This is a genomic window from Kribbella sp. NPDC004536 (assembly GCF_042873835.1).
Classification (GTDB): domain Bacteria; phylum Actinomycetota; class Actinomycetes; order Propionibacteriales; family Kribbellaceae; genus Kribbella.
This window is the reverse complement of the sequence record NZ_JBIALY010000003.1, coordinates 1456345-1512764: the sequence shown is the minus strand read 5'-3', so window position 1 is coordinate 1512764 and position 56420 is coordinate 1456345. Positions and strand designations below refer to the sequence as shown.

Here is a 56420-nt window from a genome sequence, read left to right as displayed (position 1 = left end):
CGGACCGGCCGAGGTGGTCTGCTTGAGCGGGAAGTTCATTCCCTTGCCGCCGGAGTTCGCCGCGGTCACGTAGTTGAACGTGTACAGGTCCTGGACGAACGAGAAGTACGGGTGCGGGTGGCTCGACGCGCCCCAGCTCTGGATCGCGATGTCGAACTTGCCGGACAGCACGTCCGGGCTCAGCTGGGTGAAGGTGATGCCCCGCTTGGTGATGTTGAACCCGAACTTGTTCAGCTGGTCGGCCGCGTTGGTGGCGGCCGGGTTCCAGTCGGCGAACTCGGTCGGGAACTTGATGTCGTAGGCGGCCGGCTTGCCGTTCGGCAGCATCCACTTGCCACCGGTCTTCTTCCAGCCGGCCGACTGCAGCAGCGACGTGGCCTTGGCCTCGTCCTTCTCGTAGGCCTGCAGCTTCTTCTGGTCGGCATCGGAGACCCAGTCCGGGACCGCGATGTCGGAGAAGCCGGCCATGAACTTGCACGGCTTGCCGGAGTCGCCGAGCGCGACGGTGCCGTTCTCGTTGCGGTCCAGGATGTAGGCGATCGCCTGCCGGACCTTGACGTCGGAGAACTCGGGGTGCGCGGTGTAGTTGAACACCAGCGCCGGACCCGAGTACACCGGCGGCCGGAGGATCCGGAAACCGCTGCCCAGCAGGGTCTTCTCGGTGGCCACCGCGAAACCGTGGGTCGCGTAGTCGATGTCCTTGTTCAGCACGACCGGCGTGATGTCCGAGGTCTCACCGTTGTACAGGACGACCTTGTTGAAGCCGATCTTGTCGGCGAACAGGCCCTTGTCGTTCTTGACCAGCGTCATCTGCGAGTTGGTCATGCTCTTCACGTCGAAGTTGAACGGGCCCGAGACCACCGGGTTCTCCGGACGGAACTTCTGGAAGTCACCGTTCAGCTGCTTGCCCTCTGCGCTGTCCAGGCTGGTCTTGGCCTTGCGCATGGTCTCGGCCTTGGTCGCCCACTCACCGTAGACCGAGTCCGGCATGATCGGCGCGCGCAGGATGTAGCGCTCCAGCACGGTGGACGGCGTACCGATGGTGAACGTCACCGTGGTGTCGTCCTTGGCCGCGACGTCGGACAGGAACGTCCAGGACTGCTGGCGCATCAGCCAGTGCAGGTTGAACGTCGACACGACGTCCTTGGAGGTGACCGGCTTGCCGTCGCTCCAGGTCAGGCCGGACCGGAGCTTCAGCGTGTAGGTCTTGGTCGCCTCGTCCAGCGTGCCGGACTCGGCCATCATCCATTCCCACTTCTTGTCGGCCCAGTAGTACAGGCCGGCAGTCGGGTAGATGAGATCCAGGTACGGGCTGTCGACCTGGATGCCGTCGGTGACCCCCTTCACGAGGTTGAAGTGGCCCTTCGGGGGCAGCTGGTACGGGTACGCGCCGTGGAACTCCTTGCTGGCGTTGCTGCCGCCGCCACCGCTGGAGTTCGGCTTGCTCGGCGAGCAGGCCTCCAGCGACCCGATGCCGGCCACGCCGACACCGGCGATGCCGAACAACTGGAGTACGTTGCGGCGGGAGATGGCGTTGGTCCGGGCGTCCGCGCCCGTTCCGTCGGTGCCGGAATCGCCAGAGTCAATGGTGCCGGTGGGACTCATTCCTTGGTCCTTTCTGGACTGACCACACGCCCATGTGGGTCAGGTACTACTTACTGGTGGGGACTAACTACCGCCCTCGCGTTTCTCCCGACGCCGGGTGATCAACACCCCGACGACGACCACCAGGCCCAGTAGCAGGCCCAAACACAAGGTGAACAAGGTGACGACGAACTCCGCGGTGCCCGGCGTCAGGGTGAGCAACAGGACTCCGCTGGCCAGCACCAGGAACGCTGCCCAGCCGAGCGCCGCCCGGCCGATCTGAGGTGTCATCAGCTCCCCGGCTCGTCGGGTTTGTCCGGTACGCCGTCGCGCGCGACCACGTGGCACGCGGCCGACTGGCCGGTCCGGATCTGCACCAGCTCGGGTACCTTCCCGTCACACAGCCCGCTCTCGAACTGCGGGCAGCGCGGATGGAACGAGCACCCGGGCGGCAGGTCGGCCAGGCTCGGGATCTCCAGGCTGCGCAGGGATTCCCGGCCCTTGGTCTTGGTCAGGTCCGGGTCCGGCTCCGGGATCGCGTCGATCAGCGCCCGGGTGTACGGGTGCGTCGGCGCGTTGATGATCTTCGGGGTCGGGCCGAACTCGACGATCCGGCCGAGGTACATGACCGCGGTCTTGCCGTTCCAGCCGAAGTACTTCGCGATCGCCAGGTCGTGGGTGATGAACAGGAACCCGACGCCGAGGTCGTCGCGCAGCCGGCCGAGCATCGCCAGCACGCTGATCCGGATCGACACGTCCAGCATCGACGTCGACTCGTCGGCGATGATCAGCTTCGGGTCCAGGGTCAGCGCCCGGGCGACCGAGACTCGTTGCCGCTGGCCACCGGACAGCTGGTGCGGGAACTTCGGCAGGTAGTTCTCCGGCGGCGTCAGGTCGACCTTGGTGAGCAGTTCGGCCGCCTTCTCCGCGGCTTCCTTCTTGCTCTTCACGATGCCGTGCTTGAGCAGCGGGGCGGTGATCGTCTGCTGGATCGTGCGGGTCGGGTTCAGCGACGCGTACGGGTCCTGGTGCACGTACTGCACGCTGCGCCGGAACGTGGTGAAGTCGTTGCGCTTCATCGACCAGATGTCGGTCCCGTCGAACGCGACCTTGCCGCTGGTCGGCCGGGCGAGGCCCGCCGCCATCCGGGCCGCCGTGGTCTTGCCCGAACCACTCTCGCCGACCAGGCAGAGCACCTCGCCCGGGTTGACCGCCAGGTTGATGTTGTCGACCGCCTTGATCGGGCCGGCCTTGGTGTCGAACACCTGGCTGACCCCGCCGAGCGAGATCAGCGGCGTCCCGCCCGCTGCCGTCTCCGGGGACTTCTCGAGCGCGCTCATGATGCCGTCCCCAAGTTCTCGCTCGGCACCTCACGCTCGAGGTGCACGTCCTTCCAGTGGATACAGGCGGCCTCGTGCGCGTCACCCGGCTCGTCGGAGATCGGGATCAGCGGCGGGTCGGCCTCCTTGCACTCCTCGGTCGCGTACTTGCAGCGCGGGCTGAACGTGCAGCCCGCGGGTAGCGCCGCCAGACTCGGCGGTCCGCCCGGGATCGACTCCATGTCGGGCAGGTCGCCGACGATCGGCGGCACCGCCTTGATCAGGCCGAGCGTGTACGGGTGCCGCGGCCGGTAGAACATGTCCCGGACGCCACCGGTCTCGATGATCCGGCCGGCGTACATGGTGGCCACCCGGTCCGCGAGCTCGGCGGCCAGCGACAGGTCGTGGGAGATGAAGATCATCGAGAATCCGAGCCGCTCGCGGACCTCGTGGAGTACGTCGACCACGGACCGCTGGGTGAGGATGTCGAGCGCGGTGGTCGGCTCGTCCAGGATCAGTACCTCGGGTTCCAGCAGCAGGCTCATCGCGATCAGTACGCGCTGCCGCATACCGCCGGAGAGTTCGTGCGGGTAGCTGTCCATCACCCGCGTCGGCTCCAGCCGGACCAGCCGGAGCAGCTCGCCCGCCCGGTCCTCGATCTCCTGCTTGGTGGCCTTGGTGTGCGCCCGCATCGTGTCGTGCATGTGCGCGCGGATCTTCAGCACCGGGTTGAACGCGTTCATCGCGCCCTGGAATACCATCGCGGCGTCCCGCCAGCGGAACTCGCGCAGGTCCCGGCCGTCCAGTCCCAGCACGTCGATCTCGGTACCGTCGCCGCGGTTGAACTGGACCTTGCCGCTGGCGTGCCCGAGCCGCGGCAGCAACCGCAGCAGGCCGAGGCCGAACGTCGTCTTGCCGCAGCCGCTCTCGCCGACCAGTGCCAGGCTCTCGCCCGGGAACAGGTCCAGGTCGACGCCGCGGACCGCCTCCACGACCGAGCCGGAGCCGGTGCGGTACTCGACCTTGAAGTCGCGGATCGACAGCAGCGGCTTGCCCTCGCCGCCGCGCTTGGCCCGAGTACTCGAAGAAGTGGTCGTCATCGCGCGATCACCGGTCCCGGAGCCGCGGGTTGAGGATCTCTTCGAGGGATCGTGTCATCATCACCAGTCCGAGCAGCAGCAGGATGATCGCGACCACAGGGCTGAGGATCCAGGCCAGGCTCGCGTCGTTGAAGATCGCACCGGCGATCCAGGCGCGGTTGAGCATGATGCCCCAGTTGGAGCCGGTCAGCGGGGCGAGACCGAGCAGGTACAGGCCGACCAGCTGGTAGATCGCGTTGGTGACGCCGATCATGAAGTTCATCAGGATGAAGCTGGCCATGTTCGGCAGGATCTCGACGAACACCACCCGGACCGTGCCGAGGTCGAGCAGCCGGGCCGCCTCGACGAACTCGCGTTCCTTCAGCGAGAACACCTGGGCCCGGACCGCCCGGGTCAGCACCGGCCAGGACAGGCCGCCGACCAGCAGTGCGAGCAGGATCGGCGAGTCCAGCTTGAAGAACGCGCCCATCACCGCGAGCAGCACGATCTGCGGGACGGTGAGGAAGACGTCGGCGAGCGTGACCACGACCGAGTCGACCCAGCCGCCGAGGTAGGCGGCCAGCGAACCGAGCACGATCGCCAGCGCGGTCGAGATCGCCGCGGCGAAGAAGCCGACGAAGATCACCGTCCGGCCGCCGCCGATCATCTGGATCAGGACGTCCTTGCCCTCGTTGTCGGTACCGAGCAGGTGACCGGGCGAACCGGCCGGGAGCAGGATCTCCTTGACGTTCGGCGCGACGTCGGGGAGGAAGAACGGCACGATCGCGGTGATCACCACCATCAGCGCGACGATCACGAACCCGATGAAGCCGGCCGGGCTGCGGCGCAGCGAGCTGAGAATTCCGGCGAAGCGCGAGACGCCGGTGGTACCGACCGCGGAGACGGGGATGGTTGCCTCGGTCATCTCGTCACCCCTTGCCCTGGACGCGGATCCGCGGATCCAGCCGGCTGTACAGCAGGTCGGCGAGCAGGTTCGCGACCACGACCGAGATCGTCACGACCAGGAAGATGCCCTGCAGGACGGCGTAGTCGCGGCCGTTGACCGCGTTGTACAGGCTGAAGCCGATGCCCTGGTAGCCGAAGATCTTCTCCACGAAGATCGAGCCGCCGACGACGAAGCCGAGCGACACCGCGAGCTGGCTGAACAGCGGCAGTACGGCGTTCCGCCCGACGTACCCGGACCGGATCCGGGAGTCGGACAGGCCGCGCGCCCGGGCCACCGTCACGTAGTCCTCGCCGAGGGTCTCCACCGTCGACGACTTCATCACCAGCGCCCAGGAGCCGACCGTGGTCAGCGCGTAGGCCAGGATCGGCAGGGTCGCGTGGTAGAAGATGTCGTTCAGGAAGCTGAAGCTGAACGACGGTGTCACGCCCGGCGTGTACGAGCCGCGGGCCGCGGTCAGGTCGAAGAACTGCAGCTTCACCCCGAGGAAGACCACGATCAGGATCGCCAGGATGTAGTTCGGGATCGCGTGCAGCAGCGACCCGATCGACGTCAGCAGGTGGTCGATCCAGGTCTCGCGGCGGTACGCCATGATCATCCCGGCGACGATGCCGATGATGAAGCTGAAGACCGTCGCCACCCCGACCGAGAACAGCGTCCAGGGCAGATAGGTCTTGATCACCTGCGCGACCGTCGTTCCGGGCGACAGCACCGAGTTCCCGAAGTCGCCGTGCAGCATGTTCACCATGTAGTGGAAGTACTGCACGATCAACGGCTGGTTCGGGTCCAGCGAGAACAGGTTCTTCGCCTGCGCGGCCGCGGCCTCGTACGAGATACCGGTCTGCGCGATCTGCGTCTGGATGTAGGTGTCGACCGGGTTACCGGGCAACAATCGGACCAGGAAGAACGTTCCGGTCGTGACGATGAGGACCGTCAGGACCGCCTTGAACAGTCTTCGCACCAGCCAGGCGTTGAAGAACCGCCGTACGGCCGAAGGTCTCGGTTCGACAGCGGGACCTTCGATCAGTTCCGCCGCGGACGTATCGACCGCACCGCTCACTGCTCACCTCCACGCGACTACCAGGGAAAGTCGGTGGCGCAGACCCTCATCCGCAAGACTTAGTAACACTGTCTTGCAAGGAGCTGCGCATAGTGACGCTAGTCTGCGCAGCACTGGTCCCCGAGTCAACGACTTGAGGCAACAGTGAGACAACGTTGCGGACCGTGACGAAACGGTACCGGGGCGTACAGCAAGTGCCCGGCTCCGACACGGAGGCGGGCACCTGGGGAAGTTGGGTCAGCGCGTGGCGCGGTTGACGGCCGAGACGACGGCCTTCAGCGAAGCGGTGAGAATGTTGGCGTCCCGGCCGACGCCCCAGAACACCTCGTCACCGACCTCGCACTCGACGTACGCGGCGGCCAGTGCGTCGCCGCCGGCGGAGAGCGCGTGCTCGTGGTAGTCCAGCACCCGGACGTCGTACTTCAGCGGCCGCAGCGCGTCCACGAACGCCGACACCGGACCGTTGCCCTCGCCAACCAACTCGTGGGGAACACCATTGGCATAGACCTGAACCCGGAGCTGGTCGCCCTGCCCCTCACCGGACGTCGAGTTCACGCTCAGCAGTGACAGCTTGCCCGGCGCCAGGTACTCGGCTGCGAAGATGTCCCACATCTGCTGCGGGCCGACCTCGCCGCCCTCGTTGTCGGTGTGCTGCTGGATCACCCGGCTGAACTCGATCTGCAGCCGGCGCGGCAGGTCGAGCCGGTGCTCGGACTTCATGATGTACGCGACGCCGCCCTTGCCGGACTGCGAGTTGACCCGGATCACGGCCTCGTACGACCGGCCGACGTCCTTCGGGTCGATCGGCAGGTACGGCGCTTCCCAGGTGATCTCGCCGACCGGCCTGCCCTCGGCCGCGGCCTGCTTGTCCAGCGCCTCCAGGCCCTTCTTGATCGCGTCCTGGTGCGAGCCGGAGAAGGCGGTGTAGACCAGGTCCCCGGCGTACGGCTGCCGCTCCGGGACCCGCATCTGCGTGCAGTACTCGACCGTACGGCGGATCTCGTCGATGTCGGCGAAGTCGATCTGCGGGTCGATGCCCTGGCTGAACAGGTTCATCCCGAGCGTCACCAGGTCGACGTTGCCGGTCCGCTCGCCGTGGCCGAACAGGCAGCCCTCGACCCGGTCCGCGCCGGCCATCAGCGCCAGCTCGGTCGCGGCCACCGCCGTACCGCGGTCGTTGTGCGGGTGCAGGCTGATCGCGCTGTACTCGCGCCGGGTCAGGTTCCGGCCGAACCACTCGATCTGGTCCGCGTACACGTTCGGGGTGCACATCTCGACCGTGGCCGGCAGGTTCAGGATGATCTCGCGGCCTTCGGCGGGCTGCCAGACGTCGCTGACCGCCTCGCACACCTCGAGCGCGAACTCCAGCTCGGTGCCGGTGAAGATCTCCGGGCTGTACTGGTACCCGAACTCGCAGTCGCCGAGCATCTCGTCGGCGTACTTCATCACGGTCTCGGTACCGCGGACGGCGATGTTGCGGCACTCGGCCTTGTCGACGTTGAACACCACCCGGCGGAACAGCGGGGCGGTCGCGTTGTACAGGTGGATGGTCGCCTTCGGCGAGCCCTGCAGCGACTGCACGGTGCGCTCGATCAGCTCCTCGCGCGCCTGGGTCAGCACCGAGATCGTCACGTCGTCCGGGATCACGTCGTCCTCGATCAGGCTCCGGACGAAGTCGAAGTCGTACTGGCTGGCGCTCGGGAAACCGACCTCGATCTCCTTGTAGCCCATCTTCACCAGCAGGTCGAACATCCGCCGCTTGCGGGCCGGCGACATCGGCTCGACCAGCGCCTGGTTGCCGTCGCGGAGATCGGTGGACAGCCAGCGCGGCGTCTTGTCGACGGACTTCGCCGGCCAGGTGCGGTCCGGCAGGTCGATCGGCGGGAACGCGCGGTAGCGATGGATCGGCATACCGGACGGCTGCTGAACAGGCTTGGGCTGGTTCTTCGGTGCCACGGGGGTTCTCCTCGGAGGTACGGGTGTCGTGAAGGACGACCGGCGTACGTCAGGACTCCGCGGCGAGGGAACCGGCCTTGTCAGGCCTCGCCGCGGCAGCGAAGGAGGAGAAGCTGGTGCCGCATGATGCCGACGAGTCTATGCACACATGCCCCATCGCGTCGAACCGGGGTCTGGCGTACCGAAGAACGGGTAGTGGTCGCCCGCTGAGCCTCGACCCCGGCCGCCGCTCGGTCCAGTCGCGCTCAGCCCACCCGGTACCCCGCCACCACTACCCGTTCTCCGGTACACCACCTCCGAAGTAGACAGGATCCAGGGAGGTACAGTAGACACTGTCTACGTGATTGCTCTCGGGTTGCTGGCGTTGTCGTTCGCGGACGTCGGCACGGTCGCGGTCGGCCGGACGCTCGACGTCGTGCTCGGCGCACTGCTCGGTGCCCTCGTTCTTCGCGAACGGCCGCGCATCGCAGGGCTGGCCGTTGTCGTGGCCGGCGTACTTGTAGGGAGTATTACGTGAAGGATCTCGTCTGTTTGCATGCTGGTACGAGTGGGCCGTCGACGTGGGACCGGTTCGTGCCCGAGTTCGAGGGGCTCGGATATCGGGTGCGCTGTCCGGCGTTGCTCGGGCACGGGACCGCGCCGCGCCGTCGGCCGTATCGGTTGAGCGACTTCCGCGACCAGGTGCTGAGTGAGCTCGACGGCCCGGTCACGCTGGTCGGCAACTCCCTCGGCGCGTTCGTCGCGAGCGCCGTCGCGGTCGCCGAGCCCGACTGGGTGGAACGCCTGGTTCTCGAGGAGATCCCCGTCCCGCCGCGGAACGCGCAGGACGGCTCACCCACCACCCGCCACCTCCCGAGCCTCGTCCTGAGAGCCGCCGGCCTGCTGACCCGCGGCCGTTGCGACCCTCGCCTGCTCGACGACGTCATGACCGATCTCCGCCGCCCGAACCCGGCCTGGTGGACCGGCCTGCCCGAGGTCGGAGCCCCCACCCTGATCCTCGCCGGCGGTCCGAAGAGCCATCTCGACCAGTCCCGCTTCGCGCTGCTGGCCAACTCGATGCCCAACGCAACAATCCGTACGGTCGACGCCGGCCACCGCATCCACTCCGCCAGGCCCGGCCGCTGGCTGGCCGAGGTCAAACCCTTCCTTGCCTTCAAGAGCGCTTGAATTCATAGAGTGTCCCCATGACAGAAACTCTTCTCGACCGGATCGGTACGCACGGGCTCGGGGTGTTGGTGACGATCAAGCGGGACGGGCGGCCGCAGTTGTCCAACGTCACCTATGTGTTCGACGGGACGCGGGTCCGGGTCTCGCTGACCGACGGCCGGGCGAAGACGAAGAACCTGCGGCGCGATCCGCGGGCGAGCTTGTACGTCGACGGGCCGCGCGGGCGTTCGTACGTCGTCCTTGAAGGGAAAGCCGAGCTCAGCCCGGTCGCCGCCGATCCGCACGACGCGGTGGTCGAAGACCTGGTCGACTACTACCGGACCGCGTCCGGCGAGCACCCGGACTGGGACGAGTACCGCGCGGTGATGGTGCAGGACAAGCGACTGATGTTCTCGATGACCGTCGACCACGCGTACGGGATGCCAACACCTGACCGGGGATAAACCAGATGCGGTAACCCTGCGTTCCGGTGGACCCTGTGGGCGTGGAGATCATCAAGCTGTCGCCCGACGACGAAATCGGATGTGCGGACGCCGTCGCCGTGGACTCGGCCGGCTGGAAGGTGGACTGCCCGGAGGTGCTCCAGCACACGCCGCGGAGCTTCGCGAACATGCTGCGCTACGGCTGGGACCTCGAGCCCCCGGAGGCGTACCTGGCCCGCGACGACGACGGGACGGCGGTCGGCCTGCTGGTCGTCGACATCCCGCAGTACGACAACACCGACAAGACCTGGCTCGACGTGAAGGTGCACCCCGACCACCGTGGTCGCGGCATCGGCTCGACGCTGTTCGAGTACGGGGAGAAGCTCACCCGTGACCTGGGCCGGACCGGGGTCAGCTTCGGCGGGGTCGACCTGCCCAAGGCCAAGGCGTTCGCGGCCCGGCACGGGCTCGAGCAGAAGTCGGTCGAGGTGAACCGCCGTCAGGAACTGGTCGGCCTCGACTGGGACCTCGTCCAGCGGATGTACGACGAGTCCGCCGCGGCCGCGTCCGGGTACGAGTTGCTGAAGCTGACCGGCGCGCTGCCCGACGACATGCTCGAGGGGATGGTCGCGGTCACCGCCTCGATCAACGACGCGCCGAAGGACGACCTCGACGTCGAGGACGACGTCTTCTCGCCGGAGCGCCTGCGTGCGTACGAGGAAGCTCAGCGCAAGAGCGACCGGACGGTCTACCGGGTGATCGCCCGCGCGAAGGACACCGGTGAACTGGCCGGCCACACCGTCGTCGCGGTCGAGCGGGAGCGCCCGCACATCGGCGAGCAGCACGACACCGCCGTGTCCCGCGACCACCGCGGGCACCGCCTCGGCGCGCTGCTCAAGTCCGCGATGCTGCTCTGGCTGCGCGAGGAGGAGCCGGCGCTGACCCAGATCGACACCTGGAACGCCGAGTCCAACGACCACATGATCAGCATCAACGAGGCGCTGAACTACCACATCGTCGCGCGCTTCCTGGACTACCAGAAGTACCTCTGAAACAGACCGGGGGCGCCGCATCGAGCGGCGCCCCCGGCTCTGCACTACTGCAGGATCACTCCCCCACCAGCTGGTTCCAGTGGCCGGTGATCGAGAAGATGCCCGTGCCCGGGACAGTGGCGCCCGGGATCCGGCCGTAGGACGTGACCGCGGTCTTCGAGCCGTTGAACTTGCTCATCGCGTACTGGTAGACCGAGTCGGTGTCGTTGTCGAAACCGGTCACCAGCGTGCCGCCCTTGTCACCGCACTCCCGGGCGGCCAGCGACTCGTACGCCGCGAAGCCCGTGCTCCGCACCAGCTTCAGGATCGGCTTGGTCGAGGCCGCTGCCGGGATCCGGACCGTCCACAGCGCACCGGCCTTGGTGGTCATCAGCAGGGTGTCGTAGGTCGGGGTCTCGGAGATCACGGTCATCGCCTTGAAACCCTTGAAGCCGGGGAAGTGGCCGAGCGCCCGGAAGGTGGCACCCGACGCCGCGTAGCGGTAGAGGCTGCCGTTGGTGCTCAGCCCGTACAGGTACGAGCGGTTCGGCGCGGTGATCGCGTAGTTCGACGTGACGAGCTGGGTGAAGCTGCTCCAGCCGGAGCCGATCCGCGCGTACGTCGGCCGCGGGTTGTCGGTGTCGAAGTAGGTGACACCGCGGTACAGCGTCCCGCCCTGCACGAACAGGCCGTGGTAGTAGAGGTGCGCGTCGGTCTGTACGCCGTACCACGTTGTATTGAGACGGGTGCCGACGAACCGGAACTCCGCGTAGAGCTCAGGGCGGGGCGGTTTGCCCGGCGTGACCAGGAAATCGTTGATCCCCGGCGTCGGGGTGTTGAAGCCCACGTCCTGCCGGCATCCCGCGGAGGCGAGCTTGCTGTTCGGCGTGGTCTTCAGGTTGCCCGTGGCCGGGTTGGCGATCGCGGGCGTCGGGTCGGACCGGACGGCGGCGGTAGCCGGGCCGGCAGCAGCCGTGGCGGCGAGCATGCCGACCCCGGCCAGGGCGAGCGCGAAGCGCTGCAGTTTCATTCTGGGAGTCCCCCCTCAGGACACGAAGAACCTCGATGGGGCTCGAGGTCGTGCGAGAGCATAACGCCCACGGGCGGCGGACACGCCGCCGTTGCAGCTTGTTGCAACGGTTCCAGGCTAGACCGCTTCGACGAGTGTGACCTTCATCTCATTGGAGAGGGTGAAACCGAGCGACTCATAGAGCCGGATGGCGGTGGTGTTGGTGCCGCCGGTGTGCAGGAACGGGGTCCGCGACGTCGCCACGACATGTGCGGCGACGGCCCGGATCAGCCGGGTCGCGAGGCCCTGACCGCGGGCGGACGGGTGCGTGCAGACCGCGCTGATCTCGGCGTACTCCGGCAGGCTGAACCGGGTGCCGGCCATCGCGACCAGCTCGCCGTCGCGGCGGATGCCGACGTACGTGCCGAGCTCGATCGTCCGGCTGCGGAACGGACCCGGATCGGTGAGCGCGACCAACGCCAGCATGTCCGGTACGTCGTCCGCACCGAGCAGCACCGCTTCCGGGTCCTCGGCGGGCAGGTCGGCCGGTGCGACGAACTGGACCAGGTCGAACATCCTGTCCAGCTTGATGCCGTCCGGGACCGGGAACTCGGGCCGCATCAGCGCGGCCGGGCCACCGGCCCTGAGCAGCTCGGCCGCGTCAGCCCAGTCCGCGGCGGTCGGCTCGTCTGGTACGCCGAGGAACGGTGCGACCGCGGCCGGATAGCGGCGGGCGTTGCCGCGGACCTCGGCGAAGGACGCGTGCGGCCCGGTGAGGGCTGCGTACACAGGATTCTGCAGATTCATCAGAAGCCCAGTTTGCGGAGGTTCTTGGCGTCTGTCTGCCAGTTTTTCGCGATCTTCACGTGCAGGTCGAGGTACACCGGCGTACCGAGCAGGGCCTCGATCTGCTGGCGGGCGGCCGCGCCGACCTCGCGCAGCCGGGCGCCCTTGTGGCCGATCACGATGCCCTTCTGGCTCTCCCGCTCGAGGAAGATGTTCGCGTAGATGTCCAGCAGCGGCTTGTCGGCCGGCCGGTCCTCGCGCAGGTTCATCTCGTCGATGGTGACCGCGATCGAGTGCGGCAGCTCGTCCCGGACGCCCTCCAGCGCGGCCTCGCGGATCAGCTCCGCGACCAGCGTCTCCTCGGGCTCGTCGGTGATGTCGCCGTCCGGGTACAGCGGGAAGCCGTCCGGCAGCAGCTTGACCAGCTCGTCGGCGACCACGTCGACCTGGAAACCGGACGTCGCCGACACCGGCACGACCGCGGCCCACTCGATCCCGACCGACTCCCCCAGCGCCTGGATCTCGGCCAGGTGCTCGACCATCCGGTCCGGCGCCACCAGGTCGGCCTTGGTCGCGAGGGCAACCTTCGGGGTCTTCGCGACCTTCGCTGCCTCGCTGACCAGGAACCGGTCGCCGGGGCCGATCTTGTCGCTGGCCGGCAGGCAGACCGCGATCACGTCGACCTCGGCCCAGGTGGTCTTGACCAGGTCGTTCAGCCGCTCACCGAGCAGCGTCCGCGGCTTGTGCAGCCCAGGGGTGTCGACCAGGATCAGCTGCGCGTCCGGCCGGTGCACGATGCCGCGGACCGCGTGCCGCGTGGTCTGCGGCTTCGACGAGGTGATCACGATCTTCTTGCCGACCAACGCGTTCGTCAGCGTCGACTTGCCGGCGTTGGGACGCCCGACGAAGCAGGCGAAGCCTGCCTTGAAGTTCTCAGGTGTGGACGACATCGCGGACCTCTCCGGTGCCCAGGGCAACTACTACGGGAATGTTGGCGCCGGCGAAGTGCCGTACGACGTTGACCTCGACGGACTCCGCGTCGGTGACGACCGCGGCGGCTTCCAGGCCCTTCACGCCGGAGGCGAGCGCCATCGCGACCGCCAACTGCAGCGCGGTCAGCTCGACCGTGTCCAGGCCGACCGTGCAGGCCGCGTACGTACGGCCGTCGGAGTCGCGGACCGCCGCTCCTTCAGCGGCGCGGGTCCGGGCACGGGCAGCGCGGGCGAGGGTGACGAGCTTGGCGTCCTCCGCCGAGAGGTCTGACAACAAGAGCTCCAAAAACGTGACCGCCGGTCCGGGGACCGGGCGGGTGAGTGGGTCAGGCGTGCTGGTGGTTCTGGTCGTGCGGCGCGGGGGTCGGTTCCGTGCGCCGTACCAGAACCGTACCTACCTGGTTCCGGCGGCCGGACGGGCGCTCCGCGGTCAGCGACAGGCCCTCGATCGCGACCTCGGCGCCGGGGATCGGGACCTTGCCGAGCAGCTTGGCCATCAGGCCGCCGACGGTGTCCACGTCGTCGTCGTCCAGCGGTACGCCGAACAGCTCGCCGAGCTCGTCGATCGGCAGCCGCGCCGACACCCGGTACGCGCCGTCGGACAGCTGCTGCACCGAGTCCGGGTCCTCGTCGTACTCGTCGGTGATCTCGCCGACGATCTCCTCCAGGATGTCCTCGATCGCCACCAGCCCGGCCGTACCGCCGTACTCGTCGACGACGATCGCGAGGTGCATCCGGGCCGCCTGCATCTCGCGCAGCAGCTCGTCGACCGGCTTCGAGTCCGGGACGTACATGCACGGCCGCATCACCGACTCGACCCGCTCGGTCGACTCGGCCTGGGCGTTGTCGTACACCCGGCGCATCACGTCCTTGAGGTAGACGACGCCGACGATGTCGTCGAGCGACTCGCCGATCACCGGGATCCGCGAGTACCCCGAACGCAGCGCCAGCGAGGTGAGCTGGCGGAGCTTCTTGTGCTTCTCGATGAACACCATGTCGGTCCGCGGCACCATCACCTCGCGGACGATGGTGTCGCCGAGCTCGAACACCGAGTGGATCATCTGCCGCTCGCCGGACTCGATCACCGCGGACTTCTCCGCGTAGTCGACCAGCGCGCGCAGTTCGGCCTCGGTCGCGAACGGGCCTTCGGCGAACCCCTTGCCCGGAGTCAGCGCGTTGCCGATCAGGATCAGCAGCTTCGGCAGCGGCCCGAGGACCCGGGTCAGCGCCATCACCGGGCCGGCCGACAGGATCGCGAACCGGTCCGAGTGCTGCCGGCCGAGCGTCCGCGGCGCGACCCCGATGATCACGTACGACACCAGCACCATCACCACGGCGGTGATCAGGATGTGTTCCCAGGTCACCTCGAGGACGTCGGACAGCGCCTGGGTGACCAGCACGATCGCGGTGATCTCGCAGATCAGCCGGAGCAGGAGCAGCGAGTTCAGGTACCGCGGGGCGTCCGAGAGCAGGTCCCGGAGCCGGACCGCGCGCAGGTTGCCCTGCTCGACCTGCTCGTTCGCGCGCACCTTCGAGTACGACGACAGCGCCGCCTCCGCACCGGCGAACAGCCCGGCCAGCAGAACGAGCACCGCAGCCACAACCAGCAGAACCAGGTCGTGGTACGTCATGGGTTTATCACGCCTCTAGCCGGTTACCAGGTGCGCGCCATGCTTCCAGCAGGCGGCCCTGGACGTCCCACATCTCCGCTTTCTCGGCGGGTTCCGCGTGGTCGTAGCCGAGCAGGTGCAGGATGCCGTGCACGGTGAGCAGCTCCAGCTCGGCCCACGTGCCGTGGCCGGCCTTCGCGCCCTGGGCGGCGGCCACCGTCGGGCACAGGGCGATGTCGCCCAGGTGCCCGAGCGGCAGGTCGTCGTCCGCCTCGCCGTCCGAACCCGGCCGCAGCTCGTCCATCGGCCACGACATCACGTCGGTCGGCCCCGGCAGGTCCAGGAACTCGACGTGGTACCGCGCCATGGTGTCCTCGTCGACCAGCTTGATCGACAGCTCACACTCCGGGTGCAGCCGCAGCGACGACATCACGAACCGGCTGAGCCGCATCAGTCCGTGCGCGTCGATCTCCACGCCGGACTCGTTGTTGACCTCGACGTTCATCGGTGGGAATCAGCACTGCCTTCGTAGTTTTCGTACGCCGACACGATCCGGCCGACCAGCTTGTGCCGGACCACGTCATGCGATGTCAACCGGCAGAATGCCAGATCCTGCACCCCATCGAGAATTTCCTGCACCACCTTGAGCCCGGAATTCATCCCGTTCGGCAGGTCGACCTGGGTGACGTCACCGGTGACGACCATCTTCGAGCCGAAGCCGAGCCGGGTGAGGAACATCTTCATCTGCTCCGGCGAGGTGTTCTGCGCCTCGTCCAGGATGATGAAGGCGTCGTTCAGCGTCCGGCCGCGCATGTAGGCCAGCGGCGCGATCTCGATCGTGCCGGCGGTCATCAGCCGCGGGATGGACTCCGGGTCGAGCATGTCGTGCAGCGCGTCGTACAGCGGCCGCAGGTACGGGTCGATCTTCTCCGACAGGGTGCCGGGCAGGAAGCCGAGCCGTTCGCCGGCCTCGACGGCCGGCCGGGTCAGGATGATCCGGTTGACCTCCTTGGCCTGCAGCGCCTGGACCGCCTTGGCCACCGCCAGGTAGGTCTTGCCGGTACCGGCCGGGCCGATGCCGAACACGATCGTGTTCTTGTCGATCGCGTCCACGTACCGCTTCTGGTTCAGCGTCTTCGGCCGGATCGTGCGGCCGCGGCTGGACAGGATGTTCTGGGTCAGCACCTCGCGCGGGGACTCCGCGGTGGCCTGCTTGATCATCGCGATGCTGCGCTCGACGGAGTCGGCGGTCAGCCCGTGCCCGGTGCGCACGACCGCGACCAGCTCGTCGAAGAGCCGTTCGGTGAGCGCCAGCTCGGCAGGCTCACCGGTCATCGAGATCTCGTTGCCGCGGACCAGGATGTCGGCGGCGAACTCCTTCTCGATGATGCGGAGGAACTCGTCCCGGGCTCCGAGCAGGGCCACCATGTCGATGCTGTTCGGCACGACGATCTTGTGCGACGCCTGCGTGGTGGAGGTGGCGCCGTTCGGACGCGCCTCCGGTTCGATACTGCGTGGCCTGGACAGGCTCTTCCTCCTGGGTACTGGTGTTGGAGCTTCCATGCTAGCCGTCCCGTCCGACAGCCTCACGTGTAATTCGCCGGGGCGTCCCCAGCGACGGCCGCTCCGCGGCGGCAGCCGCCGCGTCCACAGCCGGACCGGCTGACCGGTCCGCCGCGGCGCCGGGGGCCGGGTTCGGCGTCAGCACGCCGGCCAGCCGGGCGAGCTCGTCGGCCTCGGGACCCGGCTGGATCACGCCGTGTTCGAGCGCGAGCCGGCGGTTGCGTTCGGCCTGCCACGCGCGGTCGGGCACCAGGTTGACGGTGACGCCGGACGATGCCGGCCGCAACATCGGTCCGAGATCGGCGCGCCGCGCGCGGTCGGCCAGATCCGACGGCCGGTTCCGGTTCAGTTCGTAGCTGCGCAGCATCCAGTACGTCGCCTCGATCGCCGCCCGGGTGGACCCGGAGTTCACCGGCGGCTCGTCGAACTCGTCCGCGTGCGTGTTCCGCCCGTCCTCGGCGCCGACGGCATGCACCGGTGTGAACACGTGCAGCGACTGGACGGGCGCGTTCACGTCACCGTCGTACACCGAGTCCTCCCGCCACGCGTGCGCGCCGGAGTAGCTGTCCTGCAAGGCGTGCGCGGCCGCTCCGAGGTACCTGAACTCCTCGTCGGCCGATCGGTGCGCCGCGGCGAGCTGTTCGTGCACGTATTCGGTGTTGCGCTCCAGGTTGTCCCGGCCGTCGCGGTACGGATCCGCCATGAAGTGCTCGCGCTGCACGTCCGGGTTCGCGTACGCCGAATGCATCGTCGGACCGGGGCCTGCGTACGGGAACGGAAGGCCGGTGCCGTTGAAGTTCTTGATCACGCCGGCGCCCAGGGTCCGGTCCTGGTGTGCCTGGGCCCGGTCGAGCGCTTCCGCGTACTGCTGGCGTGAAATGCCGTGGATCGTGCCGTCGGGCTCGGCCAGCTGCTGGTACAGCCTTGCGACGGCGGCGTACGTGATGTCGTGATGGCCCGACCACTGATCGTCACCAACCTGCTTCATTCCTTCAGAATCCCACTGGTTCGGGCCATCCTGTTGTCAACCTGGGATGTGGTCTTGGCGTCGTCTTTTCGTGGCACAACCGGCCGTGGTGTACGAAGAGTGCGTGACACATGAGTCCTCGTGGGATGCCGACGAGGCGCTGACGGCCGTCTACACCGCGCACTACACCTCGCTCGTCCGCCTCGGCAGCTTGCTGCTGCGCGACACCGGTACGGCCGAAGAGATCGTGCAGGACGCGTTCGTCGCCATGCACGGCCGGTGGAACCGGCTACGCGACCCCCACAAGGCGCTCGCGTACCTGCGGACCGCGGTGGTGAACCGCTGCCGGTCCCGCCAGCGCCACCTGGTGGTCGTCGACAAACACACCCCGAAGTCACTGCCCGACGAGCCGAGCGCCGAACAGGCCGTCCTGCGGACCGCCGAGACCGACCGGGTGATCGAGGCGATGCGGACCCTGCCGGAGAAGCAACGCACCGTGATGGTCCTGCGGTACTACGGCGACCTGTCGGAGGCGGAGATCGCCGACACGATGGGCATCACCCGGGGTTCCGTGAAGAGCCACGCCGCGCGCGCGACCAAGTCGCTGCGCCAGCTCCTGGAGCAGAACGTATGAGTGACCAGCCGAAAGACCCGTTCGACGAGCTGATGCGGCGGGCCCTCCGGGAGGAGGCGGACCGGATCGAACCGGCCGACGCGCTGCCGGAGATCCGCGCCCGCGCACACGCCCAGCGCCCGTCGGTCCGGCGCCCCTGGTTCCTGACCGCCGGCGTGGCCGCGGTCGGTACCGCCGCGGCGATCGGCGCCTTCACCGTGTTCAACGGCTCCGACACCACCGCGAACGACGGGGACTCGGTTGCCGGCCAAGGTACGACGAACACCGCGACCGCGCTGCCGGAAAGCCAGGCGCCGTCGGTGCAGACCGTGTCGCCGGTTCCGAGCCAGGCCGTGAAGACCGCAGCGCCGACGGACCGTGGCGTACCGGAGGAGATCGTCAAGAGCCAGCTCGTCCCGGTGTACTGGCTGGGCGCGCAGGTCGGCGTACCGAAGAAGACGTCCACGCGGCTGTACCGCACCTGGACGACGGTGAGCGGACGCCCGGCCGAGCAGGCGGTCCGGATCATGACCACGAAGCAGCCGGCCGACCCTGACTACTTCTCGGTCTGGCGTGGTGCCGCGGTGAACGCCGTGACGCGGACGGAGGACGCGGTCACGGTCGACTTCAAGCAGTTGCCGAAGGCCACGTTGGACCCGGACGTCGCGCGGGTGGCGGCGCAGCAGCTCGTGTACACCGTGCAGGGCGCGTTGAAGGACAACCAGACGCCGATCCGCGTGACGCAGGGCGGGCAGACCGTACCGCGGCTGTTCGGGCAGATCGACACCAGCGAGCCGTTGGACCGCGCGCAGGCCGCCGACGTACAGGCGCTGGTCTGGATCGACTCGCCGTACGAGAACGAGGCCCTCGATCCGAAGGTCACCGTCCAGGGCGTGGCCGCGGCGTTCGAGGCGACGGTCAACTACCAGGCCATGAACCTGAAGACCCGCGAGGTGCGGAAGGGCTTCACGAACACGAAGGAAGGGCAGACCTTCTCGTCGTACACGTTCCAGCTCATGCTCAGCCCGGGGCCGTGGCAGATCAGCGCGTACCTGATCTCGCCGGCTGACGGGAGCATCACCGACACCGACACCAAGTCGATCCTGGTCAAGTAGCCGGCAGCGTGATCGTGAACGCGGCGCCGCCTTCCGGGGCCGGTCCCGCGGCGAGGGTGCCACCCAGCCGGGTGACGAGCCCGTGCGCCAGTGCGAGACCGATACCGGATCCGACCGGGCGGCGACCCCGGTACTTCTGGTTCAGTACGCCGGGCCGGAACGCGACCGCGTAGTCCTCCGGCGCCAGACCGGGACCGCCGTCGCGGACCTGGAGCTGTACGGCGTTCTGGAGACGGGTCAACGAGAGCGTGAGCTGCGCACCGGCGGGCGTGACGCGGAGCGCGTTCTCGGCCAGCCCGTCGAGGACCTGCCGGATCCGGCGCGGGTCCGTGGTGGTGACCGCGGGTACCGGCGGGAGATCGAGCCGGAACCGGACGCCTTGCCGGTCGCAGCGCACCCGCCAGACCTCGGCACCCGCGGCGAGCGTCTCGCGGAGGTCGACCCGGGCGAGGTCGAGCTGGAACTGGTCCGCACCGATCCGCGCGAGGTCGAGCAGGTCGCTGACCAGCCTGTCGAGCCGCTGGGACTCCTGCTGGATCACCTGGCCGGCGTGCCGCGGATCGGTGGCGACGCCGTCGGCGAGCGACTCGGCGAACCCGTGGACCGCGGCCAGCGGCGTCCGGAGCTCGTGCGAGACCGACAGCAGGAACTCGCGCTGCCGCGCCTCGCTGTGCTGCAGCGCGATCGAGAGCTCGTTGACCGCGGCAGCCACCTCGGCGACCTCGACCGGTCCCTCGACCGGTGCGCGGAGATCGCGGCGGCCCTGGCGCATCGCGGCCGCGACGTCGGCCGTACGGCGCAACGGGCGGCCGAGCAGCCGGCCGAGGAGGGCCCCGGCGAGCGCGGCGACGAGCAGGCCCGTCCCGAGGGCGAGCAGGATGTTGCGGACGAGGATCCGCCAGGTGCCGGCCGCCAGATGCACGGGCTCGACCAGCGCGAACCCGGAAGCGTCCGAGAGGCCCCGGGCTTCGACGAGGTAGTCGCTGCCGTCCACCTGTACCTGTGCGGAGATCCGCTGCGCACCTCCGGCGTCGCCGAGGCCCGCCGCGGTCGCGGCCTGGGTGGACCGCGGATCGTTCGACTGGATTCCACGCTTGGGGAGGTTGAGCACGACCACAATGCCTTGTCCCCGGACAACCTGCGCCACCCGCCCGAGGCCGGCTGCCCGCGGCCCGAGCCCACGCTCGTCCACCTGCCCGGCGATCACGTCGGCCTGCGCAGCCAACGACTGCTGCAACACGTTCCGCGCCGACTGCCGAGCGAGCCCCGCCATCACCACCCCCGCCACCAACACCGCCACCCCAGCCACAGCAACACAAACCAACACAATCCGAGCCGCAAGCGACCCCCGCCCGGCGACGTCCGGCGGGCCGTCGTGGGTGGTCATCCGTCGCGGTCGGCGGCGTAGCCGACGCCTCGTACTGTTCGGATCGGGCTGGTCTCGCCGAGTTTCGCGCGCAGCTGGGCGATGTGTACGTCGACGGTCCGGGTGCCGGCCGCGGACTGGTAGCCCCAGACCGAGCTGAGCAGCTCGTCCCGCTCGAACACCCGGCCGGGGCGCCGGAACAACTGCGCCAGCAGCTCGAACTCGGTCGACGTCAGACTCACCTCGACCTCCCCGGCCCACGCCCGTCGCCGGCCGAGGTCAACCCGTACGTCTCCCACCGACAACACCTCACCACCTGGCGCCACATCGTCCGGTGGCCGACCGGTTGGAAACGGGGTGGTTGTGCGGCGGAGGACCGTGCGGACGCGGGCGGCCAGTTCGCGGGGGCTGAAGGGTTTGGTGATGTAGTCGTCGGCGCCGATCTCCAGGCCGAGCAGGCGGTCGACCTCGTCGTCGCGGGCCGTCACGAACAAGACCGGCGTCCAGTCGCCCGCAGCCCGCATGGTCCGGCACACGTCGGCGCCGTCGCGCCCCGGCAGCCCGATGTCGAGGATCACCGCGACCGGCTGCAGCTGCTGCCACGCGGTCAGCGCCGACTCGCCGTCGGACTCGATCCGGACGTCGAACCCGTCCCGGCGCAGGTACAGCTCGATCACCTCGGCGATCGCCGCCTCGTCCTCGACCACCAGAACCAGCCCGCGACCGGCTCCGGCCATCTTCAGCTCCCGGGAAGTGTCGGTCAGGGTGCCTCGTCCCCGGCCAGCTCGCGATCGATCCGGTCCAGCGTAGACCCGATCTGATCCAGCTCCTGCTCCGGCGACCCCACCTGTTGGGTCGCCGGAGCCTGCCGGCCGGCCTGCTCCCCACTAGGCCCGCCGGCGGAGCTGCCACACGCGGTCAGTCCGGCGACCGCGGCCGCCGTACCGACCAGCACAACCAGCACACCACGGAGCCGTCGCATTACTTGACCACCTGGCAGTGCGCGGCCTTGAACGCCTCCAGCTTCGTCTTCGCGGCGGCAAGGTCGGTCAACCGCTCGGAGCGGCGTTCGGCCCGCTTCTCCAACCGCTCGGCGACCTTGTCGTGCCCCTTCGCCTGCTGCGCGGCCGCGCGTGCCTTCAGCCAGGCGACCGAACCCTTCACGTCGGCGCCGCCGTTGATCCTGGCGGCCAGCTTGTCCCGCCGCGCGATCAGCTTCGGCAGCCGATCGGCACACAGCTTCTGCGACTCCTCGGGGCTGAGCGTCACCTGCTTGTACGTCGGGGCCGGGGTGGGCGTCGAGTCGGCCGACGCCGCCGTCGTACCGGCGACGATGCCGCCCGCCAGGACGACGGCCGACGTACCGGCCGCCAGGGTGCCGCGGACAGACCTGCGCATGTTCGTTCTCCTCGTCGTCTCCCGATCTGACGAGACCGACTCTCGCCTACCGACGTTCGAGGACGACCGGAGCTGTGTACGGGTTGTGTAAGAGTCAGACAGGGCCTAGTCCGGGCGGTCGACCGTGGCGGCGAGCAGGCCCGGGAATGCGGCGTCGAACTCGCTCCGGCGCAGGCGGTTGAGGCGGCGGGCGCCCTCGTCGCGCTGCTCGATCAGGCCGGCCGACCGCAGGACGGCGAAGTGGTGGCTGGCGGTCGCCTTCTTCACGGGCAGGTCGAACGTGCCGCAGGCGCGCGTCCAGTCGTCGTGCGTCGCGAGATCCCGCAGGATCGACCGCCGGACCGGGTCCGCGAGCGCGTCCAGGGCTGCCTGCAACGGCACCTCGGCCGGGTCGGCATGCGTGAGCGTCCGGGCTCTGGCGGACTCGACGGCCATGATGTTCGATCCTCGTCGTACAGTTGTGTTCGGTGTCTGTCTAACAGCTTAGCGAGGTACTGGTGATGATCGAACTGGTCGACTACGGGTTCGGGCCGGACGCGCGGCCGCGGGCCGACGAGGCGCGGACGCCGGGGCGGGACGGCGCGTTGGCCGCGTTGGAGACGTTCTACTACGCGCTGAACCACAAAGACCTGGACGTACTGGTCGCGGGCTGGGCCGACGATCCACTGGTCCAGCTGAACAACCCGGTCGGCGGCATCCTGCGCGGGCGGGACGCGGTGCACGACCTCTATCAGCGCGTCTTCGCGGGCTCCCTGGATGTCCAGGTCACCTTCGGCGATGCGGCAACGTACTGGCTGGGCGAGACGGTGGTGTTCGCGGGACGGGAGACCGGTACGTACCTGGGCGACCGGCCGCTGCGGATCCGTACGACCAGGATCTTCCGGTACGACGGCGCGTGGCAGCAGATCCACCACCACGGCAGCATCGACGACGCGGACATGCTCGCGGCGTACCAGCAGGCTGTCCGCGGTTAACGCCAGCGGGAGCGGGCCAGCAGAGCGGAGGCGGCTGCCACGCCGGCGGTCGACGTTCGCAGGACGGTGTCGCCGAGGCGGACCGGTGCGACGGCGAAGGACGACAGTTCCGCTGGGGCCAATCCGCCCTCGGGCCCGATCACGATGACGATGGTGCCCGAGCCAGGTGGGTCGAGGGTGGCGAGGGGGGTCGTTGCTTCCTCGTGGAGTACGGCGGGGAGGGCGGCGTCGGCCAGCAACTTGGCGACGTCCGCCGTGGAGGCCAGTGGGGCGACCTCGGTGAACCAGGTGCGGCGGGACTGCTTGCTCGCCTCGAACGCCCACGCCTGCCACTTGGCGAGCAGCTTCTCGACCCGCTCCGGGTTCGCCCGGAACTGGCTGCGCTCCGCGTTCCACGGGACGATCACGTCGACACCGACCTCGGTCAGCATCTCCACCGCGAGCTCGGCCCGCTCCCCCTTCGGTACGGCCTGCACCACGACCACCCGCGGGTCAGCAGCCTCAACCACCCCGCGCTCGTCCACGGCAACGGTCACCCCAGCCTTGGACGCGTTCACCACGGGCCCTTCGGCCCACGTACCGCGCCCATCCGTCAGCCGGATCCGCTCCCCAGGCCCGATCCGCCGCACGACAGCCGCATGCCGCCCCTCCGGACCGTCCAGCACCACCTCGTCGCCGCCCGGATCGGGGTGGAAGAACACCGCAACGCCCACTACCGAACACCCCACGAGTGCTGAGGCTGGGAAAGAAATGTGCGCCAGGTGACCGGAAGTTTCCCCGCCGGACCCGTTCCGCGCGACGGCAGACAGCCACAACCGGCTCCGCCCGCCGACGCACCAAGCGCTCGGCGCACCTCCCCTGCCTGGTGCGCCATCTAGTGGGCGCCGAAGGCGTCGCGGAGGCGGCCGAAGACGGTCTTGTGGGTGGCTTGGACCTGGCCCTGCGGGCGTTCCTCGTCGCGGGCGACGGCCAGCTGGCGGAGCAGGTCGGCCTGGGTGTCGTCGAGCTTGGTGGGCGTCTCGACGATGACCTGGACGATCAGGTCGCCGCGGCCGGCGTGCCGCAACCGTGGTACGCCGCGCGCCGTCAGGGTCTGTGCCGTACCGGACTGCGTCCCCGGACGGATCTCCAGCGGCGTCGTCTCGCCCTCGAGCGTCGGCAGGTCGATCGTCGTACCGAGCGCGGCCGCCGTCATTGGCAGCGTGACCGTGCAGTGCAGGTCGTCGCCGTTGCGGGTGAAGATGTCGTGCGGCTCGACCTCGATCTCGACGTACAGGTCGCCGGCCGGACCGCCGCCCGGGCCGACCTCGCCCTGACCGGACAGCTGCACGCGGGTCCCGGTGTCGACGCCGCCGGGGATCTTCACGGTGACCGTACGGCGGGAACGCACCCGCCCGTCGCCGGAGCACTCGACACACGGGTTCGGGATGGTCGTCCCGTAGCCGCGGCAGTTCGGGCACGGGCGCATCGTCCGTACCTCACCGAGGAACGACCGCTGCGTGTGCGTCACCTCGCCGCGCCCGTGGCAGATCTCGCAGGTCACGGGCTCGGACCCGGCCGCCGCGCCGGACCCGCTACAGGTCGGGCACAGCACTGCGGTGTCGACCTTGAGCTCCCGGGTCGTACCGAAGGCGGCCTCGGCCAGGTCGATCCGCAGCGGGATCAGCGCGTCCTGACCGCGCCGGGTCCGCGGCCGCGGCCCTCGGGTCGCGCCGCCGGTCTGCCCGAAGAACGCGTCCATGATGTCGGTGAACGTGAACGCCTGGCCGAACCCGGCGCCGCCCGGCCCGCCCGCCGCGGAGGCGAACGGATCGCCGCCGAGGTCGTGCATTTGCCGCTTCTGCGGGTCACTGAGCACCTGGAACGCGCGCCCGATCTCCTGGAACTTCTGGTGCGCGTCCTCGGAGTCGTTCACGTCCGGGTGGTACTGGCGTGCCAGCTTGCGGTACGCCTTCTTGATCTCGTCCGGTGACGCGTCACGGCTGACACCTAGGACGGCGTAGTAATCGGTGCTCATACTCCAGACCAGGGGGTTGTCTTCGTTTTCATCATGACTCAGCCAGGATCTGGCTGACGTAACGCGCGACGGCCCGTACTGCGCCCATCGTGCTCGGGTAGTCCATATGGGTGGGGCCGACGATGCCGAGGGTGGCGAGCACCTCCGACTTGGACCCGTACCCGGTCGCGACCACCGAGGTGGTGGCCAGTTCCTCGTACGGGTTCTCGTGGCCGATCCGGACGGTCAGGGTCTGCGGGTTGGTCGCCTCGCCGAGCAGCTTCAGCAGGATGACGTGCTCCTCGAGCGCCTCCAGCACCGGTTTGACGTTCCGCTCGAAGTCGTCGCCGTACCGGGTCAGGTTGGCGGCACCGCCGACCGCGATCCGCTGCTCGCCGACCTCGTCGGTGAACGCCTCGAACAGCGTGGTGACGATCGACGAGACCAGCGTCCGGTCGGCCGGCGCGAACAGGTCTGGCACGCCGGCCAGGGTGGTGGCCGCGTCGGTCAGGCGCTGGCCGGCCAGGGCCGAGTTGAGCCGGGAACGGAGGTCGGCGATCAACTGCTCGTCGACGTCGTGCGGGTGCTCGACGATCCGCTGCTCGACCCGGCCGTTGCTGGTGATCAGTACGAGCAGGAGCCGGCGCGGGCTCATCGTGACGACCTCGATGTGCCGCACGCTCGACCGGTTCAGCGACGGGTACTGCACGATGGCGACCTGGCGGGTGATCTGGGCCAGCAGCCGCACGGTCCGGCGGACCACGTCGTCCAGGTCGACCGCTCCGGCCAGGAACGACGTGATCGCCTTCTTCTCCGCCACCGACAGCGTCTTGACCGTGCTCAGCTTGTCGACGAACAGCCGGTAGCCCGCGTCGGTCGGGATCCGGCCGGCGCTGGTGTGCGGCTGGGTGATGTACCCCTCCTCCTCCAGCGCGGCCATGTCGTTGCGCACGGTGGCCGGGGAGACCCCGAGGTTGTGCCGGTCGACGAGTGCCTTCGACCCGATCGGCTCGTGGGTCGCGACGTAGTCCTCGACGATGGCGCGCAGCACATCGAGCTTGCGATCATCAAGCACGCGCACCACCCTTTCAGACCTTGGCACTCAGTCGTTCAGAGTGCCAGTCTAGGCGGTCTCGGGTGACGCTCCCAACGGAACGGCCGCCGGACGTGTCACTGTACTGGCCACATCAAGCGGCTGATCCTGGACGGCGGAGTCGACGAACGACTCCAGCACGTCGAGCACGTGGTAGGCCAGCTCCCCGCTCGCGCGGTGCGGCTCGCCCGTACGCAGGGCCCGCGCCATGTCCGCGACACCGACCCCGCGACCGGCTCCGGCGTACCCGCCGGCGACCGGCACCTCGGTCCACTCGCGCTGCTCCGGAGTCACGATCTCGACGGTCCCGTCGAACCCGTTCGGGTCCGGCACGGACAGGCTGCCGTCCGTACCGTGGACCTCGATCCGCGGCAACCGCCCGGCCCACACGTCGAACGACATCAGCACCGTGGTCAGCGCGCCCGACTCGTGTTCCAGTACGCCGGTGACGTGCGTCGGCACCTCGACGTCGAACACGGTCCCGGCCCGCGGCCCGGTGTGGATCTTCCGCTGCTGCTTCGCCCGGCCCGCGCGTGCAGTGACCCGGACGACCGGCCCGAGCAGGGTGACCAGGCTGGTCACGTAGTACGGCCCCATGTCGAGGACCGGGCCGCCGCCTGGCTGGTAGTAGAACTCGGGCGCCGGGTGCCACAGCTCGTGGCCAGGAGTGACCATGAACGCGGTCGCCGCGTGCGGGGTGCCGATGTCGCCGCGGTCGATCACCGCGCGAGCCGTCTGGGTGCCGGTGCCGAGGACGGTGTCCGGCGCGCAGCCGATTCGCAGGTCGTTCGCGGCGGCGTACTTCAGCAGCGGCTCCGCCTCGGCGCGATCCATGGCCAGCGGCTTCTCGCCGTACACGTGCTTGCCGGCCTCCATCGCGGCCTGGTGTACGGCGGCGTGGGCTGCCGGGATGGTCAGGTTGAGGACGATGTCCACGTCGTCGGCGGCGTACAACTGGTCCGGTGTGAGCGCCCGGATGCTGTCCGTGGCAACCGCCTCTGCCCTGGGGAGATCCAGGTCCGCGACCGCGACCACGTCGACGCCGGGGAGCTTGGCCAGGTGGTCCAGGTACGTACCGGAGATGACACCGGTGCCGACGATGCCGACGCGTGTCACTTGCTCGCCCACAGCAGCCCCCGCTCGATGATCGTGCGCACCTCGGGCGTCTCCAGGTCGTCCAGCTTGTGGCCGACCGTACAGACGAAGACCTTGCCCTCGCCCCAGGTCCGGGTCCAGATCGCCGGCATCACCGCACCCTCGATCCACGGGTAGTCCGGGTGCGACTCGAACGTCGTGGTCGCGAGCACCGTGTTCGTCGGGTCGTAGTGGATGTAGTACTGCTCGGTGTGCACGTCGAAGTGCTTGATGCCGTCGACAATCGGATGGTCGGCAATGATGTCGACCCGGTAGTCGGTGAAGCCGTGCGGGTGCGAGATGAACTGCCCGCCGGTGATGAAGCTGTAGTCGACGTTCTTCCGGAACGAGTCCGCGATGCCACCGTGCCAGCCGGCGAACCCGGTACCGCGCCGGATCGCCGCCTCCAGGCCCTTGAAGTGGTCGTCCTCGATCTCGCTCATCGTCACGCACTGCACGACGAGGTCGACGTCGTCCAGCTCGAGGTAGGCCGCGGTGGTGTCGGAGACCGTCACCTCGTAGCCGTTCTCCTTCAGATGCGGGATGAACAGGTCGGTCGCCTCGACCGGCGAGTGCCCTTCCCAGCCACCCCGGACCACAACCGCACGTCGTGTCGTCACAACGGCCACACCCTTCGAAAGTTTCGGAGTTCCGATCGGAACACTTGCGACCTTAAGTCGGCAGGAGAGGGCTTGCCAAGCACTACTCTCACCACATGGGCTGGAAGTTCTGGAAGCGGTCGAATCCGATGGATCCGCAGGAGCTGCTGGCGCGCGGGCACGCCCAGCCGAACAGCTTTCCGGAGCGGCCGCAGGACACCTTGCCGGTGGGCTCGTTCGGGATGACGGTCGAGGATGTGTTCTCGATCACCGGGCGCGGGACCGTGGTCACCGGCCGGGTGCAGACCGGGACGGTGACGGTCGGCGAGCAGGTGCTGATCAGCCGCGCCGGGCAGCCGCTGGTGCAGGTCGAGGTCACCGGCGTCGAGATGTTCCGCAAGATCGTCCGGACCGCGAAGGCGGGCGACAACGTCGGCCTGCTGCTGCGCGGCGTCAACCGGGACCAGGTCGCGAGAGGCGATGTCGTCAGCAAGTAGTGTCGAGCGCATGAGTTGGACGGAGCTCGGCGACCGTACGTGGGTCCGCCGGTACGACGAATGGGACCTCAACGTCGGCCTGGTCGTCGGCGCCGACGGCGCGCTGGTGATCGACACCCGCGCGACCACCGAGGAGGCCGAGCAGCTCCGCGACCACATCCGTGAGCTCACCGACCTCCCGGTGAAGTGGGTCGTCAACACCCACGCCCACTTCGACCACGTGAACGGCAACGGGGTCTTCGACGGCGCCGAGGTCTACCTGCACGAGAACGCCGCCGCCGAGGAGAACCTGGCCGGTACGACGTTCGCCGCCGCGAAGGTGATCGACCTCGGCGACCGGCGGGTCGAGCTGCTGTGGGTCGGCAACGGGCATACCTCCGGCGACGCGGTGGTCGCCGTACCGGACGTGAACGTGTTCTTCGTCGGTGACCTGCTCGAGGAGTCGGCACCGCCGTCGTACGGCGAGGACTCGTTCCCGTTGGAGTGGCCCGACACGATCCAGGCCGTGGTCGGCATGATGCCGCAGGACGTGCGGATCGTCCCCGGTCACGGCGCGGTCGTCGACCTGGAGTTCGCGCACGACCAGGCGATCGAGCTGGGCAAGGTCGCGAACACGATCTCGACCCTGCACCACGCCGGCACCTCGCTCGAGGACGCGCTGAAACACACCGAGGACTGGCCGTGGCCGGTCGACAAGCTGCAGGACGCGATCCGCCGCGGCTACGCCGTCCTGGGTACGCCGCAACGCCCGAGCCTGCCGTTACTCGGTCCCTGATCTGTAGTTGTCCGTTGACATCACGTCATCCGGTCGCGCAACTTGTTCGCAGCGGACATCGCCCGACCGGATGGGGTGGGACCTATGGCCATGCAGACCGTGCATTCCGACGGACGCGTCGAGCTGACAGATTCCGAAGCACTCCGGGGTAGTCCGTACGCGAACGCCGAACTGGCGCCGACCCGATTGCCGCAGCGGACCTGGACCACGTACAACTACGCGGCGCTGTGGATGGGGATGGCGCACAACATCCCGAGCTACCTGCTCGCGTCCGGGCTGGTCGCGCTCGGGATGAACTGGCTGCAGGCGTTCCTCACGATCACCCTCGGGAACCTGATCGTGCTGGTGCCGCTGCTGCTGAACAGCCACGCGGGCACGAAGTACGGCATCCCGTTCCCGGTGTTCGCGCGCGCCTTCTACGGGGTCCGCGGCGCGAACTTCCCGGCGCTGCTGCGGGCGTTCATCGCCTGCGGCTGGTTCGGGATCCAGACCTGGATCGGCGGCCAGGCGATCTACGTGATCGTCGGCGAGCTGTTCGGCAAGGGCTGGACGGACGCGTCCGCGATCGGTGGCCACCCGTGGACGATGTGGCTGAGCTTCGGCTTCTTCTGGGTGCTGCAGATGGTGCTGATCTTCCGCGGCATCGAGGGCCTGCGCCGGTTCGAGAACTGGGCCGCGCCGCTGGTCACGATCGCGTTCGTGGCGTTGATGGTGGCGATCCTGGTGAAGGCCGGCGGCTTCGGGCCGATCCTGTCGCAGCCGTCGAAGCTGGGCTGGGACGCCGACTTCTGGAAGATCTTCGCGCCGTCGCTGATGGGCATGATCGCGTTCTGGGCGACGCTGTCGCTGAACATGCCGGACTTCACCCGGTTCGGCAAGGGCCAGCGCGCGCAGGTCTGGGGCCAGATCATCGGTCTGCCGACGACGATGTCGTTCATCGCGCTGGTCTCGATCATCACCACGTCCGGCACCGTCGTGCTCTACGGCTCGGCGATCTGGGACCCGGTCGAGCTGACCCGGCGGTTCCAGAACCCGGTGATCGTCACGATCGGCCTGATCATGGCGATCCTCGCGACGATGTCCTGCAACGTCGCGGCCAACGTCGTGAGTCCGTCGTACGACTTCGCGAACGCGTTGCCGCGCTGGCTGAACTTCCGGACCGCCGGCCTGCTGACCGGTGTGGTCGGGATCGTCATCCAGCCGTGGCGGCTGATCTCGGACCCGTCGATCTACATCTTCGTGTGGCTGTCGTTCTACGGCGGCCTGCTCGCGTCGGTGGCCGGCGTACTGATCGCCGGGTACTGGGTGATCGACCGCACCAACCTGCAGCTCGCCGAGCTGTACAAACCGGGCGGCCGCTACTGGTACTCGGGCGGCTGGAACTGGCGCGGCGTGGTCGCGACGCTGTTCGGCTCGCTGCTCGCGGTCGGCGGCGCGTACTCGAACCCGGGCGCCGGCCCGTTCCCGCAGAACGGCCTGATCCCGTTCCTCAAGCCCCTCTACGACTACTCCTGGGCCGTCGGCCTGGTCGCCGGATTCGTCGCCTACTACGCCCTCACCCTCGCCTCCCCGACCCGCCACTCGACCGCGACCCACGCAGCGCCGACGTACTGATCCCGTACCGAACGACGGGTAGTGGTCACCGGCAGCCGCAATCCCCCCGCCTGGCACCGTCCGCCGCGCCGCCGCCGACCCGACCACTACCCGTTCTTCGGTACAACCGGAGTGGCTGAAGGGGAAGCGACCGGCGCCCGCATACGGTTGGCAGGTGGCTGATCGGTATGGGGACGACGTCCTGGCAACAGACTGGCGCAAGCCGAAGAACGGGCGGACCGTCGAGGTCGAGATCGAGAAGGGGATGGTCGTCGAGGAGCCCAGTTCGGGGTTCGTCGGCGCGATCGTGCGCTGGGAGCACGGTGTCGTCGACCTCGAGGACCGGCACGGCACGATCCGTACGTACCCGCTCGGCCCGGGGTTCTGGCTGGACGGCAAACCGGTCAGCCTGAAGCCGCCGAAGAAGGCCGGCCCCGCGAAGAAGACGCGAACGGCCTCCGGTTCGGTGGCCGTGGACAACGTCCGGGCGAAGGTCGCGCGGGCCAGCCGGATCTACGTCGAGGGCCGGCACGACGCCGAGCTGGTCGAGAAGGTGTGGGGCGACGACCTGCGGATCGAGGGCGTCGTGGTCGAGTACCTCGAAGGCGTCGACGACCTGGTCGAGATCGTCAACCGGTTCCAGCCCGGCCCCGGCCGGCGGCTCGGCGTCCTCGTCGACCACCTGGTCGAGGGCTCGAAGGAGTCGAAGATCGCCGCGCAGGTGAACAACCGGTACGTGCTCGTGGTCGGGCACCCGTTCATCGACATCTGGGAGGCGGTCAAGCCCTCGTCCGTCGGGATCAAGGCCTGGCCGAAGGTGCCGCACGGGCAGGACTGGAAGAAGGGCGTGCTGCAGGCGTTCGGCTGGCCGGCCACCGACCAGGCCGACGTGGCCGCGGCCTGGAAGCACATCCTGTCCAAGGTGAACAGCTTCGCCGACCTCGACCCCGCCCTGCTCGGCCGGGTCGAGGAGCTCATCGATTTCGCGACGCTGGACTGATCTCCGGCATCCGCTGCTCCAACCAGGCACGGATCCGGCGGCGGGCGCGGCGGACGTACCAGGTGATGACGCCGAGGACCGCGCTGAGCGCGAGGACCGCGCCGGCGACCAGAGCGGCCACCAGCCGGAGTGAATCGACGGCCCCGGCGACGATCAGCAGGACGACACCGACCGCTGCTGTTGCCGCAGGCAACCACGGTTCGAAGATGGGCGGCCGGTGGGCCGGGGTCAGCTTGGCGCCGCGGACCATCCGCTCCCACACCGTCTGCCGCGCCGGTTCGGTGAACCAGCGGGCGGTGCGCAGCAGCCACGAAGCGGGCTGGTGCTTGCGGCCCGCGGCCGCCTGCACCCAGTTCCCGACCTGCGGACCGAGACCGCTCGACACGTCGACCATCCGGTCCGCGAGGCCCTTGGTGATCGCGCGGCCCTCGGGCGACTCGTTCAGCTCGTCGCGCATCGTCACCAGCGCGCCGATCCCCGCGTCGACCGGGAAGTCCCGCGCCAGCCGCTCGATCCGTTCGGCGACCGCGGTCAGCTGCCAGCCCTCGGCCTGCAGCACCTGCCGCTGGGTCTCGCGGATCCAGTCCGCGTCCGCGCCGAGCATCGCGCCGAGATGCGCGACGCAGTGCAGGCGACCCATCAGCCAGTCCCAGCGCCGCCAGTCGGCCGCACCGAACGCGCCGAAGTGCCCGACCTGGCTGCCGTACAGGATGCGGTCGTTGAGCTGGTTCGCGATCGACCCTTCCTGCAACTCGTCGAGGACGGCGAGCGGGATGTCCGGACCGAGCCGCAGGAACTGGAACGGAGCGCTGCGCTGCTGCGGCGTGCGCGCCGACGTACATCTGGAGACGATCTCCACCTCGAGCGCGGTGTCGACGAGGTCCCAGCCGATCACCTCGACGAGGGCGGCGAACGCGTCGCCGAGCGTGCGCTGGATCTGCAGTTGCTCGAAGATGTCGTTCAGCCCGACCGCGACCGCCTCTGCCCCACCGGCCGGCCGCAGGTCGAGATGAGCAGCGGCAAGCTGTACGTCGAGAGCGTCGCGGACAGCCTGCACCTTCATCAGGCAGTCGCTCGCCGCGGTCAGCCGCTTCTCCAGCTCGGCCCGATCCTCGTGCGGCGCGGCGCTGACCTGGTGCCGCAGCGAGCGCAGGATCAACCGCACGATCCGCTCCGCCGACCCGGTCCCCCACAACCAGCTCGGGTTGCCGTCGGCGTCGTCGTGCAGAACGGCCGTCGAGCCGTCCGGATCGGGCACCCACGGATGGTCCGTGCGCAGGATGTCGTCGATCTCGTGCTCCGACAGCGCAGTCGCGGCGTCGAGTACGGTCGACTGGTCGTGGCTCGCGATCGTCACCGCCTCCCACACGCCACCGGCCGCGCGGCCCCGGGAGTACGCCGGTTGCAACGCCGTCGCCGCCGCCGTCAGCCGCGCCCGCTCTTCTGGTTGCGCCAGGCAACGATCGAAGAGCCGCTGGGTGTCGGACCAGGACGCGTCCGCCTCCAGCAGCAACCGTTCGAGCTGCTCGACGTCGGACCGGAAGTCCACCTCGCGCGGGAACTGCACCGCGGACAGTGCGGCCACCCGCCAGCTCGGCTGCTTCGCGGCAGGCAGCGCCGTCGACGCGTGCCCGATCCCCGCGGACGGTACGACGTACAGGACGTACCGCGTCGCCTTGCCGTTGACGGGACGGCGGGCGACGACGTCGAGCACCGGGCCGAACGGGGCGTTGTCCAGCACGCCGCCGTCGATCAACCACGAGCCGGACTCGGCCGGCTGCGGCCGCATCCGCGGCGGTTCCGCGGCCAGCTCGGGCGTCTCCAGGACCGGCCCGAACGCGGCTGGGAACGACGCGGACGCCCGCGCCGCACGCGCCAGCAGCTCGGTGTCCTTCAGCCCGTTCTTGTCCTCGGTGGTGAATCTCCGGTGCGCGGCGTCGTACGTCGGCGCGTCCTCGTTGGTGAACCCGTACAGGTAGCGATGATCCGGTACGACGAACGCCTGGCCGGCGGCGTCCTTCGCCTCGAACTGCTGCACGCCCAGACCGGACGCGGTGACGAACAGCGTGACGGGTTCCTCGGCGGCGCTCTCGCCCGCGTCGGCGACCCCTTTGAGCAGCTCCTCGACCTGCTGCAGGAAGTACTTGCCGTCCAGCACCGACGACGACTTCACGCCCGCGGACGGCACCAGCTTGCCGACGTCGAGCGAACCGAGCGCCACCCACTTCTGCCGCAGCCACGGACCGTTGCCGCCGTCCGGGTCGAGCGTCGAACCGTTCGCGATCGCGGTCGCGAGCAACGACCCGTTCAGGCCGCCGGCACTGGTCCCCGCGATCACGTCGACGACGACGCGCCGCCGTTCCGCGCCACGCCGGCAGAGTTCACGCCAGCGGTCCGCGATCACCGCGTCGTACGGCTGTGGTTTCGGGGCGTCCGATCCGCCCGACGCGCGCCGGATCAGGTCCAGCTCATGGGTCACACCGCCCATCCAGACCGCGAGGCTGACGCCGCCGTTCAGGACCAGCGCGATCCGGATCTCGTGGTCACTCATCCGACAGATTTACCACGGTTCGGTGCCGCTCGCAGCGGAGAGTGACCTCACAGGTTGTCCGGACCTGCGGGCAGGGTCATTCTGTCCTTGGGGGTGGTCGTCATGCGCTGGTGGGCTGTGACGGTTTCCGTACTGATGCTGCTGGTCCCGGGGTGCTCCGGCACGCCCGCCGACAGCGGTACGGCGCCGCCGACGCTCGTCGCGACCCCCGACGACACCAGCGAACCGGTCCCCGAGCCGACCGGCGCCGAGCCCACCCAGTCCCAGCAGAGCAAGCCGTCGATCGAGATCGCGTCGCTGCCGATCGGCGGCATCCCGGAGGACGGCTCCAGCTGTAACCCGATCAGCTGGCTGGCCGGGGACATCCCGAACGGCGTCACGATCAAACTCGGTACGCCGGGGTTCGACCCGACCGGGATCTTCGAGGCCGACCAGACCGGCTGCCCGGCCGACGCGCTGCCGTGCGACGGATTGTTGTGGACGGCCCAGAACCTGCCGCAGTGCTGGGTCGGCTTCAAGCAGGTCGGCACCGAAGGCACGGTCACGTTGGTGATTCCCGCCACCGCGACCTGCGACACCGAGTCCCAGTGCGACAAGCTCAAGTCGCTGGGTGGCAGCCAGATCACGCTCACCGCGCAAGCGACCGCGACGCCGACGAGCTGAGCGATGGCGGACGACCGGTCGCAGCTCGAGCGGTGGGTGAGCTTCGCCGCCGGGATCGTCGCGCCGGTGACGCTGCTGAGCGCGCTGCTGTTCTACTTCGGGTACGTGTCCGCGCGGTCGCAGTACGAGTACTTCGGGATCGACGTCGACACGATCGGCCTGAGTACGCAGGACTACGTGATGCGCAGCCCGCAGCCGTTGCTCGTACCGCTGCTGGTGATCACGCTGCTCGCGGTCGCGGGACTCCTGCTGCACAACGCGATCCACCCGACCCCGGTAGCGGTACGCCGGGCCGCGCGGATCGCCGTACTGGTCCTGATCCTCGGCGTGCTCGGCCTGATCGCGTACCCGTTGATCGGCGGTATCCCGTACTACGCGCTGATCGTCCCCGCGGTCATCGGCCTGTCCGCCGCCGCACTCGCCTACCTCACCTACCTGCGCCGCAAGGCCGATCCGACGGCCGGCCGGCAACGCGTCCTGATCGCGCTGCTCGCGATCGCCACCACCACCTGCGCGTTCTGGGCGACGGCGACCACCGCGCAGTACTCCGGTCGCGGTCTGGCCAAGTCCGACGCCCGGCACCTGAACCGGTTCCCGGTGGTCATCCTCGACACCAAGGAACGCCTCGCCCTCCGCTCCCCCGGCATCGAGGAAACCACCCTCCGGGCCGGCGCCGGCCAGACCTTCAACTACCGCTACCGGGGCCTTCGCCTGCTCGTCGTCGGCCAGAACCGCCTGTTCCTGGTCCCGCAAGCCTGGACCGCCTCCAACACCACGGTCGTCCTCCCCCTCGACGACTCGATCCGCGTCCAGTTCCAGTTCCAGAACGACCCGCCCTAGGTCCTGGCTGGTGATCCAGCGCCGTCGCGAGGAGGTGCTCGGTGCGGTGCATCGGCGTGCGGGGGCGAAGGTCTCGATGCGGAGCATCGTGGCCTTTGCACCCGTGCGGCGAGGTGCCGTGCCGAGTGCCCCGCAGTAGGCGATGGATCACCAGCCAGGACCTCAGGCGCTGTCGCGGATCACCAGTTCGGTGTTGTAGATCTCCGGGGTGGTGTGTTCCGCGCCGGCGATCTTCGCCAGCAGGATCTCCGCGAGCCGCGCGCCGAGCTGCTCCACAGGCTGGCGGACCGTGGTCAGTTTCGGCGTGGTCGTGGTGGCCAGGACCGAGTCGTCGAAGCCGACCACGGCGACGTCCGCGGGCACCCGCCGGCCGCGCTGGGACAGCACCCGCAGCGCGGCGGTCGCCATCAGGTCCGATGCGACGAACAGGCCGTCCAGGTCGGGGTGCTCGTCCAGCAACCGCAGCGCCGCCTGCTCACCACCGTCCGCGGTGAAGTCGCCGTACGCGATCATCGCCGGCAGCCCGGCTTCCTTCATCACTTCCTGGTAGCCGGTCAGCCGGTCGATCCCGGCGGTCATGTCGAGCGGCCCGGCGACGGTCGCGATCTTGCGCCGGCCGATCGAGAGCAGATGCTGGACGCCGGTCCGCGCACCGGCCACGTTGTCGACGTCGACACTGGCCACCGGTACGTCGACGCCGAGCGGCCGCGCGCTGAACACGATCGGCAGCGGCAGCTGCGCCAGCTCCAGCAGGATGTTGTCGCGGCCGTGGTGGCTGATGATGATCGCGCCGTCCACGTGCCCGCCGCGCAGGTACCGCAGCAGCCGCTGGTCGTCCGCCTCGGCCGGCTCGATCAGCAGCACCAGCTGCGACGACGTCGGCGCGAGCGTCCGGCTGACCCCGCTGAGCATGCCGGCGAAGAAGGGGTCGGAGAACACCCGGCTGTCCGGTTCCGGTACGACGATCGCGATCGAGTCGGTCCGCCGGGTGACCAGCGCCCGGGCCGCCCGGTTCGGTACGTACCCGAGCTGGAGAATCGCCTGCTCGACCGCGGCGACGGTGTCCGGCAGCACCTTCGGTGACCCGTTCACCACCCGCGACACGGTCGCCCGCGACACCCCGGCGAGCGCCGCGACCTGTTCCAGAGTCGGAGAACCAGACCCGTCCATCGGCCCTCCTCGTTCGTGATCGGCCAGCGTTCACACCGTAGTACGTCGCCGGTCGATTCAGTTTCCGGCGCGCGTATTGGCCACCTTGTACGCGTCGGCGATCGCCTGTTTCCAGGCCGCGTCCGGATCCTGCTTGCCGGCGTCGACCCGGGCCAGCGCGGCGCTGAAGACCTGGTTGATCTCGCCGTCGCGCGGACCCTTGTGCTGCTTGAGGATCACGCTGCGGGCCCGGTCCACGAAGATCTGCCCGACCGGTGCGTTGTTGAAGTACGCGTTCACCTGCGACTTCACCTGCGGGTCGTCGTAGGCGTCCAGCGTCGACGGGAACGAGCCGATCTTCTTGAACACCTTCACCTGCTGCTCCGGCGCGGTCAGCCAGGCGGCCAGCTTCGCGGCCTCCTCCGGGTGCGGCGACTGGATCGGGACGGTCAGGTACGAGCCACCCCAGTTGCCACCGCCGCCGGGAAACACGTCGGCGACGTCCCACTTGCCCTTGCCGTACGGTCCCGCGTTGTCCTGGATCACGCCGAGCAGCCAGCCCGGGCAGGCCATGGTCGCGAACTTGTCGGTCCGGAACGAGGCGTTCCAGGCGTCGCTCCAGGCGGACAGCCCGGCGGACAGCCCGTCCTTGCTGCCGGCCACGACCTGGTCCCAGGTGCGCTTCAGCCGCGGGTTCTCGTCGGCGAGGAAGCGGTCCTGGTTCGAGTAGTACGCCTGGATCAGCTGGTTCCGCATCGCCTCCCAGGTCAGGACGGCCGAGTCGTACCAGGCCGAACCCGGGACCCGCTGCTTGAACTTCCGCCCGGTGGCAAAGTACGACGGCCAGTCCTGGAACAGCTTCGCGACCTGGGCCCGGTCGGTCGGCAGGCCCGCCTTCGCGAACAGGTCGCGGCGGTAGCAGATCGCCTCCGGCCCGATGTCGGTGCCGTACCCGATGATGTTGCCGTCCGGTGTGGTCGCGCCGGCCAGCTTCCAGTCCAGCCAGCGGTCCTTCAGGTCGTCCGCGCCGTACTTGCGCAGGTCGACGAACTTGTCCGCCTTGGCCAGGTACTTGTAGATCCAGCTGACCTCCATCGCCTCGATGTCGGCCAGGCCGGTGCCGCGGGCCAGGTTCGCGTCCAGGTTCTTCACGTGGTCGTCGACGGTCTTCGCGTGCTGCTCGACGATCGTGATGTTCGGGTGCTGCGCCTCGTACTCGGCGTACAGGTCGGCGTACCCGAACTCGTTGAAGGTCGCGACGGTCAGCTCGATCTTCGGGCCGTCGCCGGCCTTGCCACCGGTGTCCGTCGCACCGGAACCGCCACCACAGGCGGCGACGAACAGGATCCCGGCAGCGGCGAGCAGGCCGGCTACGGGGCGATAGCGGGCACTGGGCCGCATGGCTGAAAGCTCCCTGGAACTCGGACGGGAATTGAGAGCGCTCTCGGATCGCGAAAGTGAGCTGAGTCTCAGGCGTCCGCACTGGATATGTCAAGCACCACTTCGTACCTGGGAGTTCGCTGTGAGTAGTCAGCGCCCGCGGGGTGGCGCGACCGAGTCCCGGACCACGACGACGGTCCCGAGGGTCGTCGCCTGCTGCTGGTGCGCGAACGGGTCCGCGCTCGGTTCCTGACCGGAGACACCGGCCCGTACGGCGGCCCGCCCGAGCTCCTCGAGCGGCACCCGGACGGTGGTCAACGCCGGCTGCAGCTCGACCGCGACCGGTACGTCGTCGTACCCGACGACCGAGATGTCGCCCGGGATGCTGAGGCCGCGTTCACGCAGCGCTGCGTAGACGCCGGCCGCGACGATGTCGTTGGCGGCGAAGACCGCGGTGAACGCGGGGCCGTCGTCGAGCGCGCGCAGCGTCTCGTCGTACCCCCATTGGCGGCCGAACGCACCGGTGCGGACCAGCGCAGGGTCGTGCTCGAGGTTGCGGGCCGCGTACGCCTGCCGGAAGCCGCGGACCCGGGCCGTCGTCGTGGACAGCATCGTCGGGCCGCCGAGGTACAGGATCTTCGTGTGGCCGGCGCTGAGCAGGTGGTCGGTGATCGCCGCGGCGCCACCGGTGTTGTCGTAGTCGACGGCGTACGCCGGTACGCCGGACTCCAGGCCGGGACGCCCGCAGAGGACCAGGCTGGAACCGTTCTTCGCGAGCTGCCTAGCCCGTTGGCCGATCGTGGCGAAGTAGTCCTGATCCTCGACCGCGCCGCCGACCAGGATCACCGCGTCGGCGCGCTGTTCGAGCAGCAGGTCGACGAACCGCAGCTCGGCCGACTCGTCACCCTGCGTCGAACAGACCAGGCACAGCCGGCCGGACGCGATCGCCTCGGACTGCACGCCGCGGGCGATGTAGGCGAAGAACGGGTCGACGATCTCGTTCACCACGATGCCGACCACGCGGGTGGTGGAACCGGCCAGCGCCCGGGCGTGCGCGTTCGCGACGTACCCGAGGTCACGCATCGCGCGCTCGACCGCGGCCCGGGTCGAGGCCGCGACCGGATAGTTGCCGTTGACAACACGGGAGACGGTCGCGGTGGAGACGCCGGCGCGATCGGCCACGTCCCGGATGGTCCGCGCCGCCTCCGGATCACGCCGGCGCGCCCGCGTCCGCGGCGGTTCCGCCATCACCCACCTCCACCCAGCCGTCCGTCGCCGGACAGTACCACCGCCAACCGCAGCCTCGGGGGTGCCGCACGACAGGACGTATACATCTACGCACCCACCGCCTCAACGCTCAGCGCCGTCCCCGGCGCCGGCCAGTGGACGTATACGTCCTGTCGTTCGGCACCTGTCATGCGATCCGCCCCAGGTCTAGGTGGCGTGAACCACCACGTTGAGCGCGGTGCCGGCCGGTAGGTAGAAGCCGGTCGTGCGGAGCTCGCTCGCGCTGAGCGAGTCCTGCGTCCGGTCGAGCTCGGTCGTCCGCGCGGACGGGAGCGCCGGAACGGTGAGAGTGTTGCCGTCTGCTGTGGGCTCGGCGGCGGTTGCCGACAGGGTCGGTACGGCGGCCAGTGCGAGACCGGCTCCGGTGAACTGAAGGACACGTCGCCTGGTGTACTGCGTGGGGCGGGCGTGCGGCATCATCGATCAACCTCCTGGTCGAACTGCCAGCACCCGGCGACCCGGCCGGCGCATGCTCGCCGGCCCCGGTTGCTTGCGAAATCTAGTTGAAGGACACGGTGTGGGTCGCCCCTCGGGTACCACCGACCGCGACGTCGAGCACCAACTGCTTGCCGGTAGCAACTACAGTCACCGCGGGGTCCTTCGCAACCACCGCCCCCACCCGCCGCCCCACCGTCACCCGAACAGTCTGAGCGGTCCGACTGGGATCCGACACCGCAACAGTCGTAACCGCCCCGTCCTTCCCCACCACCACAGCCGCCGGCCCGTCACTAGCCAGCCCCCATCCCCCGCCAGACACACCAGCGGCCACCGTACCGGCCACGCCGGACACGGCGGCGGGAGGCGCCTCGGCCCTGTCCCCCGTCACGGAGACGGAATCTGCGGTCCAGAAGTTTGCCAGTACTAGGTTCTCGCGGTGGCTGATGATTGCTTGGACATTCGGGGTGTTTGCCAGCACGTTCATTCCGGGGTCGGCTGCGCGTTCGGCCGTCTGGCGTGTGGTTGCGTTGGGCAACAGAACGTACGCGTACGAGCCCGTCGCAGTCCCATGCTCGAGGATCAACTTCGCGTAGCGCCGGGTGTACTGCGTGGTGGAACCGCCCGTGTCGTTGCCGATGTTGATTTCGGACCAGGACGCCGTCCGGTCCTCCCGCTGCACCCGGAGCTGACCGCCCGCCGGGAAGACGTACCCGGCGACCCCCTCCAGATGAGCCCACCCCGGATCGCCGTACGTCTGGTCGACCGCAGCCTGCCCGTCGACCACCAGCGCCGCGGTCCCGCCCTCGTGCAGATTCCGATTCTCGACGATCGTCTCCACCGGACAGCCGTCCGTCCCGGCGATCCCCGCACCCAGCGCAACCACGGAATCCCGCAGACAGAACCACGACTTCCGCGCCTGCAAACTCTTGTCGTAGTTGATCAACTGCATCCCGACCGCACCCGCGACATCCCGGTACGACGCCCCGCCGACCCAGTCCGCATACGCCGCAACAGTCCCAGTGCCCGCACCACTGCCGCCTGGATCGCGCGGCTTCGTACTGACCGTCGTACCGGGCATCCGCTGCGCGTCGACGGTCGGCCAGTACGCGTCGTTGAACTGGGACTGGTCCCCGGTGTACAGATACGTCATCCCGTCGCCGACGTACCACCCGCGAAGGTTCTCGCCGTTGCCCCACTCGTACCGCGCCATCCGCTTCGACGACATCGCGATCGCGAACGTCCAACCCGGCCGCCGGTGCACGACCCGGTCCTGGTTGTAGAACTGGAAGTGCCGCGGAACTGCCGGCGCCGGTGCGACTGTGCTGTCGGCGAGGAGCGCCTTCGCGCGGGAGATCTCGGGAATGGACGCGCCAGGCAGGTAGTCGTTCAGCCGGTCGCGCGTGATCCAGCCCTTGGCGAGTGCCTTGTAGCGCGAGGCGTACGGCTCCGCGACGCCGCTCGCGAGCAGCAGCACGGTCGACGTGGTGCCATGCCCGTTGCGATGGTCGCCGGCCGCTTCCCGTGAGATTCGCCCGGCCGGAGACGCAGTCCATCATCAGGCCGTTCACGACGAACGGCGCGAAGCTCGCGTCGACCGCGTCCAGGAGTACGGCGCGGTTCGGGTCGCTGATCTCCCAGGTGGATCCGCCGAGCAGTGCGATCAGGTTGGCGACCCCGCCGAGCGCGACGTTCCCGTACGTACCGACGTACGCGAGGTTGCCGTGCTGGATGAAGGACCCGTCCCGGTAGAACCCGTCGCCGCTCGTGACGTACGTGAAGACACTGTTCTTCCCGGCCTCGGCAACGTCGCTGAGCGCGTCGCGGGCGGTCGACAATCTGCTCGCCGACTTTCCTACGATTCCGCGAAGCGCGACGATCAGCGACTTGTCGACCCGGTTCGCGCCGGTCTCGCGCAGCGAAGGCGAGTTCGTCCGCCGGTTCGGGTCCGGTACGAAGTGGTCGACGGCCGTCAGGTACTTCGTGAGCTGGTCGGGCGAGAGCGCGTCGTACGCCAGCACGCAGGTGTCGAGCAGAGCCCGCGGTGCGCCGATCTCCCAGAACCACCAGTTCCCGGTCTCCTTGAGCGTCTCGTTGAAGGAACGCTGGTTCAGAAAGTCCAACGCCCCACTCAACAACTCCCCAACGCCGGCCGCGATCCCCGTCCCCGGGGTGGCGCGGGCCAGCGCGATCGTCTTCAGGCGGGTGTAGCTGATGGAGAAGTTGCCGCTGGACGGGCTGAGGGGCAGGTCGGCCCACAGCGCAGTGCGGGCATTGTCGACAATCAGACTGTCGACAAACTGCTGCGCCTGCGCGCCCAGCTTCGCGAGCGCGTCGCCGTACGCCGGGTCCGCGGGGTCGATCGCCCCGCCGGTGTTCAGCTCGGCCCACCGGGCCCGGAGTACGTCGAACTCGTCCGCCGCGAACGCTCGCGTAGGGAGTCCGAGAGTGCTCAGCGCACCGGCGGCAAGGCCGGCCTGGAGCAACAGCCGACGACGGATGAAGGGCGGCATCGCGACTCCTCGGGGCGAGATAGTAAACGCTTACCGGACAGCCTGCCGTCTGCTCGTAACAGTCGTCAACAGCTGACTGTGATCAGTTTTGATCACTTCAGGGCAGCAGGTCCCGCACCACTGCGTCGGCGAGCAAGCGCCCGCGATCTGTCAGCACCAGCCGCTCCGCCGCCACCACGGCCAGCCCGTCCGCGACCACCTGGTCCACCGCCGCCCGCCCCGCCGCGTCCAGCACGTCGAGTGGCAGACCGGCTGACAGCCGTACCTCGAGCAGCACCCGCTCGACCCGGCGGGTCTCGGCGTCGAGGGTCTCCCGGGCGTACGCGGGACTCGCACCGGCGTCGATCCGCTCGGCGTACGCGCTCGGATGCTTCACGTTCCACCACCGCACGCCACCGACGTGGCTGTGCGCGCCCGGGCCGATCCCCCACCAGGTGTCCCCGCGCCAGTACAGCTCGTTGTGCCGGCAGCGCGCCGCCTCAGTACGCGCCCAGTTGGACACCTCGTACCACCCCAGCCCCGCACCCGACAGCAGCTCGTCGGCCAGCACGTACTTGTCCGCAAGATCGTCGTCGTCGGGCATCGGCAGCTCACCCCGCCGGATCCGCCGGGCGAGCTGCGTACCGTCCTCGACGATCAGCGCGTACGCACTCACGTGGTCGGGCTGTGCGGAGAGCGCTGACTCCAATGACGCGCGCCAGTCGTCCAACGACTCACCGGGCGTGCCGTAGATCAGGTCGAGGTTGACGTGCTCGAAGCCTGCGGAAGTTGCCTCACGAGCGGCCTGCAGTGCACGCCCAGCACTGTGTTGGCGGTCGAGGATCTTCAGCACGGCCGACGAGGAGCTTTGCATGCCGAAGCTGATCCGGTTGAAGCCCACGTCCCGTAGCTCGTCCAGATAGGCGGGGTCGACCGACTCGGGGTTGGCCTCGGTCGTCACCTCGGCCTCCGGCGCGAGCCCGAACTCGTCCCGGACCGCCGCCAGCATCTTCCCCAGATCAGCGGCCGGCAGCAGCGTCGGCGTACCGCCCCCGAAGAACACCGTGTCCACCGGCCGATCCAGCTCCCCCAGCACCCGCCGCGCCAGCCGCACCTCGGCGACCGCGTTCTCGGCGTACGACGCCTGCGACCCGCCACCACCCAGCTCGGTGGCCGTGTAGGTGTTGAAGTCGCAGTACCCGCAGCGCGACGCGCAGAACGGCACATGCAGGTAGAACCCGAACGGCCGCCCGGCGGCCTCCCGCACAGCAGCATCCGGCAACACCCCGTCCCGGGGCGCAACCTCCCCCTCGGGCAATGTCGACGGCACCCACCCATCCTACGGACCGCGATCGGCGCCCATCACCAGCCTGGGATCAGCTGTGTTCCACGCAGATTTCATGCCCTTGCGCGAGAGTCGGGCGATTCATGCTGGCGTCAGCCCTTCATCGCTGAGCGTGAAGGAGCTGGCGGCCAGCTCAAGTGCCCCCGAAGGAGTAATTCGTTGTCACGTAGCCGCATGCTGCTCGCTGGGCTCGCGACGGTCGGTGGACTGGTCACCGCTTCCGTCGGTGCCGGCGTACCGGCCGCATTCGCAGGACCTACATCCGTCCCCGGTGCGTCCGCACCCGTCAAGACCGCCATGGCGGCCTCCGCCGCCGAGACCACCCCGACGTACTCGTACGCCAACGCGGTCCACGAGTCCATCAAGGTCGACACGACCATGGACACCGATTCCGACGGTGTTCATGACACGGTCACCGTTGACATCATCAGGCCGCGCGAAGCAGTCGCGGCCGGCGTCAAGGTCCCCGTCATCATGGACGCTTCGCCGTACTACCAGTGCTGCGGACGCGGAAACGAGAGCGAGACCAAGGCGTACGACAGCAACGGCGTCATCAGCAAGATGCCGTTGTTCTACGACAACTACTTCGTTCCGCGAGGCTACGGCGTTGTACAGGTCGACGTCCTTGGGACATCGCGCTCGTCCGGTTGTGGTGACGTCGGTGGGCCCACCGAAGTGGCGTCGGTCGTCGCGGTCATCGATTGGCTCAACGGCCGCAACACCGCCAAGACCCTCGACGGAACGCCGGTCACCGCTGACTGGACGACCGGCGCGGTGGGGATGATCGGCAAGTCGTACGACGGAACGCTCGCCAACGCCGTCGCCTCGACCGGCGTCGACGGCTTGAAGACCATTGTCCCGATCTCCGCGATCTCCACCTGGTACGACTACACCCGTTCCAACGGCGTGCCGTACTTCCGCGACTACATGAAGAGACTGGGCGGTCTTGTCGGACACGACGTGCCCGCATGCAACGCCTTGCGGGACCAACTGGCGGCCAACGACGCCGACGAAACCGGCAACTACACGTCGTTCTGGGCCGACCGCGACTACGTGAAGGACGCGAGCAAGGTCAAGGCCAGCGTCTTCGTTGTCCACGGGCTCAGCGACTACAACGTCGAAACCAAGCACTTCAGTCAGTGGTGGGACGTGCTGAGCAAGAACCAGGTGCCGCGGAAGCTCTGGCTCAGCATGGAAGACCACGTCGACCCGTTCGACTTCCGTCGGGATGCCTGGGTGGCAGAGCTCCACAAGTGGTTCGACTACTGGCTCATGGGCATCCAGAACGGTGTCATGAGCGAGCCGACCGCATCCGTGGAGACCGCGCCCGACATGTGGACGGACTACAACATCTGGCCGGAGAACGTGCCTACGACGTCAGTACCGCTGTCCGAGGGTGCGCTCGGATCGAACGCCGGCGGCACCGTCGGCCTGGTCGACAACCTGAAGCTCAAGGAGTCGGACATCGTCGGAACGCCGCAGCAGAAGATGAGTGGTCGCCAGATGTTCCTTTCGGCGCCGCTGGCCCACACAGTCCGGATCAGTGGTACGCCGACGCTCACTTTGCGCATCAAGGCTGACAAGACCACCACGCCGATCAGCGGTCGTCTGATCGACTACGGACGCGCTACCCGGTACCTCAAGATGAAGAACACCAACACCGAAAGCTGCTGGGGCGAATCGACAGTAGCCGACGACGCCTGCTACATCGACGTCCGGAAGCAGACCGAGGTCTCGAACTACGGTGTGATCGGCCGCGGCTGGCTCGACGCCGCGCACAGTGACTCGCTCAGCAACCCGACGCCGCTCACCCCCGGCGAATGGCGGACCGTAACCCTCCCGCTCCGGGCCCAGGACGTGATGGTGCTGAAGGGTCACACCCTCGGCCTCGCCATCACGCTGAGCGACCTCGAGTCGACCTCGCCGAACGACACCGGCGCGACCGTCGACATCGACCTCTCGCAGAGCCACCTCAACATGATCGTCAGCGGCGGGAACATCGTCGCCGGTGCGACGAGCACCCCGCTCGACGTCACGGCGGCCCCGTCGCAGGGTCGCGCCGTCGACCTGATGCCCCGATGAAGTAGCTCGCCAACAGACCTGGGTACGGGCGGCTCCACACACCGCCCGTACCCAGCTTTTCATCCGATCGCAGCAGTTTCTGTCTAGCAGAAAGTGCTGAGACGGTTACATTCGGCTCATGGAGACCGCGGCTCAGCCTGTCGGACGTGCCACCCGGAACGCGGTCGTGGTGGCGATCATGCTCGGAATGTTGCTCGCGGCCCTCGACCAGACGATCGTGGCGACCGCACTGCCGACCATCGTCAGCGACCTCGGCGGCGCCAACCACCTGTCCTGGGTGGTGACGTCGTACCTGCTCGCCGAGACGATCATGACCGCGCTGATCGGGAAGTTCGGCGACCTGTACGGGCGCAAACCGATGTTCCTGCTCAGCGTCGTACTGTTCCTGGCCGGTTCCGCGCTCTGCGGGATGTCGCACTCGATGCTCTGGCTGGTCGGCTCGCGGGCGATCCAGGGCCTCGGCGCCGGCGGCCTGATGGTCACCGCGATGGCCGTGATCGCGGATGTCGTACCGCTCAGCGAACGCGGCCGGTACCAGGGCGTGATGGGTTCGGTGTTCGGGGTGTCGACGGTCGCCGGGCCGCTGCTCGGCGGGCTGTTCGTCGACCACCTGAGCTGGCGGTGGGCGTTCTACGTCAACCTGCCGCTCGGCATCATCGTGCTGATCGTTGCCTCGATCACCCTTCCGTCGGTGAAGGCCGCGGTCGGGCCGAAGATCGACTACCTCGGGATCCTGTTCATCGGGATCGCCGCGACCGGACTCACCCTCGTCACCACCTGGGGCGGGAACGAGTACGCCTGGACGTCGACCGTGATCATCGCGATGGCGGTCGGCTCCGTGCTCGCGCTCGGACTGTTCGTGGTCGCGGAACGACGCGCGGCGGAACCGTTGCTGCCGTTGCGGCTGTTCCGCTCACCGGTGTTCACGGTGTGCTCGATCATGAGCTTCATCATCGGGTTCGCGATGCTCGGCGGGGTGACGTACCTGCCGACGTACCTGCAGTTCGTGCACGGCGCCTCGGCGACCGAGTCCGGGCTGCAGATGCTGCCGCTGGTCTGCGGCCTGCTCGTCGCGTCGGTCGTGGTCGGGCAGATCATCAGCAAGAGCGGGCGGTACCGGCTGTTCCCGATCGTCGGCACGATCCTCATCGGCGTCGGGCTGTACCTGCTCTCGCTGCTGGACAACAGCACGTCGTACGTCGAGACCGCCGGCTTCATGGTCGTCCTCGGGCTCGGCGTCGGCGCGTGCATGCCGGTGCCGACCGTCGTCGTCCAGAGCACCGTCGACTACGCGGACCTCGGCGTCGCGACCTCCGGGGTGAGCTTCCTGCGGACGATGGGCAGCTCGTTCGGCGTCGCGGTGTTCGGGTCGATCTACGCACACCAGTTGCCGGAGAAGCTCGGCGTCGCGGTACAGACCGCGCAGGTCGATCCCACGGTGGCGGCGACGGTCGCGGGCGTCCGTTCGCTGCCGGATGCGGCTCGGTCGGTGATCACCGCGGCGTACGCGGACTCGCTGCATGTCGTGTTCCTGTGGGCGGTCCCGGTGGCCGGGCTCGGTTTCGTCACCGCCCTGCTGCTGAAGGAGGTTCCGCTCCGGGACACCGCGCGGATGGCCGCGTCCGATGTCGGCGAGAACTTCGCGGCACCGGCCTCGTTCGACTCCGAACACGAACTGCAGAAGCTCGCGGCGCTGGTCGTACGGCACCACAAACGCAACCCGGCACCCGAGGTCCTCGCCCAGTCCGGACTGCCGTTGAACGCCGCGCAGGCCTGGATGATCATGCGGGTCTTCCGCGGCGGCGCCGAGTCCGGCTCGGCCACCCTCGCCGAGATCACCGGCGACCTGCGGATGCCGCCCGGCGTCCTGGAACCGCTCGCCACCCAGTTGGTTGCCGACGGCTACTTGTCCGAAACCCTCGGCCACTACCGCTTCACTACCCTCGGCCTGGAAATGTTCCAGCGTTTCGTCGGCGCCTTCCGCGTCTGGATGCTCGACCACCTCGCCGACTGGGACCCGGAAAACTCCGACGCCTTCTCCAAGGCAGTGGACCGCCTCGCCGAACAAATGATCGACCAGGGTCAATCCCTCACCACCGGCAAACACGCCAGGGAGCTCGCCCTGGGGTAGACAAAACTGCAGGTAGCTGGGGAGGGAACGGCAGTCCGTACGCGGCCGGCGACGGCGAGGCTCAGAGGTATGGACAATCTGAGCAGTGGGTGGCGAAAGTGGTTGTGGTTGCTGGCCGGTGCTGGTCTCGGCGTGGTCGGGACCAACACGACCTGGTCGATAGCGGTCGCCGGGTGGGTGTTCTCGGTGTGTCTGATGCGGTTCACCCGCGCCAGCGGCGTGCTGGCGGGCTTCCTGTGGGTATGCCTGGGGTCGGCGGCTTCGACAGTGCTCGGCGTGGCCGCTGCCGGACAGAGTGGCACGGCGGCGATCCTGGTCGGGTGCCTCGTGCTGAGCGTGCTGCTGAGCCTGCCGTTGCTGGCTGACCGGCTGGTCGCCGCGCGGCTGGGTCCGCTCCTCGGGACGCTGGTGTTCCCGGCCGCGCGTGTGGCGGTGGAGTTCCTGATCGCGTCGACGAGTCCGCTGGGGACGATCTTCGGCCCGTTGGGTACCAGCCAGTCGACGAACCTCCCGCTACTGCAACTGGTCTCGGTGACCGGCATCTACGGCATCAGCTTCCTGATGGCGTGGGCGGCTCCGGTCGCGAACCTGCTGCTGGAGCGCCGCGGGGCCCGTCCGGCGGCGGCGTACGCCTCGGTCCTCGGCCTGGTCCTGCTCGGTGGCGGTCTCCGGCTCGCCGCGGCCCCGGCCCACGGAGAACTCGTCCGCGTCGCCGGCGTGAGCGTCTCCCAAGCCGCCGAGGACCGCAAACGGCAGCTCGCCGGCCGTCCCGCCGAAGCCTACGCCGCGCTGAACGACGACCTCTTCGCCCAGACTCGCCGGGAGGCGTCCGGCGGCGCGAAGATCGTCGCCTGGCCGGAGGCCGGCGCAGCCGTCCTCGAGCCCGACTACCCGGCGTTCCTGGCCGCCGCCCGGAACGTTGCCCGGGACAACCACATCTACCTCGACCTCGGGGTCGCCGTGATGCGCACCGGACGGCCGCACTCCCGGGACCTCGCCGTGCTCGTCTCCCCCGACGGACAGGTGCTCTCGACGTACGACAAGGCGCACCCGGTCCCGGGCCTGGAGGACCTGAAGCCCGGCGACGGCAGGGTCCCGGTGACGTCGACGCCGTACGGCCGGCTCGCCAACGTGATCTGCTTCGACGCCGACTTCCCCAGCACGCTGCGGACCCGCGCCGACGTGATGTTCGTCCCGTCGAACGACTGGCGCGGCGTCGAACGCATCCACGCCCGCAACGCGGTCTTCCGCGCCGTCGAGAACGGCTACGCCCTCGTCCGCCAGACCAGCGGCGGTCTCGCCATCAGCACCGACGCGTACGGCGTACCCCTCGCGCGAACCGACTACTTCAGCACACCCCAGCAGAGCATGGTGGTCTACGTCCCCACCCATGGCACCCGGACCGTCTACGGTGTGGTCGGCGACCTGTTCGCCTGGCTCTGCGCCGCGGCCGCGACCGGCCTGCTCGGAGCCGGGCTCGTCCGGCGGAAGGGGGCACTGCGATGAGGGCGCGACTCACCACCCCGCTGCGGGCGCTGGCGGTCATGGTGATCTCGGTCGCGGGGGTGCTCGCAGCCGTCTGCGTCCTCGTGAGTGCTGTCCTCGTCCTGGTCGGCGTGGGTCGGTTCCTGTTCCCGCCGGCGGTCGCTTTGCTACGCCGGGTCGCGGACCTGGCCCGGTCTCTGGTCCGTCGGGCCGGTGTCGAGGTGCAGCGACCGTACGGCGCTGAGGCCGGGACGGCTCAACTGCTCAAGGCACGCAGTACCTGGCGGGACGTCGTCTGGGCGTTCCTCGACCCGATCATCGGGAGCTGGGCGACCGCGCTCGCGATCGGGATGCCGCTGTTCGGGGTGTACGGCGTGATCGTGCAGCCGTTCGTGTGGCAGGCGAACGAGCGGGCCGGCGGCTCCAACTCGTACGGCGTCATCCACGTCACCTCGACCGGGACCGCGCTCGCCGCGATCCCGTTCGGCGTCGCGCTGATCGCGCTCGGGCTGTACATCGGCCCGCCGTTGCTCCGGCTGCGCGCCCGCTGGTCCGGTGGGCTGCTCGGCCCGTCCCGCGCGGAGCGCCTGAGCAGGCGCGTCGAGACGCTGACCGAGAACCGCGCCGACACCGTCGACGCCCAGGCCGCCGAGCTGCGCCGGATCGAACGCGACCTGCACGACGGCGCCCAGGCCCGATTGGTTGCCCTCGGCATGAGTCTCAGCAACGCCGACCGGCTGTTCGACCAGGACCCGGACGCCGCGCGGAAGCTGGTGGTCGCGGCCCGGGACGCGTCGTCGAAGGCCCTCGACGAGCTGCGCGATCTGGTCCGCGGCGTCCATCCGCCGGTGCTAGCCGACCGCGGCCTCGCCGACGCGATCCGCGCGCTGGCGCTCGACTCGCTGGTCGACGCGGACGTCGTCGCCGATCTCCCCGGACGCCCGTCGCTGCCGGTGGAGTCGGCGGTGTACTTCGCCGTCAACGAGCTGCTCGCCAACGTCGCGAAGCACGCCGGTACGACGGCATCGGTCACGCTGTCCTACGCGAACGGCGTACTCCACTGCACGGTGGCCGACGACGGTCCGGGCGGCGCCGATCCGATCCGCGGCAGCGGGTTGCGCGGCATCGCGTCGCGGCTGGCCGTGTTCGACGGGACGGTTGCGGTGCACAGTCCGGTTGGTGGTCCGACCAACGTTCGGTTGGAGGTTCCGTGCGCGATCAGATCCGCGTAGTGCTGGCGGAGGACCAGTTCCTGCTCCGGGACGGGTTGGTCCGGACGCTGACCGAGCACGGATTCACGGTCGTCGCCGCGGTCGACAACGGCCCGTCGCTGCAGCGGGCGCTGGCCGCGGAGGAGGCCGACGTCGCGGTCGTCGACGTACGGCTGCCACCGTCGTTCACCGACGAGGGGCTGCAGGCGGCGATCGAGGCGCGGCGGCTCCGGCCCGCGTTCCCGGTGCTGGTGTTGTCGCAGTACGTCGAACAGTTGTACGCGCGGGAGCTCCTGGCGGACGGGGCCGGCGGAGTCGGGTACCTGCTGAAGGACCGGGTGTTCAACACCGAACAGTTCGTCGACGCGGTCCGGTCGGTCGCCGGCGGTGGTACGGCGATGGACCCGCAGGTCGTCGCCAAACTCCTCACCCGGGGCGACGCCCGCGGCCGCACCACCGGCCTCACGCCCCGCGAACGCGACGTCCTGGAGCTGATGGCCGCCGGCCGCTCGAACGCCGCCATCGGCCGGCAGCTGTCGCTGTCCACCAGCGCGGTGACCAAGCACATCGCCGGCATCTTCACCAAGCTGGACCTCCCGGCCAGCGACACGGACAACCGGCGGGTGCTGGCCGTCCTCACCTACCTCAACCAATGACCACGTTGCGCGATGTTCGTGCTGGGGCGGGCGGTCGGCACCACTGTCACGTATCGTGCGCCGCATGGTGAGCGATGGGGTGCGGATGATGTCCGCCGGTGGGGTCCAGCATTGGGTGCGGGTGAGCGGGGCGGCGCACGGCGGCGTACCGCTGGTGTTGCTGCACGGTGGGCCGGGTGAGAGTTCGTACAGTGTCGAGCAGTCGGTCGGGGATGCGCTCGCGGAGGTGACTCCGGTGGTGTTCTACGACCAGCGCGGGTGCGGGCGGTCGGAGCGCCCGTCCGATGCGTCGACGTACACGATGGAACAGCTGGTCGCCGACCTCGACGAGTTGCGTACGGCGCTGGGCGTCGAGCGGATCGTCCCGTGGGGCGTGTCGTTCGGGTGCCTGCTGGCGGCCGAGTACGCCGTTGCCCACAGCAACCACGTGGACCGCCTGGTACTGCAGGCACCGCCGATCGCCGACCCGCTGCACCCCGGTCTGTGGACGATGCGCCCGGCCGCGGTCGACCCGATCCTGACCGACCCCGAGCGGACCGCGTTGCGCGCCCAGCTCGACGGCATCACCGAGCCGATGGAACGGACGATCGCCGCCCTCGGCGCGATCTCCCAGAGCGCGAACGCGGCCGCGTTCTTCTACCACGACCCGGCCAACATCCCGCCCGACGACCAGAACGCGCCGCCGCCGAACATGGAGGTGGCGATGGCCCTGGTCGGCAACGAACGCGCCGAACTGGTGGACGACCTCGCCGCCCTGGACGTCCCGACCCTCATCCTCGCCGCCCTCTGGGACCGCCAGGTCGGCTTCGACATCCCCCGCGACCTCGCGGCCCGCCTCCCCCAGGCAACCCTGGAGATCTTCCACCACGCAGCCCACTCGATCAACGAAGAGGAACCAGCACACTACGTCGACACGATCCGCAAGTTCCTCGCCCGTTGACTACTTGTACATCTTGTCGAGGATGTCGGCGTACTGGGTTTCGACGTGTTTGCGTTTCAGTTTGAGGCTGGGGGTCATTTCGCCGGACTCGACAGTCAGGTCGCGGTCGAGGATGGTGAACTTCTTGATGGTTTCCCAGCGGTTGAGGCCGGCGTTGAGTTCGTCGACGTAGCCTTGGACCATCGCCCGGGCGGCGTCCGAGGTGACTATCTCCGCGTACGGCTTGCCGGCCAGGCCGTTCGCGGCTGCCCAGCCCTCGATCGCATCGGGGTCCAGCGTGACCAGCGCGGAGACGAAGTTGCGCAGGTTGCCGTGGACGATGAACTGGCCGGCGTACGGGCAGATGGTCTTGAACCGGCCCTCGATCACCTGCGGGGCGACGTACTTGCCGCCTGAGGTCTTGAACAGGTCCTTCTTACGGTCGGTGATGAAGAGGAACTCGTCCTCGAAGTGGCCGATGTCGCCGGTGTGGAACCAGCCGTCGGCGTCGATCACCTCGGCGGTCTGGGCAGGCTGGTTGTGGTACCCGCTCATCACGCCGTCGCCTTTGATCAGCACCTCGCCGTCCTCGGCGATCTTGAACGACGTCCCCGGGAACGCCGGACCGACACTGCCCAGCCGGTACTGCGTCGGCCGGTTCAGCGTCGAGCCTGCTGACGTCTCCGACAAGCCGTAGCCCTCGAGGATCAGCAGACCGGCGGCGTGGAACCATTCCGCGAGCTTCTTGTCCAACGCGGCCGAACCGGAAACGAAGAACCGGATCCGCCCACCGAACCGCGCGCGGATCTTCGACAACACCAGCCGGTCCGCCGCCGCGTACTGCGCACCGAGCAGACCTGACGGCTCCCGCCCCGCCTGCCGCAGCTCCGAAACCCGGGCGCCGACGCCGAAGGCCCAGTCGAACAACCGCGCCCGCGCGCCGCCCTCGGACTGGATCATCGTCTTGATCCGCGCGTGCGCCTTCTCGAAGATCCGCGGCGCCGCCGCCATGAACGTCGGCTGCACGATCGCCGCATTGTCGACAATCTTGTCGATCCGCCCGTCGACCGCGGTCGCGAACCCGATCTGGCACTGGACGGCGAGCAGCACCTGCCCGAACACGTGCGACAACGGCAGCCAGAGGAACTGCAGGTCGTCCGGCGACAGCACCTGCATCCCCTCGACCGCGGCGCCTTCGTACGTCCAGACCGAGTGCGGCAACCGCACACCCTTCGGGCGTCCGGTCGTACCCGACGTGTAGATCAGCGTGCACAAGGTGTCCGGTTTGATGCCGACAATCCGATCGTCGACAGCCGACGGATGTCCGGCGAGGTACTCGTCGCCGAGCATGTCCAGCTGGCCGAGCCCGATCACCCAGTCGCCGTCCTTCTCCTCCGGCGTCCCGTCCAGCAGCACGATCTTGCGCAGCGACGGTGTCTCCGACCGGTGCTCGCGGAGCTTGTCGACCTGTCCCGCGTCCTCGGCGAACACCACCTGGAGGTCGGCATCGGCCACGATGAACGCCACGTCCGCGGAGATCGTCGACGGGTAGATCGTCGTCGTCGCGGCGGCCGCGAGTACGGCGGCCAGGTAGCACTCGATCCACTCGATTCGGGTGTTCGCGGCGATCCCGACCCGCTGCTCCGGTTCGACTCCGAGCGCGATCAGCCCCGCGGCCCGCCGGCGGGTGAGCGCCTCGGTCTCCCGCCAGGTCACCGACGTCCAGGCCTCCCCGCGCGGGAACCGGAACGCCTCGCGCTCCGGCGTCGCTTCCACCCGGTCCAGGAACATCTGGGCCATGGTGCCCTTGCGGTTGCTGAGCAGTGCGAGCTGGCCGGGATCGGCAACAGTCATGGCTGGCCTCCAAAGGGGGTCAAGTTAACCGGAGGGTAATAGCAATCCTCATCGGTGACCATGCCACTCGCTTGCCCGGCTGAACCTTCTCCATTACGTTTCCGCAACATGCGCATACGGTCGGTGGTAACCGCCTCACTATCCGTCCTGCTCCTCGCGATCGGCGTTCCGGCCCGGGCGGTGACACCGCCGCCGGAGTTCGGCTCGGACTACGACGATCCGCGGACGCCCGCCCCGGCGGTCGCCGTACCGCACACCAAGCACTGCGAGGTGCAGATCGTCCGCAACCAGTTCCGCAACTTCGACCCGTACCAGTCGACGTACACCCCGCCGGCCGGCTGCGAGGGGCCGTGGTCGAAGGTCGTGCTACGTATGCACGGCGCGGTGAAGGGCGTGCAGTACGACCGCCTCGGGCACCTCACCATCGGCGGCGTCGGCGTCTTCCGGACGTCGACCCCCGAGCCGAGCACCGACGGCATCAAGTGGAACGTGGAGAAGGACGTCACGTCGTACAGCCCGCTGCTGAGATCACCGCAGCCCGTCGTGATGGAACTCGGCAACGTCGTCGACAACACCTACACCGGTGTCCTCGACATCACCGTCACGCTCGACTTCTACACCACCGACCGCCACACGCCCGCTGCGCACACGGCCGACGAAGTGCTCCCGCTCCAGGACCAGACCCGCGACGGCGCGGACCTGCGGGGTACGGCGACGCTGCCGAAGAACACGACCCGCGTCCTCGGCGAGGTCTACGTCACCGGATCAGGCGGCGGCTGCGAGGAGTTCTGGGACACGTCCGCACCGGCCGAGACCGGGTACTCCTGCCCTGACGGTTCGCCTTACCGCGAGGTCGACGTGAGCATCGACGGCAAACTCGCGGGCATCGCGCTGCCGTACCCGTACATCTACACCGGCGGCTGGTCGAACCCGTACGAGTGGCGCCCGTCCCCCGCGCCCCGTGCGTTCGACATCAAGCCGGTGACGTACGACCTCACGCCTTTCGCGGGGCTGCTCGCCGACGGCAAGCCGCACGAGTTCCGCATCCACGTCGACGGCGTACCGGCGGGCCAGTCGGGGTGGTTCACCGTACCGAACCTGCACGTCTGGACCGACGCCCACCGCGCGCAGACCACCGGCAGCCTCACGTCGTACGCCGTCGGCCCACTCGCCAAGACCGACGACGTCACCGGCGCCCCGAACGAGGCCGGCTCCGTCAACTCGACCGCGTCCCGCACTTTGAAGATCAGCGGGTACGTGGACACGTCGGCCGGACGGATCCGCACCACCGTGCAGCGCGACCTGAGCAACGTCTCCAAGCACACGTGGGACGCGGGCGAATCCCGCGACGCCCTCGACGCGAACTGGCGTGACACCGAGACCACGATCAGCAACGGCCGCGTCAACCGCACCGACCTCGACTACGGGAAGAACGGCGTCCTCACGTTCTTGCCCAACGCAACGATTCCGGGTGGGTACGACGTCGTCACCGATCTGAAGATCCACGACACGATCCGGACGCCGAGGCTCACCACGACCGAGACGTACGACGGCCGCGCGTCCTGGATCTACGGCGTACCGCGGGACCAACGCCACGCCACCGGGACCCAGACCGTCCGGTACCGCTCGATCGGCCACGGCTGCTTCGACCACACCCTCACCGCGGAGAACGGCGTTTACACAAAGGACTTCTACCGCTGCTGATGCTTTCGCGCGACGATTCGATGGATCGTACGGCCTGAGCTTGCGCTGGTGACCTGCTCGTCGACGAGCAGGTCACACGCGGCCAGCGCGTTCTTCACGACCAGCTCGTCGACGGCGGCGTACAGGCGGCCGGCGTCGTCGCGCTGGTCGGTCGCGGAGACGCGCCACGTCAGGTAGAGGACGCCGCCTGGCTTGAGGATGTCGACGAGGCGCCGTACAGCCGGGCCGACTGCGGCGGGCTCGAGGTGCATGAGAACGGTCTCGCACAGCACGTTCGTGAAGCTGTTCGCGGCGACCCCGTCGAGCTCGGGCAACGCGGTGTCGTGGAACTCGACCTCCGGATGCCGGCGAGCAGCCTCGGCACGCAGTCCGGCGGACGGTTCGATGCCGATCGCGTCGAATCCGTTGGCGACCAGCCAGGCCGTGTCGCGCCCGCTGCCGGACCCCACGTCCGCAGTGCGCCCGAGCTCGAAGTACCTGCGGACAGCGTCCTGGAGGTCAGTGCCTGCGGGCTGGGTTTCCCAGTCGTCCGCGTACTCGGCGGCACCGGTGTCGTAGGCGTGCAGCGTCTCGG

At 68.8% G+C, this 56420-nt stretch carries 53 protein-coding genes and 2 pseudogenes (2 of these 55 only partly in view); 20 read left to right on the top strand and 35 right to left on the bottom strand.

Going from position 1 to position 56420, the window contains the following annotated elements:
* From ACFYRU_RS32675 to leuA, 7 genes are all read right to left on the bottom strand, one after another.
* Positions 1–1605: the 5' portion of an ABC transporter substrate-binding protein gene (locus tag ACFYRU_RS32675; RefSeq protein ID WP_387665763.1), read on the bottom strand. Its footprint begins 264 nt before the window's first position; the window shows 1605 of its 1869 coding nt (coding positions 1–1605); its start codon is at positions 1603–1605; the stop codon falls past the left edge of the window.
* 63 nt (positions 1606–1668) lie between these two features.
* The gene (locus tag ACFYRU_RS32670) at positions 1669–1875 is read right to left on the bottom strand and encodes a hypothetical protein (protein ID WP_141859434.1); all 207 of its coding nucleotides are present in this window, start codon (positions 1873–1875) and stop codon (positions 1669–1671) included.
* Complete coding sequence (locus ACFYRU_RS32665) at positions 1875–2924, bottom strand: ABC transporter ATP-binding protein (RefSeq protein WP_387665761.1); 1050 nt, start codon at positions 2922–2924, stop codon at positions 1875–1877. The genes ACFYRU_RS32670 and ACFYRU_RS32665 overlap by 1 nt, the downstream gene beginning before the upstream one ends.
* Positions 2921–4003: an ABC transporter ATP-binding protein gene (locus tag ACFYRU_RS32660; RefSeq protein ID WP_387665759.1), complete on the bottom strand. Its 1083-nt coding sequence runs from the start codon at positions 4001–4003 to the stop codon at positions 2921–2923. The genes ACFYRU_RS32665 and ACFYRU_RS32660 overlap by 4 nt, the downstream gene beginning before the upstream one ends.
* Positions 4004–4010: 7 nt before the next feature.
* Positions 4011–4907 (bottom strand): ABC transporter permease, encoded by an 897-nt coding sequence (locus tag ACFYRU_RS32655; RefSeq protein WP_387665757.1) that lies wholly within the window; start codon positions 4905–4907, stop codon positions 4011–4013.
* A gap of 4 nt (positions 4908–4911) precedes the next feature.
* Positions 4912–6006, bottom strand: coding sequence for an ABC transporter permease (locus ACFYRU_RS32650; RefSeq protein WP_387665755.1), 1095 nt, complete (start codon positions 6004–6006; stop codon positions 4912–4914).
* Positions 6007–6243: 237 nt separating this feature from the next.
* Positions 6244–7917, bottom strand: coding sequence for a 2-isopropylmalate synthase (gene leuA, locus ACFYRU_RS32645; RefSeq protein WP_387666082.1), 1674 nt, complete (start codon positions 7915–7917; stop codon positions 6244–6246).
* 385 nt (positions 7918–8302) lie between these two features.
* Here leuA and ACFYRU_RS32640 point away from each other — a divergent pair, with 385 nt between their 5' ends.
* The 4 genes from ACFYRU_RS32640 to ACFYRU_RS32625 are packed head-to-tail and all read left to right on the top strand — an operon-like array spanning position 8303 to position 10603.
* Positions 8303–8479, top strand: coding sequence for a hypothetical protein (locus ACFYRU_RS32640; protein ID WP_387665752.1), 177 nt, complete (start codon positions 8303–8305; stop codon positions 8477–8479).
* Positions 8476–9129 carry an alpha/beta fold hydrolase gene (locus tag ACFYRU_RS32635; protein ID WP_387665750.1) on the top strand — a complete coding sequence of 218 codons (654 nt, stop codon included), beginning with the start codon at positions 8476–8478 and terminating at the stop codon, positions 9127–9129. The genes ACFYRU_RS32640 and ACFYRU_RS32635 overlap by 4 nt, the downstream gene beginning before the upstream one ends.
* A 17-nt stretch (positions 9130–9146) precedes the next feature.
* Positions 9147–9572, top strand: a complete 426-nt coding sequence (locus ACFYRU_RS32630) for a PPOX class F420-dependent oxidoreductase (protein ID WP_387665747.1) — start codon at positions 9147–9149, stop codon at positions 9570–9572.
* A gap of 41 nt (positions 9573–9613) precedes the next feature.
* Entirely contained in the window at positions 9614–10603 is a 990-nt protein-coding gene (locus ACFYRU_RS32625) for a GNAT family N-acetyltransferase (RefSeq protein WP_387665745.1), read from the top strand.
* Between the two features lie 55 nt (positions 10604–10658).
* On the opposite strand, the gene ACFYRU_RS32620 is transcribed toward ACFYRU_RS32625, so the two are convergent.
* The 8 genes from ACFYRU_RS32620 to ACFYRU_RS32585 all read right to left on the bottom strand — a co-directional run bounded on the left by ACFYRU_RS32620 (position 10659) and on the right by ACFYRU_RS32585 (position 17530).
* A complete protein-coding gene (locus ACFYRU_RS32620; RefSeq protein WP_387665742.1) occupies positions 10659–11612 on the bottom strand; it encodes a hypothetical protein in 954 nt (317 codons plus the stop codon).
* 117 nt (positions 11613–11729) lie between these two features.
* Entirely contained in the window at positions 11730–12398 is a 669-nt protein-coding gene (locus tag ACFYRU_RS32615; protein ID WP_387665739.1) for a GNAT family N-acetyltransferase, read from the bottom strand.
* Positions 12398–13327 (bottom strand): GTPase Era, encoded by a 930-nt coding sequence (gene era / locus ACFYRU_RS32610; RefSeq protein WP_387665737.1) that lies wholly within the window; start codon positions 13325–13327, stop codon positions 12398–12400. Before era ends, ACFYRU_RS32615 begins: the two co-directional genes overlap by 1 nt.
* Positions 13311–13646 carry a cytidine deaminase gene (locus ACFYRU_RS32605; protein ID WP_387666079.1) on the bottom strand — a complete coding sequence of 112 codons (336 nt, stop codon included), beginning with the start codon at positions 13644–13646 and terminating at the stop codon, positions 13311–13313. The genes era and ACFYRU_RS32605 overlap by 17 nt, the downstream gene beginning before the upstream one ends.
* A gap of 49 nt (positions 13647–13695) precedes the next feature.
* Complete coding sequence (locus ACFYRU_RS32600; protein WP_387665734.1) at positions 13696–15000, bottom strand: hemolysin family protein; 1305 nt, start codon at positions 14998–15000, stop codon at positions 13696–13698.
* Positions 15001–15007: 7 nt separating this feature from the next.
* On the bottom strand, positions 15008–15484 hold the full coding sequence (gene ybeY, locus ACFYRU_RS32595; RefSeq protein ID WP_387665730.1) for an rRNA maturation RNase YbeY: 477 nt from the start codon (positions 15482–15484) through the stop codon (positions 15008–15010).
* The gene (locus ACFYRU_RS32590; protein ID WP_387666076.1) at positions 15481–16407 is read right to left on the bottom strand and encodes a PhoH family protein; all 927 of its coding nucleotides are present in this window, start codon (positions 16405–16407) and stop codon (positions 15481–15483) included. The genes ybeY and ACFYRU_RS32590 overlap by 4 nt, the downstream gene beginning before the upstream one ends.
* Before the next feature lie 136 nt (positions 16408–16543).
* A complete protein-coding gene (locus tag ACFYRU_RS32585; RefSeq protein WP_387665728.1) occupies positions 16544–17530 on the bottom strand; it encodes a hypothetical protein in 987 nt (328 codons plus the stop codon).
* A 103-nt stretch (positions 17531–17633) separates the two neighbouring features.
* Here ACFYRU_RS32585 and ACFYRU_RS32580 point away from each other — a divergent pair, with 103 nt between their 5' ends.
* Complete coding sequence (locus ACFYRU_RS32580; RefSeq protein WP_387665725.1) at positions 17634–18143, top strand: SigE family RNA polymerase sigma factor; 510 nt, start codon at positions 17634–17636, stop codon at positions 18141–18143.
* The gene (locus tag ACFYRU_RS32575; protein WP_387665723.1) at positions 18140–19237 is read left to right on the top strand and encodes a Gmad2 immunoglobulin-like domain-containing protein; all 1098 of its coding nucleotides are present in this window, start codon (positions 18140–18142) and stop codon (positions 19235–19237) included. The genes ACFYRU_RS32580 and ACFYRU_RS32575 overlap by 4 nt, the downstream gene beginning before the upstream one ends.
* Here the strand turns inward: ACFYRU_RS32575 and ACFYRU_RS32570 are convergent.
* The 5 genes from ACFYRU_RS32570 to ACFYRU_RS32550 form a co-directional block, all read right to left on the bottom strand.
* On the bottom strand, positions 19230–20537 hold the full coding sequence (locus tag ACFYRU_RS32570) for a sensor histidine kinase (RefSeq protein ID WP_387665721.1): 1308 nt from the start codon (positions 20535–20537) through the stop codon (positions 19230–19232). The two genes, ACFYRU_RS32575 and ACFYRU_RS32570, sit on opposite strands and share 8 nt — an antisense overlap.
* Before the next feature lie 83 nt (positions 20538–20620).
* A complete protein-coding gene (locus tag ACFYRU_RS32565; RefSeq protein WP_387665719.1) occupies positions 20621–21340 on the bottom strand; it encodes a response regulator transcription factor in 720 nt (239 codons plus the stop codon).
* 23 nt (positions 21341–21363) lie between these two features.
* The gene (locus ACFYRU_RS32560; RefSeq protein WP_387665716.1) at positions 21364–21585 is read right to left on the bottom strand and encodes a hypothetical protein; all 222 of its coding nucleotides are present in this window, start codon (positions 21583–21585) and stop codon (positions 21364–21366) included.
* The gene (locus tag ACFYRU_RS32555) at positions 21585–22001 is read right to left on the bottom strand and encodes a hypothetical protein (protein ID WP_387665714.1); all 417 of its coding nucleotides are present in this window, start codon (positions 21999–22001) and stop codon (positions 21585–21587) included. Before ACFYRU_RS32555 ends, ACFYRU_RS32560 begins: the two co-directional genes overlap by 1 nt.
* 105 nt (positions 22002–22106) lie before the next feature.
* Complete coding sequence (locus ACFYRU_RS32550; RefSeq protein ID WP_387665711.1) at positions 22107–22436, bottom strand: ArsR/SmtB family transcription factor; 330 nt, start codon at positions 22434–22436, stop codon at positions 22107–22109.
* A 65-nt stretch (positions 22437–22501) separates the two neighbouring features.
* Here ACFYRU_RS32550 and ACFYRU_RS32545 point away from each other — a divergent pair, with 65 nt between their 5' ends.
* Positions 22502–22975, top strand: a complete 474-nt coding sequence (locus ACFYRU_RS32545; protein WP_387666074.1) for a YybH family protein — start codon at positions 22502–22504, stop codon at positions 22973–22975.
* On the opposite strand, the gene ACFYRU_RS32540 is transcribed toward ACFYRU_RS32545, so the two are convergent.
* The 5 genes from ACFYRU_RS32540 to ACFYRU_RS32520 form a co-directional block, all read right to left on the bottom strand.
* Positions 22972–23688 (bottom strand): 16S rRNA (uracil(1498)-N(3))-methyltransferase, encoded by a 717-nt coding sequence (locus tag ACFYRU_RS32540; protein WP_387665709.1) that lies wholly within the window; start codon positions 23686–23688, stop codon positions 22972–22974. The two genes, ACFYRU_RS32545 and ACFYRU_RS32540, sit on opposite strands and share 4 nt — an antisense overlap.
* 161 nt (positions 23689–23849) lie before the next feature.
* A complete protein-coding gene (gene dnaJ / locus ACFYRU_RS32535; RefSeq protein ID WP_387665707.1) occupies positions 23850–24992 on the bottom strand; it encodes a molecular chaperone DnaJ in 1143 nt (380 codons plus the stop codon).
* Between the two features lie 31 nt (positions 24993–25023).
* Positions 25024–26046 carry a heat-inducible transcriptional repressor HrcA gene (hrcA, locus tag ACFYRU_RS32530; protein ID WP_387665705.1) on the bottom strand — a complete coding sequence of 341 codons (1023 nt, stop codon included), beginning with the start codon at positions 26044–26046 and terminating at the stop codon, positions 25024–25026.
* A 48-nt stretch (positions 26047–26094) separates the two neighbouring features.
* A complete protein-coding gene (locus ACFYRU_RS32525) occupies positions 26095–27192 on the bottom strand; it encodes a Gfo/Idh/MocA family protein (RefSeq protein WP_387665702.1) in 1098 nt (365 codons plus the stop codon).
* Positions 27177–27818, bottom strand: coding sequence for a ThuA domain-containing protein (locus tag ACFYRU_RS32520; protein ID WP_387665699.1), 642 nt, complete (start codon positions 27816–27818; stop codon positions 27177–27179). The genes ACFYRU_RS32525 and ACFYRU_RS32520 overlap by 16 nt, the downstream gene beginning before the upstream one ends.
* A 179-nt stretch (positions 27819–27997) precedes the next feature.
* Between ACFYRU_RS32520 and ACFYRU_RS32515 the strand changes: the two are divergent.
* The 4 genes and pseudogenes from ACFYRU_RS32515 to ACFYRU_RS32500 all read left to right on the top strand — a co-directional run.
* Positions 27998–28291 (top strand): annotated as a pseudogene (locus ACFYRU_RS32515) (EF-Tu/IF-2/RF-3 family GTPase); the annotation flags it as partial.
* Positions 28292–28304: 13 nt separating this feature from the next.
* Positions 28305–29069, top strand: coding sequence for an MBL fold metallo-hydrolase (locus ACFYRU_RS32510; protein WP_387665697.1), 765 nt, complete (start codon positions 28305–28307; stop codon positions 29067–29069).
* Between the two features lie 84 nt (positions 29070–29153).
* Positions 29154–30683 carry an NCS1 family nucleobase:cation symporter-1 gene (locus ACFYRU_RS32505; protein WP_387665695.1) on the top strand — a complete coding sequence of 510 codons (1530 nt, stop codon included), beginning with the start codon at positions 29154–29156 and terminating at the stop codon, positions 30681–30683.
* A 154-nt stretch (positions 30684–30837) separates the two neighbouring features.
* Positions 30838–31662: a DUF3097 domain-containing protein gene (locus ACFYRU_RS32500; RefSeq protein WP_387665693.1), complete on the top strand. Its 825-nt coding sequence runs from the start codon at positions 30838–30840 to the stop codon at positions 31660–31662.
* Here the strand turns inward: ACFYRU_RS32500 and ACFYRU_RS32495 are convergent.
* Positions 31637–34213 carry a DUF3376 domain-containing protein gene (locus tag ACFYRU_RS32495; RefSeq protein WP_387665691.1) on the bottom strand — a complete coding sequence of 859 codons (2577 nt, stop codon included), beginning with the start codon at positions 34211–34213 and terminating at the stop codon, positions 31637–31639. The two genes, ACFYRU_RS32500 and ACFYRU_RS32495, sit on opposite strands and share 26 nt — an antisense overlap.
* Positions 34214–34315: 102 nt before the next feature.
* On the opposite strand from ACFYRU_RS32495, the gene ACFYRU_RS32490 reads away from it, so the two are divergent.
* Entirely contained in the window at positions 34316–34876 is a 561-nt protein-coding gene (locus tag ACFYRU_RS32490; RefSeq protein ID WP_387665689.1) for a hypothetical protein, read from the top strand.
* 3 nt (positions 34877–34879) lie between these two features.
* Complete coding sequence (locus tag ACFYRU_RS32485; protein WP_387665686.1) at positions 34880–35716, top strand: hypothetical protein; 837 nt, start codon at positions 34880–34882, stop codon at positions 35714–35716.
* A 162-nt stretch (positions 35717–35878) separates the two neighbouring features.
* Here ACFYRU_RS32485 and ACFYRU_RS32480 read toward each other — a convergent pair whose 3' ends face one another.
* From ACFYRU_RS32480 to hemW, 7 genes and pseudogenes are all read right to left on the bottom strand, one after another.
* On the bottom strand, positions 35879–36886 hold the full coding sequence (locus tag ACFYRU_RS32480; protein ID WP_387665684.1) for a LacI family DNA-binding transcriptional regulator: 1008 nt from the start codon (positions 36884–36886) through the stop codon (positions 35879–35881).
* Between the two features lie 57 nt (positions 36887–36943).
* Entirely contained in the window at positions 36944–38266 is a 1323-nt protein-coding gene (locus ACFYRU_RS32475) for an extracellular solute-binding protein (protein ID WP_387665681.1), read from the bottom strand.
* Positions 38267–38395: 129 nt separating this feature from the next.
* Entirely contained in the window at positions 38396–39493 is a 1098-nt protein-coding gene (locus ACFYRU_RS32470; protein ID WP_387665678.1) for a LacI family DNA-binding transcriptional regulator, read from the bottom strand.
* 186 nt (positions 39494–39679) lie between these two features.
* Positions 39680–39952 (bottom strand): hypothetical protein, encoded by a 273-nt coding sequence (locus ACFYRU_RS32465; protein ID WP_387665675.1) that lies wholly within the window; start codon positions 39950–39952, stop codon positions 39680–39682.
* A gap of 79 nt (positions 39953–40031) precedes the next feature.
* Positions 40032–41444, bottom strand: coding sequence for a polysaccharide lyase family 8 super-sandwich domain-containing protein (locus tag ACFYRU_RS32460; RefSeq protein ID WP_387665673.1), 1413 nt, complete (start codon positions 41442–41444; stop codon positions 40032–40034).
* A 115-nt stretch (positions 41445–41559) separates the two neighbouring features.
* Positions 41560–42480 (bottom strand): annotated as a pseudogene (locus tag ACFYRU_RS32455) (hypothetical protein); the annotation flags it as partial.
* Between the two features lie 97 nt (positions 42481–42577).
* Positions 42578–43789, bottom strand: a complete 1212-nt coding sequence (gene hemW, locus ACFYRU_RS32450) for a radical SAM family heme chaperone HemW (RefSeq protein WP_387665670.1) — start codon at positions 43787–43789, stop codon at positions 42578–42580.
* 174 nt (positions 43790–43963) lie between these two features.
* Here hemW and ACFYRU_RS32445 point away from each other — a divergent pair, with 174 nt between their 5' ends.
* The 6 genes from ACFYRU_RS32445 (at position 43964) to ACFYRU_RS32420 (ending at position 52309) form a co-directional block, all read left to right on the top strand.
* Entirely contained in the window at positions 43964–45886 is a 1923-nt protein-coding gene (locus ACFYRU_RS32445; protein ID WP_387665668.1) for a Xaa-Pro dipeptidyl-peptidase, read from the top strand.
* Positions 45887–46004: 118 nt separating this feature from the next.
* Positions 46005–48017, top strand: a complete 2013-nt coding sequence (locus tag ACFYRU_RS32440; protein WP_387665666.1) for a DHA2 family efflux MFS transporter permease subunit — start codon at positions 46005–46007, stop codon at positions 48015–48017.
* Between the two features lie 69 nt (positions 48018–48086).
* Entirely contained in the window at positions 48087–49523 is a 1437-nt protein-coding gene (locus ACFYRU_RS32435) for a nitrilase-related carbon-nitrogen hydrolase (protein WP_387665663.1), read from the top strand.
* Positions 49520–50734, top strand: a complete 1215-nt coding sequence (locus ACFYRU_RS32430) for a sensor domain-containing protein (protein WP_387665660.1) — start codon at positions 49520–49522, stop codon at positions 50732–50734. The genes ACFYRU_RS32435 and ACFYRU_RS32430 overlap by 4 nt, the downstream gene beginning before the upstream one ends.
* Positions 50725–51369 carry a response regulator gene (locus tag ACFYRU_RS32425; RefSeq protein WP_387666071.1) on the top strand — a complete coding sequence of 215 codons (645 nt, stop codon included), beginning with the start codon at positions 50725–50727 and terminating at the stop codon, positions 51367–51369. The genes ACFYRU_RS32430 and ACFYRU_RS32425 overlap by 10 nt, the downstream gene beginning before the upstream one ends.
* 64 nt (positions 51370–51433) lie before the next feature.
* Entirely contained in the window at positions 51434–52309 is an 876-nt protein-coding gene (locus ACFYRU_RS32420; protein ID WP_387665658.1) for an alpha/beta fold hydrolase, read from the top strand.
* On the opposite strand, the gene ACFYRU_RS32415 is transcribed toward ACFYRU_RS32420, so the two are convergent.
* On the bottom strand, positions 52310–54142 hold the full coding sequence (locus ACFYRU_RS32415; protein WP_387665655.1) for an AMP-dependent synthetase/ligase: 1833 nt from the start codon (positions 54140–54142) through the stop codon (positions 52310–52312).
* A 108-nt stretch (positions 54143–54250) separates the two neighbouring features.
* On the opposite strand from ACFYRU_RS32415, the gene ACFYRU_RS32410 reads away from it, so the two are divergent.
* Entirely contained in the window at positions 54251–55846 is a 1596-nt protein-coding gene (locus ACFYRU_RS32410) for a peptide-N4-asparagine amidase (protein WP_387665652.1), read from the top strand.
* Here ACFYRU_RS32410 and ACFYRU_RS32405 read toward each other — a convergent pair.
* On the bottom strand, positions 55834–56420 hold the 3' portion of the coding sequence (locus ACFYRU_RS32405) for a class I SAM-dependent methyltransferase (RefSeq protein ID WP_387665650.1). Its footprint extends 7 nt past the window's final position; the window shows 587 of its 594 coding nt (coding positions 8–594); its start codon lies beyond the right edge, outside the window; it ends in the stop codon at positions 55834–55836. The genes ACFYRU_RS32410 and ACFYRU_RS32405 overlap by 13 nt on opposite strands.

Coding starts and splice junctions, on each gene's coding strand:
- ACFYRU_RS32430 (WP_387665660.1), top strand. CDS start 49,520: ATGAGGGCGCGACTCACCACCCCGCTGCGGGCGCTGGCGGTCATGGTG.
- ybeY (WP_387665730.1), bottom strand. CDS start 15,484: ATGAACGTCGAGGTCAACAACGAGTCCGGCGTGGAGATCGACGCGCAC.
- ACFYRU_RS32495 (WP_387665691.1), bottom strand. CDS start 34,213: ATGAGTGACCACGAGATCCGGATCGCGCTGGTCCTGAACGGCGGCGTC.
- leuA (WP_387666082.1), bottom strand. CDS start 7,917: ATGCCGATCCATCGCTACCGCGCGTTCCCGCCGATCGACCTGCCGGAC.
- ACFYRU_RS32410 (WP_387665652.1), top strand. CDS start 54,251: ATGCGCATACGGTCGGTGGTAACCGCCTCACTATCCGTCCTGCTCCTC.
- ACFYRU_RS32665 (WP_387665761.1), bottom strand. CDS start 2,924: ATGAGCGCGCTCGAGAAGTCCCCGGAGACGGCAGCGGGCGGGACGCCG.
- ACFYRU_RS32620 (WP_387665742.1), bottom strand. CDS start 11,612: ATGAAACTGCAGCGCTTCGCGCTCGCCCTGGCCGGGGTCGGCATGCTC.
- ACFYRU_RS32550 (WP_387665711.1), bottom strand. CDS start 22,436: ATGGCCGTCGAGTCCGCCAGAGCCCGGACGCTCACGCATGCCGACCCG.
- ACFYRU_RS32670 (WP_141859434.1), bottom strand. CDS start 1,875: ATGACACCTCAGATCGGCCGGGCGGCGCTCGGCTGGGCAGCGTTCCTG.
- ACFYRU_RS32545 (WP_387666074.1), top strand. CDS start 22,502: ATGATCGAACTGGTCGACTACGGGTTCGGGCCGGACGCGCGGCCGCGG.
- ACFYRU_RS32475 (WP_387665681.1), bottom strand. CDS start 38,266: ATGCGGCCCAGTGCCCGCTATCGCCCCGTAGCCGGCCTGCTCGCCGCT.
- ACFYRU_RS32585 (WP_387665728.1), bottom strand. CDS start 17,530: ATGAAGCAGGTTGGTGACGATCAGTGGTCGGGCCATCACGACATCACG.
- ACFYRU_RS32590 (WP_387666076.1), bottom strand. CDS start 16,407: ATGGTGGCCCTGCTCGGAGCCCGGGACGAGTTCCTCCGCATCATCGAG.
- ACFYRU_RS32655 (WP_387665757.1), bottom strand. CDS start 4,907: ATGACCGAGGCAACCATCCCCGTCTCCGCGGTCGGTACCACCGGCGTC.
- ACFYRU_RS32565 (WP_387665719.1), bottom strand. CDS start 21,340: ATGGCCGGAGCCGGTCGCGGGCTGGTTCTGGTGGTCGAGGACGAGGCG.
- ACFYRU_RS32505 (WP_387665695.1), top strand. CDS start 29,154: ATGGCCATGCAGACCGTGCATTCCGACGGACGCGTCGAGCTGACAGAT.
- ACFYRU_RS32575 (WP_387665723.1), top strand. CDS start 18,140: ATGAGTGACCAGCCGAAAGACCCGTTCGACGAGCTGATGCGGCGGGCC.
- ACFYRU_RS32440 (WP_387665666.1), top strand. CDS start 46,005: ATGGAGACCGCGGCTCAGCCTGTCGGACGTGCCACCCGGAACGCGGTC.
- ACFYRU_RS32435 (WP_387665663.1), top strand. CDS start 48,087: ATGGACAATCTGAGCAGTGGGTGGCGAAAGTGGTTGTGGTTGCTGGCC.
- ACFYRU_RS32490 (WP_387665689.1), top strand. CDS start 34,316: ATGCGCTGGTGGGCTGTGACGGTTTCCGTACTGATGCTGCTGGTCCCG.
- ACFYRU_RS32415 (WP_387665655.1), bottom strand. CDS start 54,142: ATGACTGTTGCCGATCCCGGCCAGCTCGCACTGCTCAGCAACCGCAAG.
- ACFYRU_RS32420 (WP_387665658.1), top strand. CDS start 51,434: ATGGTGAGCGATGGGGTGCGGATGATGTCCGCCGGTGGGGTCCAGCAT.
- ACFYRU_RS32480 (WP_387665684.1), bottom strand. CDS start 36,886: ATGGACGGGTCTGGTTCTCCGACTCTGGAACAGGTCGCGGCGCTCGCC.
- ACFYRU_RS32555 (WP_387665714.1), bottom strand. CDS start 22,001: ATGCGCAGGTCTGTCCGCGGCACCCTGGCGGCCGGTACGTCGGCCGTC.
- ACFYRU_RS32630 (WP_387665747.1), top strand. CDS start 9,147: ATGACAGAAACTCTTCTCGACCGGATCGGTACGCACGGGCTCGGGGTG.
- ACFYRU_RS32465 (WP_387665675.1), bottom strand. CDS start 39,952: ATGATGCCGCACGCCCGCCCCACGCAGTACACCAGGCGACGTGTCCTT.
- ACFYRU_RS32560 (WP_387665716.1), bottom strand. CDS start 21,585: ATGCGACGGCTCCGTGGTGTGCTGGTTGTGCTGGTCGGTACGGCGGCC.
- ACFYRU_RS32600 (WP_387665734.1), bottom strand. CDS start 15,000: ATGACGTACCACGACCTGGTTCTGCTGGTTGTGGCTGCGGTGCTCGTT.
- ACFYRU_RS32485 (WP_387665686.1), top strand. CDS start 34,880: ATGGCGGACGACCGGTCGCAGCTCGAGCGGTGGGTGAGCTTCGCCGCC.
- ACFYRU_RS32470 (WP_387665678.1), bottom strand. CDS start 39,493: ATGGCGGAACCGCCGCGGACGCGGGCGCGCCGGCGTGATCCGGAGGCG.
- dnaJ (WP_387665707.1), bottom strand. CDS start 24,992: ATGAGCACCGATTACTACGCCGTCCTAGGTGTCAGCCGTGACGCGTCA.
- ACFYRU_RS32510 (WP_387665697.1), top strand. CDS start 28,305: ATGAGTTGGACGGAGCTCGGCGACCGTACGTGGGTCCGCCGGTACGAC.
- ACFYRU_RS32660 (WP_387665759.1), bottom strand. CDS start 4,003: ATGACGACCACTTCTTCGAGTACTCGGGCCAAGCGCGGCGGCGAGGGC.
- era (WP_387665737.1), bottom strand. CDS start 13,327: ATGTCGTCCACACCTGAGAACTTCAAGGCAGGCTTCGCCTGCTTCGTC.
- ACFYRU_RS32615 (WP_387665739.1), bottom strand. CDS start 12,398: ATGAATCTGCAGAATCCTGTGTACGCAGCCCTCACCGGGCCGCACGCG.